The organism is Kitasatospora sp. NPDC086009, assembly GCF_044540385.1.
Lineage (GTDB): Bacteria > Actinomycetota > Actinomycetes > Streptomycetales > Streptomycetaceae > Kitasatospora.
Map to the genome: position 1 here is coordinate 56,538 of NZ_JBITSA010000021.1, position 50,021 is coordinate 106,558.

The following is a 50,021-nucleotide window of genomic DNA, read 5'->3' on the forward strand; positions in this document are numbered from 1 at the left end:
CACCCGAGGCGGCCGGACCGGCCGGAGGCATCCGCACCAGGGTCAAACGCCAGCTGGCCCGCAGGGTCGGGGCCCGGCCCGGCGAGGGCGCCACCGTCCTGATCTACCACCGCGTCGGCGGCGACAGCCCCGACGAGCTCGACGTCAGCACCGCCGACTTCACCGCCCAGGCCGACCTGCTCGCCGAGCTGCCGCCGGGCCGGGTGGTCTCCCTCGACGAGGCCGTGGACCGGATCGAGGCCGGCCGCCGCACCCCCGCCACCGTACTCACCTTCGACGACGGCTTCGCCGACGTGTACGACAACGCCTGGCCGCTGCTGCGCGACCGCGCCCTTCCGTTCACCGTCTACCTCGCCAGCGGCCACGTCGGCGGTGAGATGCGCTGGGAGGGGTCGACCGCCAGGACCACGGGCGCCCCCGCGCTCAGCTGGGAGCAGCTGCGCGAGATGACCGCCTCCGGCCTGTGCACCGTCGCCAACCACACCCGCAGCCACGCCCGCCCCGAGCTGCTCACCACCGCCGAGCTGGACGCCTGCAACGACGACGTCGAGCAGCACCTCGGCGTCCGCCCCCGGCACTACGCCTACACCTGGGGCGTCCCGGTGCCCCACATGGAGCCTGCCCTGCGCGCCAGGTTCCGTACCGCCGCCACCGGCGAGGTCGGCCGCAACGCGCCCGGCGCCGACCCGGTCCGGCTGCGCCGGGTGCCCGTCCGCCGTACCGACCCGATCGACTTCTTCCGCGCCAAGCTCTACGGCCGGCTGATCCCCGAGCGCGCCTACGCCCGGATCGTCGCCACCGCGAAGGCGGTGGGCGCCCGTGCCTGACCCCACCCCGATACCCGCCGCCGCGGCCGCCGGACCCGCCCCGCGGCTGCGCGGCCCCGGCGGCCGGCCGCTGCGCGTCGCCCACCTCACCACCGTCGACATGAGTCTGCACCTCCTGCTCGCCACCGAACTCAAGGTGGATCTGGAGGCCGGCTTCGACACGTACGGCATCAGCGCGCCCGGCCCGTACGTGTCCGAGATCGAGGCGATCGGCGTCCGGCACGAGCCGCTGCACGCCCTGACCCGGTCCTGGCGGCCGCGCGCCGACGCCGCCGCCGCCCGCGAGCTGCTCGCCGTGCTCGACCGGCTGCGACCCGACGTCCTGCACACCCACAATCCCAAGACCGGCGTCCTCGGCCGTGTGCTCGGGCGGCTGGCCCGGGTCCCGGTCGTCGTCAACACCTGCCACGGTCTCTGGGCGCAGGCCCACGACCCGCTCGCCAAGCGGGCGTTCGTCCTCGGCGCGGAGGCCTTCGCCGCCCGCTTCTCGCACGCCGAGCTGTACCAGAACGGCGAGGACCGCCGCACCCTGGCCCGGGCCGTCCCGGGCCGCCGCTCACGGGTCGTGGGCAACGGCGTGGACCTCACCCGTTTCGCGACCGCCCCCGGCGACCGGGCCCGCGCCAGGGCCGGGCTGCGCGCCGAACTCGGCGTCGGCCCGGATGAACTGCTGGTCGGCGGCGTCGGCCGCAGGGTCGCCGAGAAGGGCATCCGCGAGTACGCGGAAGCGGCCCGCGCGCTGGCCGGCAAGGCCCGGTTCATCTGGATCGGTCCCGACGACCCGGACAAGCCCGACGCCCACGGCGCCGAGTCCGGCGTCGAGTTCCCCGGCCCGCGCGGCGACATGCCCGCGGTGTACGCGGCCCTCGACGTCTTCGTCCTCCCCTCCTACCGGGAGGGGTTCTCCCGCTCCGCCATGGAGGCCGCCGCCGGCGGCCTGCCGATGGTGCTCAGCGACATCCGCGGCTGCCGCGAGATCGGCACCCACGACGAGCACCTGCTCCTCGCCCCGCCCGGGGACGCCCGGGCCCTCACCAGCGCGCTGGACCGGCTCCTCACCGAACCCGGCCTGCGCGAACGGCTCGGCGCCGCGGCACGGCGCCGCGCCACGGCCCACTTCGACCAGCGCGCCGTCGCCGGGGTCTCGCTGGAGACCTACGCGGCCGTCGCCCGCGCCAAGGCACTGCCCTGGACGGTCGACTGAACCCACGCACTCCCACCAGACCGCATCAGGGGGAAGGACCGTCATGAAGCGAGGGGGGGACCTCGCGGTCACCGTCCTGGCCGGGATCGTCGCGATTCCGCTGGGCCTGCTGATCGCCCTGCTGATCCGCTGCACGACAGGCGGACCGGCGCTCTTCCGCCAGACCAGGACCGGATGGCACGGGAAGGAGTTCGAGATCCTCAAGTTCCGCACCATGCGGGACAAACGCTTTCCCGAGGAGCCGGACGCGCCCCGGATCACCTGGCTCGGTGACCTGCTCCGCAAGACCAGCCTGGACGAGCTGCCGCAGCTGTGGAACGTGGCCCGCGGCGAGATGGGCGTGATCGGGCCCCGGCCCACCCTGCCCGAACAGGTCGTCCACTACTCCCGCCGCCAGCGCGGCCGGCTCGACGTCCGGCCCGGCCTCACCGGCTGGGCCCAGGTCCGGGGCCGCAACTCCCTCACCTGGCCCGAGCGGATCGAACTCGACCTCTGGTACGTCGAGCACCGCTCCCTCCGGGTGGACCTGCGCATCCTCGCGCTCACCGTCGGCGTGCTGCTGCGCCCCAGCGGGATCACCGCCGCCGGCGGCGTCAACCCCGGCTTCCCGGCGCCCACCGAGCCGCTGACCGCCGGACCGGCGGCCGCCGGCCACGAGAGCACCGGCCACCAGCCCGCCTCCCACCAGCCCGCCTCCCACCAGCCGGTCGGCTCCGCCGCCAGGCCCGCCGATCCCGCCGTCCGGCCGCTCACCACGATCAGCCTGCCCCGGCAGGCCACCGCGCCCCGGCTGGCGCAGCCCGTCCGGACCGCCGTCGAGGAGGTGTCCTGATCCCCGAAGCGGGCAGGATGGCCGCCATGGCCACCGACCACCGAGCACTCTGGATCGCCGGCGCCGGGGGCGTCGGCCGCGAGGCACTGGACACCGCCCTCGCGGCCGGCGTCCCGGTCGCCGGCTTCCTGGACGACCGCGGGCACGGCGGCACCGTCCGCGGCCTACCCGTCCGCCGGCCCGACGACGTCCCGGCCGGCGCCCGCTACCTGGTCGGGATCGCCGCCCCGGCCGTCCGGCAGCGGCTCGGCGCGCTGCTGGAGGCCCGCGGCGCGCTGCCCGCCACCCTCGTCCACCCCCGGGCCCTGATCGCGCCCGACACCGAACTCGGCCCCGGCTGCCTGGTGATGGGGGGTGCGTACGTGTCGAGCAGCGTGCGGCTCGGCGCACACAGCCAGGTCCACTACAACGCGACGGTCGGCCACGACAGCGTGTTCGGCGAGCGGGTGACGGTCTATCCGGGCGGCAACGTCTCGGGCGCGGTGCTGCTCGCCGACGGCGCCACCGTCGGCAGCAACGCCGTGGTGCTGCAGGGGCGCCGGATCGGCGCCGACGCCTTCGTCGGCGCGGGCGCCGTGGTGACCAGGGACGTCCCGGCCGGTGAGGTGGTGGTCGGCTCCCCGGCCCGGCCGCTGCGCGGATAGCGGCCGGGGACGCCGGCCGTCCGGGTTCCCCGCCGGCCCGGCCGGGTGGTGCCCGCCAAGCCGGCGGACGGCGGCCCGCACGGGCGACCGTCCGCCGGCGGCAGGCTCCCCTGCGCGCGGGCAACGCCAGGGTAGGGGCCCGGCGGTGGACTCCCCGGGTGCCTGCCGCGGTGCCGGATAGGGTGCGGGGCATGGCTATCCCCGCGTTCCTCGCCGAACTCCGCGCCGTGGTCGGCACCCGCCCGCTCTGGCTCAGTGCCGCCGTCTCGGTCGTCTTCGACGACGACGACCGGGTGCTGCTGATCCAGCGGGCCGACGACGGCCGCTGGGCCCTGCCCGGCGGCATCCTCGACCCCGGCGAGCAGCCCGCCGACGGCGCGGCGCGCGAGTGCCTGGAGGAGACCGGGGTGGTGGTCGTCCCCGAGGTGCTCGCCGGGGTCGATGTCTCGCCCGAAGTCCGCTACCCCAACGGCGACGTGACCCAGTACCTGGTCCTGGTCTTCCGCTGTCGCCCGGTGGGCGGTGAGGCCCGGGTCAACGACGACGAGTCGCTCGCGGTCGGCTGGTTCGCGCTCCACGCGCTGCCGCCGATGATCGAGGCGGAGCACCGGGCGCTGCGCCAGGCCCGGGAGGGCCGGGGAGCGGCGTCCTTCCTGTGGGAGGGCGGGGAGCGTCCGTGACCGGCCCGATGGCCGATGTCCCCCTGCTGGACGGGCCGGTGGAGGTCCGCGGGGCCCTGCACCTGGAGCGCACCGGGTACGGCCTGCGGCCCTGGCGGCTGCCGGCCTGGACGGTCGCGCAGTTCCCGGACGAGGCGCTGCGCCGGGTGGCCCAGATGCCCTCCGGGGTCCGGCTGGCCTTCCGGACCGCGGCGACGGTGCTCGAACTCGCCCTCCGGACGCCGGCCGATCCCGTGCGCCCCGGCGCGGTCGAGCTGGCGCTGGACGGCGTGCGGACCGACCGCGCCGCCCTGCCGGTGGCCGGCGGGCCCGCCGAACTGCGCTTCACCACCGCGCCGGTGACCTCGGCGCCGGGCGACGGCGCCACCGAACGCGAGGTGGAGCTGTGGCTGCCGCAGTGGACCTCCGTCGAGCTGGTCGCGCTGCGCGCCGACGCGCCCGTGCTGGCGCCCCGCCCGAGCGGCCGCCGCCGCTGGCTGCACCACGGCAGCTCGGTCAGCCAGGCCCCGGAGGCCGATTCGGCCGCCCTTACCTGGCCGTGGATCGCCGCCGGCCGGGCCGGCGCGGACCTGCTGAACCTCTCGCTGGCCGGCAACGCCCACCTGGACCCGTTCACCGCCCGGACGGTGCGGGACCAGCCGGCCGACCTGATCAGCCTCAAGCTCGGCACCAACGTGCTGTCCGCCGCCTCGTTCCGGCGGCGGACCTTCGGACCGGCCGTGCACGGCTTCCTGGACACCGTCCGCGAGGGCCATCCGGACACCCCGCTGCTGCTGGTCTCCCCGCTGTTCAGTCCGCCGTTCGAAGGCACCCCCGGACCGGGCCGGTACGAGGAGACGCCCGACGGGCCCCGGTTCGCCGCGACGGGCGACCCCGCGGACGTCCCGGCCGGGGCGCTCACCCTGGAGACGGTCCGCGCCGACCTGGCCCGGATCGCCGCCGTCCGGTCGGCCGGCGACCCGCACCTGCACTACCTGGACGGGCTCGCGCTGCTCGGACCGCGGGACACCGACGGGCTGGCCGACCTGCTGCACCCGAACCCGGCCGGGCACCGGCTGATCGGCGAGCGGTTCGCCGCGCTCGCCTTCGGCCCGGGCGGCGCCTTCGCCGAGGGCTGAGCACCGGGCTGTGAGCGCCGGGCTGTGAGCGCCGAGCCGCGAGCACCGCACCGCCCCGGCCCCGCCCCGCGCGTCAGAGCGTGCGGAACCACTCCGCCGTACGCTCCAGCCCCTCGCGCAGCGCCACCGGCCGGACGTCCGGGAAGAGCTCGCGCAGCCGCGCGTTGTCGGCCTGCGAGTCCCGGACGTCGCCGGGCCGCGGGTCGGTGTGGGTCACCGCGACCGGCCGCCCCAGCACCGACTCCATCGTGCCGACCAGCTCCAGCAGCGACGTCCGGGTGCCGAAGGCCAGGTTGACCGGATCGGCGTGCACCACCCGGCGCAGCACCGCCTCGGTGATCACCTCGGTGACGGTGCCGACGTAGGTGAAGTCCCGGCTCTGGCCGCCGTCCCCGTGCACCGTCACCGGCCGCCCGGCCAGGGCCGCGTCCAGGAAGGCCGGTACCACGGCCGCGTAGGCGTGCCCGGCGGGCTGGAGCGGGCCGAAGACGTTGAAGAACCGCAGCGGCAGCACTCCCAGCCCGTAGCAGTGGTGGTAGGCGGCCAGGTAGGACTCCGAGGCCAGCTTGCTGACCGCGTAGGGGCTCATCGGCGCGGTGCGCATGGTCTCGCGCTTGGGCAGCTCGCGGTTGGCGCCGTAGACCGAGGACGAGGAGGCGGCGGCCACGTACAGCCCGCCGGCCCGGCGGGCCGCCTCCAGCACCTCCAGGGTGCCGGTCGCGTTGGCGTGGTGGCTGGCCAGCGGGTCCGCGACGGAGCGCGGGACGGACGGCAGGGCGGCCAGGTGCACCACCGCGTCGGCGCCCGCGAAGGCCTCGTCCAGCAGGGCGGGGTCGAGGATGCTGCCCTCGTACAGGGCGGCGTCGACGCCGGCCAGGTTCGCCTTGTGGCCGGTGGACAGGTTGTCCACCACCCGGACCTGCTCCACCTCGGGGCGGGCCAGCAGGGCCCGAACCAGGTTGGCCCCGATGAATCCGGCTCCGCCGGTGACGACCACGCGCATGGCTGGGGCTCCCCCTCCGCACCCGCCCGGCCCGCCCGGCCCGGCCCTGTGCCGATGGTAGCCGGGCGGTCACCCGCGGTGGGGCGGAACGGCGAGAAGGGCCCGGCGGCCCCGGCCCGCTCAGTCCTTGCGCTGGCGGTACGCCTCCTCGGCCGCGTCCAGGACCGCGGCGAGGTCGCCGCCGGCGGTGGCCGTCGCGACCGCGGCCACCGCGCCCTCCACGAACGGTGCGTCGGCGAACCGGACCGGGAACGGCAGCCCGTGCTCGTCCGCGTCGGAGAGCAGGGCCCGGACGGTGGTCACCGCGCTGCCGAGGTCGGCGAGCATCACCACGCCGTGCCCCTGGTCGACCCGGCGGGTGGCGGCGGACACCAGGACGGCGCTGATGCCCGGACCGGAGTCCGGGTCGCCGCCGGTCGCGGCGACCGGGGAGGGGGAGTCGGTACCGGCCAGCGCGAGCGCCAGGGCGCGTACCGCGGCGGCCAGCTCCTGGCTGTGCGAGACCAGGACGACCCCGACCCGTCCGTGCAGGGGCGGCCGGCCGGGGGCCGACCGGGGCAGCGGGGTGCGCGCGGGCGGGGTGCGAGGCGCCGGGGGGTGGGCCGAGGGGGCCTCGGAGATGGGGATGACATCGGCGCTGGTGCCGTCCCGGCGGCTCATCGGCTGCTCCTGGGGGCGTCGGGGTGCGGGCCCTCCTCACTCTGGCAGCTCGGGCGCCGCCCGGCGGGGCGGGACACGCTCCGGACGGGGCGCCCGGCCCGATCGACGGACGCTTTCCGGCCGCGGGTCCTAGGGGTGTGTGTGCGCCGCGGCCTGATCCGACGCGACTTCGCCCCCATCCCCTAGCACAGCGCGGCGGCCCGCGGGGCCCGCCGGCGGAGCGTCGCCCCCGGTCGGGGGAGTCCTCGGCAACCCGCTGACCGGGGCGGCGGCGGTGACTACGCTGGCCTCGAAAGCCGTCGGGAGGAGACCAGTAATGGCAGCCAATATCGGGACTGACGTGGAGTCGGCCGTGGGCACGGGCGTCGAGGTGCCCGCACCGTCGCCGGAGCTCGCGCCGAGCGGGAAGCCGAAGGTGGACTTCACCGGGGCGACCTGGCTGTGCAGCAGCCAGGGGGTCGGGGATGTCCAGATCGCGTTCGTGGACGGTTACATCGGCATGCGGGACGGCCGCCAGGAGGACGGGCCGGTCCTGGTGTTCACGCCGGGCGAGTGGCGGGCCTTCGTGCTCGGCGCCCGGGACGGCGAGTTCGACCTCACCTGAGGCCTGCCCGGCCTGCCCGGCCTGCCCGACCCGCCTGATCGCCCGTCCTGGCCGCCGCGGACCGGCCGGGAAGCAGGGAGGGAAGTGCCGGAACGGGTCCCGTGAGGGGCCCGTTCCCATCTTGTGATCAGCCTTGAGCGTACCCGGTCATAAATTCTGTTGACTGTTAGACAAGCGCAGCTCAGAGTATGAGCACAGGCAGACGCCGTGCCCACCGCCCCCACGCGGCCAGACACGGCGCCTGCTGTGCAGCCCGGCAGTCACGCCGGACCTGCCTCCCAGTCATCCCCTGCGCACCGGGGGTGCGTTGGCCGGTCCCGGCCCACGAGGGGCCGGCAGTCGCCGGGAGGCTGACACCGCTGCCGAGAGCGACTCGACGTCGGTGCCGGGTGCTCGGGACCCGCACGCCCCCACGCGGCGGCGTCCCGAGCAGATCCGCGGGAGCGACGGGCCGGGGCCCCGCGGACCTTGCTTGTGTGGCTTCGAACTGCTGGCTTGTGTGCTGTGCTGTGTGCGACGACGAAGCTGGGTGCTCGGCGGATCGGCACGACGATGTGCACAGTGAGGGATACGCGTGTAGGGCCGCGTTGCGACATGCCGTCCCCCCGAAGGGTGAAACCCAGAACGGCTGTCGTGCTGAACCGAACGTAGCCCGGACGGTTGCTCAGAGTCAACATTGGTCTCTGAGCGTGGATCTCCGTCCAGCGCCCCACCCACCCCGCGAGAGTGGTGTGCCGGGCACGTACGATGTTCCCATGTCTTTTCTCCGCCGTCGCTCCGGACAGCCCACCGGCCCGGACTTCGACGTGCTCGCCATGGACCCGGGCGACTGGCCCGGTGACTTCGGCGCGGCCATGATGACCGGCCCGGACGGCTCCTGTCAGGGGATTTTCCTCCGCTACGACCTGTTCGGAGGCAGAGGCCCGGCGATGTTCATCGGCAACCTCCCCGAGGGCTCGCCGGCCCGCGAGACCGGGGACGAGGTGCCCTTCGAGGTCCGGCAGCTGCTCGCGGCGCTGGAGAACGAGGAACCGGTCGAGTTCGTCTCGGCGGAGGACTTCCCCGTGATGCTCGGGGACGACCTGCTGATCGTGAAGAAGGTCAAGGTCAGCGAGGGCCGGGTGTTCTGCTCGCAGTTCGGCCGCAGCGACGGCGTCCAGGTCACCATCGCCTCCTGGGACCGACCGATTTCGGACGACCTCTACCAGCTGCTCAAGCCGCTCCCGGCGGACATGTTCCAGCAGGGCTGACCGGCACTCCCGCGGCGGCGCGGCCGGGGCCGTTCCGGGCTCCGGGCACTGCTTGACGATTTCGATCATCGCTTCGTACAGTCGCGAACATGTCGTGCCGTCTCCCGCTGCTGACCCGTCGCAGCTACCTGGACCTGCGGCGCACCGCAAGCGCGGCGTGTCCGGGCCACTGAGGGGGATTCGTCCCCGAGGCGGCGGGTGCCCGGCCGAGTGGCCGGCGCCGATCCGGGGGCGGGTGTTGCGCTGACTTCCGGGGCCGTCCACCGGTACCGCGCGCCCGTCCGGCGTGCCGCCCGCACTTGCCGAGCCCACGCTGCCGCCCGGAGGCACCAGCACCATGACCACCACCGCTGCCGATCAGTCGCCCGTCGCCGCCGCCCTCGCCGGGCTGCCCCGGGTCGTGGACCTGCTGGCGGCCCGCGCCGAGGAACACGACCGCGACGCCACCTTCCCCTACCAGGGCATCGAGGCGGTGCACGAGGCCGGTCTGCTCACCCTCACCGTCGGACAGCGGTACGGCGGCCCCGGCGGCACGCTCGCCGACACCGTCCGGGTGCTCGCCCAACTCGGCCGGGGGGACGCCTCGGTGGCCGTGGTCACCGCCTTCACGCTGCTGCAGCACGCCGAGCAGGCCCGGGTGGCCGCCTGGCCGGCGGCCGGCTACCGGCGGCTGCTCACCGAGTCCCGCCGGGGGCCCGCCCTGGTCAACACCCTGCGCGCGGAGCCGGGCGGCCAGGGCGGCGCCCAGCCGGCCACGGTGGCCCGGCGGGACGGTGACGGCTGGCTGCTCAGTGGCCGAAAGACGTACTGCGCCGGTGCCGAGGCGCTGGCCTGGATGGCCGTCACCGCACGGACCGAGGAGCCGGTGCCGCGGATCGGCACCTTCCTGGTGCGCGGGGACAGCGAGGGTATCGAGGTCGACCCGACCTGGGACCAGCTCGGCCTGCGGGCCAGCGCCAGCCACGACGTCGTCCTGGACGCCGTCCGGGTGCCGGGCGAACTCGCGCTCGGACTCACCGCCCCGAGGAGCAACGGCCCGAGGACCGCCGGCCGGGCCGGCGGGCCCGCCCGCGCCGGAACCGCGCCGTCCGGTGCCGAGGCCAAGGGTGTCGAGGTCAGGGGCGTCGAGGCCAGGAGCGTCGAGGCCGGCGGCATCGAGGACGCGGGTGCCGCGGCCGCGGTGCCCGCCGCCGAACTCACCCGCGCCTGGCACGATCTGGCCCTGTCCGCGGTCGCCCTCGGGGTCGCCCGCGCCGCCGAGCAGTGGCTGGTCCGCTTCCTCCACCAGCGCACTCCGGCCAACCTCACCGAGCCGCTCGGCAGCCTGCCCCGGTACCGCTGCGCGCTGGGTGAGATCGAGGCCCAGCTGATCGGCGCCGAGGAACTGGTCAACGGACTGGCACCGCGGGTGGACCGGGCCGAACCGGACGCCGTCGCCCGGACCGGTCCGGCGCAACTGCTCGCCACCCGGGCGGCGATAGCGGCCGTCCAGCAGGCGGTCTCGCTCACCGGCAACCCCGGCCTGAGCCGGCGTCACCCGCTGGAGCGCTATCTGCGGGACGTGCTCAGCAGCCGTGTCCACTTCGCCCCGGACGAGGCCGTCCTGGACGCCGCCGGCCGGGCCGCCCTGGAGCGCGAGCGGCGCCTCTGACCGGCCGGGCCCCGCTGCGGCCCGAACGGCCCGGGCCCCGGCCGCTCGCGCGCGAGCGGCCGGGGCCCGGGCCGTGCGCCCGGCTCAGCGGGTGCCGACGGCGGCGCGGACGGCCCGGCGGGCCAGCGCCGCGTCGTCGTAGAGCCGGCGGATCATGATCCGCTGCTCCTCGCCGGCGCCGGGCACGTCGTACAGCCGGATCTCCCGCATCAGCACGAGCACCAGGTTCACCAGGAACGCGTCCCGGGCCAGTGTGCCGCCGCTCTGCGCGAGTTGGCTGATCTGCCGGCGGGCGGCGGTGTCCCCGGAGAGGACGCTCCAGAGCACGGCCAGGTCGTAGCCCGGGAGGTACCAGCCGGCCTGCTCCCAGTCGACCAGGACCGGCCCGGAGGGCGCCAGCAGCATGTTGCTGAGCAGGGCGTCGCCGTGACAGAGCTGGAGCGGGGCGTGGCTCAGGCCGTGCAGCAGGCCGCGCAGATCGCCGGCGTCCCGGTCGGTGAGCTGTCCCACCGAGTGGTAGCGGGCGATCTCCACCTGGTAGTCCAGCCGTGGCTGGAAGACGTCGGTCGGCGGCCGCCACAGGTTGAGCGTGCGGACCGCGCCGAGCAGCGCCCGCACCTCGCCCGGGGTCGGCGCGTTGGCGGGGTGGCGCTCCCGGGCGGCGGGCCGGCCGGGCACGCGCTCCATGACGAGCACGCAGCGGTCGTGGTCGGCCGCGACCAGCCGGGGCAGCCGCACCGGCGGGCGGTGCCGGACGAAGGCGCGGTAGACCGCGACCTCGTGGTGGAAGTCGGCCACCAGCTGCTCGAAGTACTCGCTCCGCACCGCCTGCGGGGCCAGGCACTTGGCGACCACCGGCGCGCGCCCGATGGTGCCCGCCACCAGGATGTGGCGGCTCCCCTCGCGCAGCACCTGGCGCGGGGTGAAGGCGGGGCATATCCGGGCGACACCCGCCAGCGCGGCCCGTACGGCCGGGGTCTGCAGCGCCGCCGGGTCGATCCGCTCGGGGGCACCGGGCTGACCGGGCCGCATCGGCGGGCGGAGCATCCGGCCGTCGCCGGGCCGGACGGCCGGCATCCGGGCGCCCGGCGGCAGGACGGACTCGGGGGCACGCAGCCCCAGCGCCGTCCGGGCGGCCTGGCCCCGCGCGTCCGTGGTCCGGCCGTCGGCGCCGCGCGGGACCGCGGGGCGGCTCGGCGGCAGCTGCTTCGGACCGGGACGGCCGGCGGCCGCGCCCGGGGGGCGCAGCGCGGTGCGGGTCGCGGTCGGCGTGGGGGAGGTCGCGGAGGAGTACATGGGGTGAGGGTGGTCCCTTTCTGTCCGTCGGCGGGTGCGCCCCGCGGTGCGGGGAGGGCCGGTGCCGCGTGCTTGCTGGCGTGACGGCGGCCCTGTCTCGGTGCGGTGGGTGGAGCGCGGGCGCCGGGCACGGACGCGGGGGCCGGAGCCCCTTGCTTCGGCGGTGACCCGGTCGTTCCGCACCCTGGGGAATGCGGACGACCGGACTGCCGTGGCCGTGCCCGGCGCCCCCGCGCCACCCGGCCGCGCCACCCCCTCGGGTGAGGACCGGGGACGCCCCGTGACACGGTCGGGGGAGCACCCCCCACCTGCCCGGGGCGCCGCCCGACCCGAGGGGCGAGGTGGCGCACCTCTACATCACACCCGGACGGCACTGGTTAGTAATGTGGCGGACCCTGGCGAAGCCTGGCGAATGCTCGCCTGGCACATGACGGAGCATCTAGCCTGAACCAGCCGAGGAACCTGGGGGCTTCACGTGAGCAGGGGACCCAACACCCGACTCGCCGATCTGTTCGTCCTGGCCGGATGGTCGAAGGGCGAGCTCGCACGGCTGGTCAACCGGCGTGGTGCGGCCATGGGAGAGCAGCAGCTGTCCACCGACACCTCGCGGGTCCGGCGCTGGATCGAGCACGGAGAGATCCCGCGCGATCCGGTGCCGAGGGTACTGGCGTCCGTGTTCACGGAGCGGCTCGGCCGTGTCGTCACCATTGAGGACCTCGGTCTGGAACGACACCGGCCCACCAGGACCGGAGCGGCGCAGTCCGCAGCACATCCATGGGAGCCGGATCGTACGGCCGCGGTCCTCACCGAGTTCACGGGAATGGACCTCATGCTCAACCGACGTGGATTGGTGGGTGCGGGCGCCGCGCTCACGGCCGGGGCGGTCATCGCCGACACTCTCAAGGGCTGGCTGGGCGGGGACGCCGTCGCGTACGCGGCCGCCGCGCCGGGCCCCCGGCAGGTGGTCACCCAGGGCGGGGCCCGCCCGGTGGTGGACGTGTACGACGCGGGCCCGGTCGGGCTCGACGAGGTGGAGGCACTGGAGCGCTCGGTCCAGGTGTTCCGCGCCTGGGACGCGGCGCGCGGCGGCGGCCTCCAGCGCAAGGCGGTGGTGGGACAGCTCAACGAGGTGGGCGGGCTGCTGACGCACCGCCACGGCCAGGCCGTGGAGCAGCGGCTCTGGCTGGTCGCGGCCAACCTCGCCGTGCTGGCCGGCTGGATGTCGCACGACGTCGGCCTGGAGTCGACCGCGCAGAAGTACTTCATGATCGCCGCCGAGTCGGCCAAGGAGGCCGGCGACCGCCCCCGGGCCGGTGAGGCGATCTCCCGGGCCGCCCGCCAGATGGTGCACCTGGGCCGCGCCGACGACGCGATCGACCTGATGGCCGCGGCCCGGGCGAGCGGCGGCCGGGTGCTGCCCAGAACCCGGGCGATGCTGAACACCGTGGAGGCCTGGGCGCACGCCTCGGTCGGGCACTCGCAGGACACCCGGCGGCTGCTCGGCGAGGCCGAGGACCTCTTCGCCGAGGACGTGTCCGAGCCGCCGCCCTCCTGGATGCAGCTCTTCGACGAGGCCGAGCTGCGCGGGATGCAGGCGCTGGTGCTGCGCACCCTGGCCGAGCACGACCTGACGGCCGCTCCGGAGGCGCGCCGCCAGGCCGAGCGGGTGATCAAGCTGCGCGAGGGCACCGGTCAGCTGCGTTCGGCGCTGTTCGACCGGATCACGCTCGCCTCGGTGCACTGGCTCAGCGGGGAGCCCGACGCGGCGGAGCTCCAGGCCAAGATGGTGATGAACCTGATCGGCCAGAACTCCTCGCACCGCACCTGGGACCGGTTGCGCGAGATGTACCGGCTGACCGCCCGCTACCGGGGGCTGCCGGTGGTGGACGAGCTGCGGGTGGAGCTCGGGCGGGAGTTGCGGCAGGCGGACGCCAAGAACCGGCCCAGGTTCGCCTGAGCCGGCCGCGGTCCGTCCGAGCCACCCGGTGCTCCGGGCGTTCGGGGCTGTGAGCCGCCCGGGGCCCGGCGTCGGCCGGGGGCGGCCTGCGTCAGTCGGGGTCGGCGGGGCGCAGCAGCATCCGCAGCGCCGTCACGGTGCCGTCGTTCCCGAGGACCGGCTCGCCCGCGCACTCCACCGTGGTGCGCGCACCGTCGGGGTGGCTGACCTGGAGGGTGCCGAAGGCGTGGCGGCCGTGCACCAGGGCGTCGGTCATCATCCGGCGCAGCTGCGGCCGGTCCGCCTCGGCGAGCCGGTCGGGCAGCCGGTCGAGGCTGAGCGGTCCGTGCCCCGGGTCGCAGCCGAGCAGCCGGTACACCTCGGCGGACCACCGGACGTCGTCGGTGAGGAGGTCCCACTCGGCGGAGCCGACCACGGGACCGGAGTGCGCCTGCGTCGTGCCGTCCACTCTGCCGCCCACCGACCCGTCGTCCGCCCCGGTGTCCGTCCGTCGGGCATCGCTGCGGCGGGCGGCCCGGCGGGCGGCAGTGGCAGGCATGCTCATGGCGATTCCATCGGGTCGAGGCCGGCGCCGGGCCGGCGGAGAGGGAGGTGGGGAGGGTGGCCGCGGGGTGGCCGTGAGGTGGGAAGCTGTCAAGCAGTGAGAAGACTGTCGCACAGCGGAGTCACCCTCGTGGGGGATTTGAGCAGATCTCTGGCAAAATTCCCCCGGCATATGCCACTGCGGCAGGAGGGTCGATCGCCCTGTGTGCGGCGAGGTGTCCGAGGCGGTAACCTTCGGTGATTCCGGCGCCCGGGCGCCCACCGCAGTACCGACCACCGACCCCGGCGACGGAAATCCCGTTGCCACTACGACCGCCGCAACGGATGCTGACCTCATGTTCGAGCCAGTGATAGCACCCAGTGCCAGCCTCCTCGGCCTCCTTCAGCGAGGCCGCGGTGACGGGCAGCTCCACGCGCTGGCCGCCGACCGTACCGACGCCATCGCCGCGCTCCAGGAGTGCGTCACCAGGGACCCGAGAGCCGACTGGCAGGTCGAGAACCGCTCCCTCTACTACGCGCGCCTCTACATGGAACTGGAGGCGCCGCTCGACGGCATCGAGGACCACCTCCACGACCCGGAGGACCTCCTCGACGACGACGAGTACCGCACCGGTCTCGCCCTGTCCGTCCTGGGCCACCTCGCCGCGTACGGCCGGCGCGACGCGCTGCTGATGCTGCGCGAGTACGCCGCCACCGGCACCAACTGGGCCTGGGCGCTGGACGAGCTCGCGCTGCGCGACGACGACCGCGGCCTGCTGCTGCTCGGTACCGCGGTGCTGGACCGGTTCCCGCCGGGCCCCGAGGGCGACGCCGAGCTGCGTGAGTTCATCCGCGGCGCGTACGAGCCACGGCCGTGGCGGCTGTGGGCGGCCTACCACCCGCGGGTCGCGGCGGCGAGCGAGCAGTCCCCGTTCGACCTCTGGCAGCGCCAGGTGAACCGCACCGGCGTGACCCCGGGCTGGTCCACCGCCGACGTGCTCGTCTGGGCCGACCAGGGCGAGCTCGGCGGCCTCGGCGCCGCCGCCTTCGCCGGCCGGCCCGAGCGCCCGGAGCCCGCCCGCGACGGCGGTGATCCCGCCGGCCCCGATGCCGTGGACCGCAGGGCCGCCGCCGCCGCCCGCTGCCTGGCCGCCGTGGTCCGCCCCGAGGACCGCCCCGCCGTGCTGGAGGCCGCGCGGAACGGACTGCCCGGTGCCCGCCGGGCCGCCCTGCGCTACCTGGTCGACCAGCGGGACCCGGCCGCCGCCGGCCTGATCGAGGCCGCCGCCGCCGATGTCGACGACCGGACGGTGCGCGCCGCCCTGGAACTGATCGGCCGGATGCGCGGCCCCGAGGCGCTGGCCCACGCCCGCCGCTGGGCCGACCCGGCCACCGGCGGCGCGGACAGCGCCCTCGGCGAGGCCGCTGTCCGACTGCTCGCCGACGCCGGGGAGCCCGGCGACGCGGCGCTCGTGGTGGCCGGGCTGCGCCGCTGGATCTCGGTCCGCGGGGTCGGCGGCCCCGGGCTCGGGTCGCTGGTCGACGGTGCGGGGCGGCTTGCCGCCGCCGAGGCCGTCCCCGTCCTGCGCCACATCTACGGCGAGGCCGCCTCCTCCGAGCTGCGCGGCCGGGCCGCCCGCGCGCTCGCCGCGACCGACGTGGCCTTTCCCGAGGGCCCGGCCGTCGAGTGCCTCTGGGACTGCGAGGAATCCACCCGTGAGCTCGCCGCGAGGCACGTCGCCACCACCGGCGACGCCCGCGTGCTGGAGCGCCTGCGCCGCCTCGCGGCCGACCCGGCCGAGGAGGCCGAGGTCCACGCCGCCGTGCGCGGCCGGCTGACCGCCGCCCGCGAGCGAAGTCGGTAGGACCCCCCCGACACCACACCCGGGGCGACACCCCGATCCCGGGTACGACGAAGCGGGCCGGGCACCGGATCAGGTGCCCGGCCCGCTTCGTCGTACCCGGGAGGTCCTCGGTGGAACCGCGTTCTACTTCACCACGCCGGCGTCGGCCGCCAGGGTGCCGGTGCTGACCAGGACGATGATCAGAATGCCCAGCGCCACCCGGTACACCACGAACGGCATGAAGCTGTTGTTCGAGATGTACTTCAGGAACCACGCGATCGCCGCGTAGCCGACCGCGAAGGCGATCAGGGTGGCCAGGATGGTCGGCCCCCAGGCCGGTGAGGGGCCCTCGCCGATCTTGGTCAGCTCCAGCAGGCCGGAGGCCAGCACGGCCGGGATGGCGAGCAGGAACGAGTACCGGGCGGCCGCCTCGCGGCTGTAGCCGAGCAGCAGCCCGGCGCTGATGGTGCCGCCGGAGCGGGAGACGCCGGGGATCAGCGCGAGTGCCTGCGCCATGCCGTAGGCGGCGGCGTGCGGCAGGGTCAGGTCGGTGATCGGCTTGGCGTGCCGGACGGCCCGGGTCCGGTCGGCCACCGCCAGGATCAGGCCGAAGACGATCAGCGTGGTGCCGATGATCCGCAGGTCGCGGAGGTTGGTCTCGATGGTGTCCTGGAACAGCTTGCCGAGGATGCCGATCGGCAGCGTGCCGATGATCACGAACCAGCCCATTCGGGCGTCCTGGTGCGAGCGCAGCGCCGGACGGAACAGCGAGAGCGTCCAGGTCTTCACGATCGAGGCGATGTCCCGGCGGAAGTAGATCAGCACGGCGGACTCGGTGCCGAGCTGGGTCACGGCGGTGAACGCCGCACCCGGGTCGTCCCAGCCCAGCAGGGCCGAGAAGACCCGCAGGTGGGCACTGGAGGAGATCGGCAGGAACTCGGTGAGCCCCTGGATCAGGCCGAGGACGGCTCCGTGGAACCAGTCGATCACCGGACACCCGCCCGGGGTATCCGTCGCTCGATGAGCATCAGCGGTCCTTGTAGGTCGGTGCGGGAGCATGCCGTCGGCATGCACGGGGCACATGCCGATGGCATGCGAACCGCCGGGTCCGCCCGGCGCTCGGGCTGCGCGGGCCCGGCGCGCGCCTGATGCTACGCGGTGAAGGTGACAGCCTCGCTTCCGCCCCCGTTCCGGCCTGCCCGGTCCGGGGGCGGCCCGGCTCCGCTCAGCGCGGGACGGGGCGGGCCCGGACCCAGGTCCGGTCCTCGGTCAGGTGGGCGTCCACGGCCAGCCCCGCCTCGGCCAGGGCCCGCTCGAACGCGGCGGTGTCGAGCGGGCGGGACAGGAAGGTCTGGGTCCAGCGCGCGTCCGGGAACTCGTACTCGACGTGCACCGAGTTCACGCCGTCCCCGACCGGGGTGACCGACGCCACCCGCACCAGCCCGTCCCGGCCCAGCGGACGCTCGCGCGGCACGTCGCGCATCCAGTCCTCGCCCTCGCGCTGCAGCAGCACCAGGCCGTCGTCCGCGACGTGCCGCCGGCAGGTGTCCAGCAGCCCGCGCCGGACGGCCGGGTCGCCGGCGTGCACCAGGAAGGAGGCGAGCAGGACGACGTCGAACCGCTCGTCGAGGTCCAGCCGCTCGATCGGGCTGCGCACCGTCCGGGCGCCCCGGACCCGGGCCAGCATCTCGGCGGACTCGTCCACGGCCGTCACCGTGAAGCCGAGGTCGAGCAGGGGGTGGGTCATCCGGCCCACCCCGCAGCCCAGCTCCAGGATGCGGGCTCCGGCGGGCACCGCCTTCCTGATCACCTCGGGCTCGCCGTTCAGCGGCAGCCGCTCGTACATCTCCACCGCGCACCCGTCCGGGGTGATCGGGCCCGGTCCGGTTCCCTCGTACCCGTTGCGTCGTTCATCGGCCATGCGTCCCATCGGAGCACGGGCGGGCCGGACGGGGAAGAGGGCGACGCGGTGCCCCAACTGCTTGCTCCATACCCCTGGGGGGTATATGTTCGATGACGACGAACCGAGGGGCACGGCACGGAGCAAGCGGAGGACGACATGGCGCATCCCGCCCAGCACGAGCACGAGCGCGGACACCTGCACCAGCACGCCGAGCACGGCCACGGCCACGAGACGCACGCCGGCCACGCCGGTCACGGCCGCCACGGTGGTCACGGCGACGGTGGGGCGAGCTGGCGGACCGCCGCCCAGGCGACCCTGCACTGCCTCACCGGCTGCGCCATCGGCGAGATCCTGGGCATGGTCCTCGGCACCGCCTTCGGCCTGCACAACGGTGCGACCGTGGTGCTCTCGGTGCTGCTGGCCTTCGTCTTCGGCTACGCGCTGACCATGCGCGGTGTGCTGAAGGCCGGGCTGGACGTCCGCGCCGCCGTCAAGGTCGCGCTGGCCGCCGACACCGTGTCGATCCTGGTCATGGAGCTGATCGACAACACCGTGATGGTCACCGTGCCGGGGGCGATGGACGCGGGCCTCGGCGACGCGCTGTTCTGGGTCGCGCTGGCGGGCTCGCTCGCCCTCGCGTTCACCCTGACCGTGCCGGTCAACAAGTGGATGATCGGCCGGGGCCGCGGCCACGCGGTCGTCCACGCCCACCACCAGCACTGACCACGAGCGGGTTCGCCCCCGTCTCCCGGGTTCGGCCGGGAGACGGGGGCCGCGGTGTCCCGGGTCAGGCCCGGTCGAGGGCGGTCAGGGTCTCGCGCAGCCAGGCCAGCTCGGCCTCGGTGGTGGCGCGGGCGATCAGCAGCATCCCGCGTCGGAACGGGTCACCGAACTCCTCGGCGCCCACCGGGCGGGCGCCGTCGTAGAAGAAGCTGGCCGGCTCGCTGAGGAAGGCGAGCCGGCGGCGCAGCACGGCGGCCTGTGCCCGCGGGTCGCCGTCGAGGTGGCGCAGGAAGGCCAGCACGGTGAACCAGCGGTTCTCGTCGCTGATGTCCAGGTCCTCCGGGGTGCGGAGCCGGTCGAGCAGCGCGGTCCGGCCGGCCTCGGTGAGGTGGAGGGTGTGCCGGGGCGCCGCCGCCGTACCCGGTTCGGTCGTACGGACCAGCAGGTCGTCGGCCTCCAGGCGTTTGATCGCCGGGTAGAGCGTGCCGTCGCTGATCGGCCGGACGTGTCCGGTGAGTGCGGCGAGATGGCGGCGCAGCTCATAGCCGTGCAGTGGCCGGTCGCGGAGGAACCCGAGGATCGCGAGCTTCAGCATGGGGCCACTCTCTCAGATCGGGCTGCGTCGACTCGCTGTCGCTATACCTCGCCGCCGAGGTATGGTCCTTCGGTCGAGGTAATCCGCGGCGCCCCGCGGGCCGGGCGTCCGGCCCCGCGTCAGCCCTGCTCTGCCCTGCTCAGCCCTGCCCCGAGAAGGAGTACGACCATGCGCCAGGCCATCGTCACCCCGAGCGAGGACCGGATCCGCTGGGTGGAGGTGCCCGGTGCCGAGCCGGCCCGGGTCTATCTGCACGGCCTCGGAGCCAGCTCGCCCGTCTACTTCGCCGGTGCGGCGGCCCACCCGCTGCTGGCCGGGCGCCGCTCGCTCCTGCTGGACCTGCTGGGCTTCGGCATCAGCGACCGGCCCACCGACTTCCCGTACACGCTGGAGGCCCACGCCGACGCGGTGGCGGCGGCGCTCGACGAGGCCGGGCTGGCGGAGGTCGAGCTGGTCGGGCACAGCATGGGCGGCGCGGTGGCGATCGTCCTCGCCCACCGGCACCCCCGGCTGGTCGCGAACCTCCTCCTGGTCGACGCCAACCTCGATCCGATCACGCCGGTCCGCCGCCCGGGCAGCAGCGGGATCGCGACCTTCGGCGAGGAGGAGTTCCTGGCCGGCGGCCGGGAGGAGGTGCGGAGGTGGGTCGGGCCGCTCTGGTGGTCCACGATGCGGCTGGCCGGTCCCGAGGCCCTCCACCGCAGCGCCGTCCACACCGCCCGGGGCACCGTGCCGACCATGCGCGAGACCCTGCTGGACCTGGAGATCCCCAGGACGTTCCTCCACCCGCAGGCCGACGGCGAGCTGCCGGGGGCGGAGCGGCTGCGGGCGTCGGGGGTCGAGGTGGTGGCGGTCCCGGACTGCGGCCACAACATCATGTTCGACAACCTGGACGGGTTCGCCGCGATCGCCGCCACCGCGCTGGCCCGTCGAGCCTGAGACCGCTCTGCCCTGGCCCTTCGCCGGGTGGCCGCGCGCCCTGGCCGGCGATCGATCCGAAACCGCTCGCCGAGACCCGGGCTTCGAGTTGCTGCCGGCCCTCCGCGACCGCCGGGACAGCCTCGCCGCCACCGCCGACCTCTCGCGCGTCCTGCACCGCCGACTCGACGCGATGACCGATGCCCGTGCGAGCGCCCGGACCCTCGCCCGCGTCCTCCGGAACGCGCTCCGGGAGGTCGAGGAGGCCGCTGCTGACTTCCACTCAAAGCACTGTCTCCCACGCCGCGTTGACCAGGTGGACCCGAGGTGAAGGACGCTGCCCGGGATCAGTAGGATCCACCCGTCCCAGGGGAGGAGACGGGTGTGGGTGCCGACTGGTGCGAGCGGTGCGAGATGTCGTGGTGCGATTGCCCGGCCGACGGGTCGGTGCCGCGACTCGACCGTGCGATGGCGGTGCTGGGTGCCACCTGGGCGGGCTGGCCGACCGGGGCGACGGCCATCGTCTCGCCCACCGGCTACGCCCATCTGCCGGGGTGCTTCCATCTCACGGAGAGCGTCCTCGCCGCGCCCCGGTACGGCTGGGTGACCGAGCCGGTGTCCGGCCACCACGTCACCCGTGCGCAGCCCCTGCGGGCCACCGCGGGCAACCGCGACCGGATCGCCACCAAGTCCTGCCCGACCTGCTTCGAGTGAGCCGCCCGGGGGTGGGCGCCGGGCCCTGTCGACGGCCCCGCGCTCACCCCCGCAGCAGGACGAACCGCAGTGGCGTCCCCGGGCGGGCCTGGGCGGCCGCGGCGAGGTCCGCGGGCGGCACGACGCCCACGACGGGGTAGCCGCCGGTGGTGGGGTGGTCGGCCAGGAAGACCACCGGCCGTCCGTCCGGCGGGATCTGGACGGCGCCCAGCACCATGCCCTCGCTGGGCAGTTCACCGCTGACGGCCCGGCCGACCGGCGGGCCGTCGGTGCGCAGCGCGATCCGGTTGCTCGCCGCCGCCACCCGGTACCGGTCGCGGGCCAGCCGGGCGACCGCGTCCGGTGCGAACCAGTCGGCACGCGGCCCCGGCCGCAGCCGCAGCACCAGCTCGGTCGGGGGAGCGGGCAGGGGCACCAGGTCGGGCGCGGGCCGGTGGGGCGGGGGAGGCCCGACCGGCAGCACGTCGCCGACGGCCAGTGGCGCCGGGCCCAGCCCCGAGAGCAGGTCGGCCGAGCGGCTGCCGAGCACCGGGGGCACCGCGATCCCGCCCGCCACCGCGAGGTAGCCCCGTACGCCGTGGGTGGCGGCGCCGACCTCCACCAGGGCGCCGTCGGGGACGACGACGGGCGCGCCCCAGGCGGCGGGCCGCCCGTCCACCAGGACGGCGGCGGGCGCGCCGGTGACGGCGACGACGGCCGGCCCGTGCGCACGCAGGGCGACCCCGCCGAGGGTGGTCTCCAGCGCGGCCGCGCCGGGCCCGTTGCCGACCAGGCGGTTGGCGGCGCGCAGCGCGGGCTCGTCGAGCGCGCCGGCCCGGGGCACGCCGAGGTGGGCGACGCCGCGCCGCCCGAGGTCCTGCACGGTGGTCAGCGGCCCGGGCCGGACGACCGCCAGCGACCGGTCGGCCGAGGGCCCGCCGGGCGCCGTCACCCGGCACCGCCGCGCACCGCGGTGAAGCGGACCCGCACGCCCGGGGCCAGCAGGGCGGCCGGCTCCCGGGAGGGGTCCCAGAGCGGGAGGCCGGTGCGACCGAGGAGCTGCCAGCCGCCGGGAGAGGAGCGCGGATAGACGCCGGTGTAGGGGCCGGCCAGGGCGACCGAGCCGGCCGGGACGGAGCTGCGGGGGGAGGCCCGGCGCGGCGTCCCGTACTGCCGCGGCAGGCCGGTGAGGTAGCCGAAGCCGGGGGCGAAGCCGCAGAAGGCGACCACGTACTCGGGCGCGGTGTGGATCCGGACGGCCGCCTCGGGGGAGACCTCCCAGAGCGCCGCGACCTCGGCCAGGTCGGCGCCGTCGTAGACGGTGGGCACCTCCAGCAGGGGGCCGGGGGCGGCGCCGGCCGCCGTGGGGCGGGCGGTGCGCAGCAGGGCGGTGAGCGCCCGGACGTCGGCCACGCCGTCGAGCAGGACGGTCCGCGCGGCCGGGACGATCTCCTCCACCGGGGTCAGCTCACCCGCCGCCTGCCGTTCGCGCAGCCAGCCGTACAGCGCGCCGACCTCGGCCGTTCCGGCGACCTCGACCAGCAGCGCCCGCTCGCCGACCGCCCGGACCAGGAGTGCGTCGCCGACCGGGGCGCCCGGAGGCCCGCCGGCGGGCGCGCCGCCCGCCGGGCCCGCCGTCCCGCCGCCGGTCGTCACGCGAAGGGCTCCACCCGCACGCCCGCCGAGGCGAGCGCGCCGCGGATCCGCCAGGCCAGCTGGGCGGCCCCGGGAGTGTCACCGTGCACGCACAGCGAGCGCGCCTCGACGCCGATCGGCTCGCCCCCGACGGCCTCGACCACGCCGTCCCGGGCCATCGCGACCGCGCGCGTGATGACCGTCTCGGGGTCGTGGATGACGGCGTCCGGTTCGCTGCGCGGCACCAGGGTGCCCGCCCAGGTGTAGGCGCGGTCGGCGAACGCCTCGGCGACCACCGGGAGCCCGACGCCCTCGGCGACCGCCAGCAGCCGCGAGCCGGGCAGGCCGAGCACCGGGAGCGGGCCGTCGCAGACCGCCCCGGCCCGCAGCACGCCCGCGACCACCGCCTCGGCCTGTTCGGCGTCGGTCACCACCCGGTTGTAGAGGGCGCCGTGCGGTTTGACGTAGGAGACCCGGGAGCCCGCCGCGCGGGCGAACACCTGGAGGGCGCCGATCTGGTAGGCGATCTCGTCGGCCAGCTCCTCCGGAGGGACGTCCATCGCCCGGCGGCCGAAGCCGGCCAGGTCCCGGTAGGAGACCTGGGCGCCGATCCGTACGCCGCGCTCGGCGGCCAGCGCGCAGACCCGCCGCATGGTGGACGGATCTCCCGCGTGGAAGCCGCAGGCGACGTTGGCGCTGGTCACCACGGAGAGCAGGGCCTCGTCGTCGGTCAGCGTCCAGCGTCCGAACCCCTCGCCGAGGTCCGCATTGAGATCGATCACCGCATCGGCCACGCCCGTCCGCCTCCCAGCAGCTGTTGAGCCAGATCGTAGGGCCTGCGCGTGACGGCCGTCGCCGCTGCCCGGGTCGTTGCCGGGTGCACGGGTGGGAGCGCCGCCCGGGCGTCCCCCGGACGGCTCAGCCGGCGACGGTGGCGGCGCCGGCGGCCCGGTCCAGCGGCCGGAGCGCGCGCAGCACGACCAGCAGCGGCAGCACGCCGACGATGCCGAACGACATGTCGATGAATCGCCAGTACAGCGGGATGCCCCGGAGCGGTCCGCAGACCAGTGCCAGCGGGATGACGCCCGCGCAGGCGAGGACGGCCCACCGGACGACCCAGATGTTGCGGACCGGGTCCTTGATCGGCCCCCAGAACGCGGCCGCGATGACCAGGTGCGCGAAGGCCAGCCAGTCGGTGCCGTAGGCCAGGAAGGGGTAGCGGGCACCGGTGTCGGCGACGCCGTCGCGGATCCGCTCGATCCACTCCAGGACGCCCGGCAGGTGGTCGGTGACCGGGGCCGCCGGGCCGGTCGCGAGCCCGGCCAGCCAGCGGGTCTCGGTCTCCAGCGGGAAGGCCGTCAGACCGCTCAGGACCAGGCAGACCACGAAGGCCCAGAGCCACCGCCGCACCCGCCGGAGTACGGCCTGTTCGGCTGCGGGCGGGGTTCGGGTCAAGCTTTCGGACGTGCCGTTCATACCGGTCGACCCCCATGCCGGAGAGGAGCTGGGACGGGCTGTCCCACCTGCACGGAAGTGACTCTAGACGGTCGAATTGAACGTGTTCAACTTGCCCTGGGCCTGCCCCCGCGCCCGGGCTCACCCCGGGGAGCCGCGCGGGCCGCCCCGCCGCCGCCGAGCCCCCGGGCACGCGGAAGGGCCCGGCGCCGCTCCCGGCACCGGGCCCCGCCGTACGACCCCGTCAGGCCGTGTACGTGTACCGCCCCGCCGCGACCGGCGCACTGGTCCCGCCGGCGGTGGTCACCGTCACGTCCACCACGCCGGTGCCGGCCGGGGCGGTCGCCGAGCAGAGCGTCGGCCCGCACGAGTGGAGGGTGGCCGGCACCCCGCCGAAGAGCACCGTGCCGGCGGCCAGTCCGCTGCCCCGGACGTAGATCCTGGTGCCCCCGGCGGCCGGCCCGGTGCTCGTGGTCAGACCGGTCACCACCGGCGCGGGGGGCGCCGGGGGAGCCGCGCCGGTGTAGTCGAAGGCGTGCGGCGCGGCCGCGGAGCCGCCGGGGGTCACCACCGTCACCGGCGCGCTGCCGGCGCCCCCGGGCGCGGTCACGGTGCAGGTGGTGCCGGTGCAGCCGCCGGTCGCGAGGGCGTCGCCGAACAGGACGAAGCCGTTGTCCAGGCCGGTGCCCGTCAGGGTGACGGCGGTGCCGCCCGTCCCGGGGCCGGTGGTCGTGCCGATACCCGTCACCGCCGGGACGGGCGGGGCGGCCGGGGTCTGCGGGCCACTGCCGAGCAGGTGGTCGGAGACGTTGTCGGACGGGTCGGTGTCGTTCCGGTTCGCCGCCGTGACCTTGATCGTCCCGGTCGGCCCGGTGCCGTGGGAGGCCACGTAGACCTTCATGAACTCGCTGCGCCCGGGAGCCCGGGTGCCCGTGAAGAAGGCGTCCAGCCGGCGGCCGTCGGGGGAGACCGTCTCGGTGAAGGAGTAGTCGGGGAGCGAGGTGATCGCCGCGCCGCTGGTGGTCAGACCGGCCGGCAGTTCGACGGTGAGGTGGGTGACCCCGGTGAGGTCGGCGGTGCCGGAGGAGGTCCAGGTCACCGAGAAGTTGGTGCTGTCGACCGGGAAGATCGGGTAGTTGCCGGCCTGGGTCACGCTGACGTTCGGGCCGGTGGCCGCCGTGCGGGCGGCGGTCGCGGCCGGGGTCGCGGCGCCGGCCGCCGCGGTGCCGGCGGTGAGCGTGGCCACGGTTAGGGCGGCGGTCAGGCCGCCTCGTACCAGTCGGATGATCATATGAGGCATGATGGCCGTGGGGACCGGATCGTGCGGGTACTTTCCCGAAAGCCGGTTCCACCGCCCGCGGTGCGACCGCCTGTCCGGGCCGTCCGTAAGGTCCGTTTCGGTCGATGTCGGTGCCTACCTCTAATCTTGTCCACCGTGACCGCCATCGCTGACCCGCCCACCGAGTCCGGGCCCCGGCCGCCCGCCGGGCCCGCCGCCGCCGCGCGGCCCGCGCCCGGCCCCGCCGCCGACGAGGGCCTGGCCCGCCGGCTCAAGGCGCTGGCCTGCACGGCCCCGCTGCACGACCTGGACAGCCGCAAGGTGATGCTGGCCGGCGAGTACGGCGGCTACGCGATGGCCGAGGTCGGCCTCGCCGCCATCGACCTGGTCACCCTGCACATGGACTTCGACACCGGGGCCGACCGCGAGATAGTGCTCGCCCGGCTGCTGCCCCGGGTCGCCGCCCAGGCCGCCACCCGCCCGACCGCCGAGCACGAGCGGGTCGCCCGCTGGGTGCTGGAGTCGCTGATCAACGTCGGCAGCGTCGACCGCGGGTTCCGCGCCGTCTACGGCACCTTCGGCCAGGACGGCGCGTACGTCCGGCGCGACTACGACTTCAAGCTGATCGAGGAGGTGCCCGGCCCCGACGGCGGCGTCTACCTGCGCACTACCGACGAGGCGGTCAACGTCCTGGTCGGCGCCCTCGACACCGACGTCACCTCCGCGCAGATCGCCGCCGAGGTCAAGCTGGAGGTGCTGATCCGGCGCGGCCGGCTGGCCGACGCCCAGCTCGCCGCCGAGCAGGCCCGCTACCGCACGGTCCAGTACGCCGAGACGCTGCGCCGGGCCCTGGACGCGACCCGGCGCAACGTGCGCGCCGTCGACTGGATGCAGGCCGTCCCCGACCTCATCGACGAGGCGCTCGACCACATCGCCGACCGCTACCGGCACGAGAACGCGATTCTCACCAACATCCGCAAGGCCCGCGACGAGGCCGAGGAGCCCGAGCACAAGCGCCGCGCCGCCGAGCTGGTCGACATCGTCAAGGACTGCATCCGCCGCCACACCCAGCTGCAGACGCGCCTGCTGGAGGCCGGCCCGCTGTTCCGCGCCGAGCAGGACCGCCAGGCCTTCGCCGCGCCCGGCGCCCGCAGCGGCATCGACCTCTACGGGCAGCTGCTCGCCCCCGTGCTGCGGCTGCCGGTGGAGCAGGCCGTCCGGCCGACCGGCGCGTTCTTCACCCGCGGCACCGGTCTGCGCACGCCGGTCTCCGTCCGGGTCGCCGACCTGGTCGACCTGCTGCTCACCCCGCCGGTCGAGCGCGAGCACCTGGGCGCCGAGCTGCCCGATCCGGACCTCGTCGCCACCCCCGACGACAGCCGGTTCACCGAGGCGCAGCTGGAGGCCGCGCTGGTCCTGCTCGACCTGCCCGCCGACGCCCCCCGCCGGCTCTCCGGGCTGCTCGCCGACGCCCGCCGACAGGATCCCGAACTCCCCTACCTGGTCGCCCTGCTGGCGGTGCACGCGGCCAGCCCGCCGGTCGGCACCGCTTACCGGCAGGGGGAGGAGCGGCTGCTCTTCGCGGTCGACGACGGCACTCCGCTGCGGGACCGCGAGTTCGGCGGCGCCGACCTCATCGTCGGCAGCGCCCTGCTGGACGCGGCCGGCATGGCGGCCGACCGCAAGGACGCCAGTTGACGACCGGACAGCCGACGCACCCCCGGCGCCGCCCCGCGGCAGCCGAGACCGACCGCCCCACCACCCGCACCAGTGGCAACACCCCCGAGGAGCACCGCCCGTGACGACCCACCACGACACGTCCTGGGCACCCGAGGCCGAGCCCGCCGCCCCGGCCCCGATCACCCCGGCCGACGTCGCCGACGCGGCCCGCCTGGTCTCCTTCGGCCTGCAGGCCAAGCTGCTCCCCGCCCGCGACGCCGAGTACGCCGAGCTGGTCCGCCGCCACCGCGAGGACCCGCCCTTCGCCCGCCTCGCCGACGCCGTCGCCACCGGCATGGGCCTGGTCGTCCTGGAGGTCTCGCCGCGCGCCGGCATGGCCGTGGCCGCCGCCGAGGACTCCGTCTTCGCGGTCCGGATGGGCGACTACTCGCGCCGCGCCGCCTCCGAGTCGACCGACCGCTTCCTGCACGGCCTGGCCCACCTCGCCGTCGCCGCGATGGCCTTCCCCCGCCCCGAGGACCTCGCCGACGACGGCTACCTCGGCCGGATCACGGTCAACGGCGTGGACGCCTTCGTCCGCCAGGCCTGCCGCCGGCTGGAGGAGCAGGCCGAGGCCGACGGCGCCAACACCGACCCGCAGAGCGACGCCCCCGGCCTGGAGGCCGCCTGGCGGGTCTGGGCCCGGCGCACCGCCACCGGCGCCACCAAGGACGCCCGCCGGCTGTCCGGCTCCACCATCGGCATCGTCGCCAAGGCCGTGATGTTCCTGGTCGACTCCGGCTTCCTGCAGAAGACCTCGGACGACGCCGGTGGCACCTACCGCACCACCGCCCGCTACCAGCTCCAGGTCCGCGACCTGGCCGGCAGCGCCGCCATGGCCGAACTGCTCGACCTCGGCATCGTCCCGGTCTCCGACGGCACCGCCAGCCTGCTGCCCCCGGACACCGGGGACGAGCTGGTCGCCGACGCGGGCCTGCCGTTCCACGCGCTCTGACCCCGGGCCCCCCACCCGGACCGGCCCGCCGCGCCACCGGGCCGGGCACCCCTGACCACGCACTCCTGACCCACCCGCACTGGAGAACCGCCGCACATGTACGAGCTCAACCGGGTCCGCCTGTACTCGATCGGACCGGCCGGCGCCCGCTACGCCGACACGGTGCTCGACCTGCGCGGTGTCGGCGAGCCCGTCTCCGACCCGGCCCCCCAGCAGATCGGCCTGTTCGGCGAGGAGCCGGACGGGCCGATCCGCCGGCCCGCCCCCGCCGGGGTGCTCTTCCTGGAGAACGGCGGCGGCAAGTCCGTCCTGCTCAAGCTGATCTTCTCGGTGATGCTCCCCGGCCACCGCAACACCCTCGGGGGTGCCAGCTCCGGCGTGCTGCGCAAGTTCCTGCTGGCCGACGACTGCGGCCACGTCGCCCTCGAATGGCAGCACACCGTCACCGGTGAGCCGATCGTGGTCGGCAAGGTCAGCGAGTGGCGGGGCCGGCAGGTCTCCTCCGACCCGCGCAAGTTCGCCGAGACCTGGTACTCCTTCCGCCCCGGGCCGGGCCTGACGCTGGACTCCCTGCCGGTCGCCGAGCGGGTTAGCCTGGCCGGCGACCAGAAGGCCCGCGGCCGCCGCCGCACCATGAAGGGCTTTCGCGACGCCCTCACCGAGGCCGGCAAGGCCCACCCCCACCTCGACCTGGTCTTCGAGGACGGCCACGACCGCTGGACGGAGCACCTCGGCGAACTCGGCCTCGACCCCGAACTCTTCCGCTACCAGCGCGAGATGAACGCCGACGAGGGCGAGGCGGCGGGCCTGTTCGCGGTCAAGCACGACAGCGACTTCACCGACCTGCTGCTGCGCGCCGTCACCGACACCCGGGACACCGACGGCCTGGCCGACCTCGTCCACGGCTTCGCCGCCAAGCTCGGCCGTCGCGCCGAGCTCACCGCCGAACGCGACTTCACCGCCGGCTCGCTGGAGCTGCTGGAGCGCATCGCCGAGTCCACCATCGCGCGGGAGACCGTCCGCGAGGCCCACCGCACCGCCGAGCGCCGCACCCGCCGCCTCGCCCACGCCCTGACCTCGCGCGCCGCCGCCGAACGCGACCGCGCCCAGGACCTCTCCATCGAGGTCGCCGCCGCCGCGAGCGCCGTCACCGCCGCCGAGGCCGACCGCACCCGGCACACCCTGATCACCGCCGAGCTGACCCACCGGCACGCCACCCTCGGCCTGGCCGCCGCCACCACCGAGGCCGCCGCGCTGCGCCGCGAGCTCATCGACGCCCGCACCCTGCACTCCGCCTGGCAGGCCGCCGAGGCCGTGCTGCGCCAGCGCGCCGCCGCCGACCGGGTGGCCAGGGTCGCCGCCGCGATCCGCGAGGCCGAGCTCGACGCCGCCCCGGCGCTCGCCGCCCGCGCCCGCGCCGCCACCGCGCTGGCCCGCGCCCTGGAGAGCGCCGCCGCGGCCGCCGAGGAGCGCGCCGACACCGAGGAGCAGCGCGCCGGCGAGCTCCAGGCGGACGGCGCCAAGGCCCAGTCCGACGCCACCGAGGCCGCCACCGCCGCCCAGAAGGCCCGCAGCGAGTCCGACCACCTGCGCCAGCGCCTCGCCGAGGTCGAGCGGGAGACCGCCGCCGCGGTCGAGGCCGGCTGGATCGACCCCGGAACCGCCGAGCCCGACCCGGCCCGCGCCGCCCTGCACGCCGCCGACGTGGAGAAGACCGCCGCGGCCGCCCTCGCGCAGGCCCGCACGGCCGCCGAGGCCGCGGCGGCCCGGCTGCGCGAGGCCGCCGCGGCCACCGGCCGGGCCGAACTCGCCGAAGCCCGCGCCACCGACGCCCGCAAGGCCGCCGCCCAGGCGCTCGCCACCGAGCAGCGCACCGCGGCCCTGCTCGCCACCGAGCCCCGGCTCGCCGACCTGCTCTCCCTCACCCCGTACCAGGAGGGCGCGGACGAGGCCTCCGGCTTCCTCACCCCCGCGGTCCTCGACCGCTCCGCCGAGACGCTCCGGGAACTGCTCGACGACGCGATCGCCACCGCCGAACGGACCCTGTTCGACCTGCGCACCGCGGCCGCCGACGACTCCCGCATCCTCGCCGCGCTCGGCGACGGCGGCCTGCTGCCGCCCGGCCCGGACGTGCTCGCCACCGTCGAGTACCTCGCCGAGCACGGCATCCCCGCGCTGCCCGGCTGGCGCTACCTGGCCCAGTCGGTCGACCCGGCGGACCACGAGGCGATCCTCGCCGCCAGGCCGGAGCTGGTCGACGGCGTGGTGATCACCGACCCCCACTCGCTGGACCGGGCCCGCGAGACGCTGCACTCCGCCGCGCTGCTGCCGCGCTCCACCGTCGCGGTCGGCGCCGCCGCCGCGCTGATCGCGCCCATCACCGGCGAGCCCGCCTTCTTCCTCGTCCCGCCGAACCCGGCCATGCACGACGAGACCGCCGCCGACGGCGAGCGCCGCGAGCTGCGCTCACGCGCCACCGCCCGCGAGGAGCACATCCGCGAGCTGGCCGCCCGGCTGGGCGGCGACCGCGCCCTCGCCGCCCGCCTCGCCTCCTGGCACGCCAGCTGCCCGCCCGGCACCCTCGCCGACCTGGCCGCCGCCGCCGAGGCCGCCCACGAGCACGCCGAGCAGGCCGCCGCCGCGCTGGCCACCCTGCGCGCCGACCACGACGAGGCCGAGAGCGACCACGCCGCCGCCGCGTTCGCGCACGAGGAGCAGCGCGAGGCCGCCCAGCAGGCCCGGCGCCGCGCCGACGCCCTCTCCGGCCTCGCCTTCCGCCTGCGCGAGCGCGCCGGCTGGACGCGGAGCCTGCGCGAACTCGCCGAGGACGCGACCGAGTGCGACCGCCGCCAGGCCCAGTGCGCCGAGCGCGCCCGCACCTGCGACGAGGACCGCCGCGCCGCCCAGCGCGCCGCCGACGACGCCCGCCGCACCGCCCGCACCCTGCGCGCCGAGCGCGCCGAGATCCCCGCCGCCGAGCAGGCCGACGAGCCCGCCGCCGCCCCCGTCGCCCTGCCCGCCCTGCGCGAGGCCTACCGCGCCGCGTCCCAGCTGTACGAGAAGGTCGGCGTCGGCGCCGACCTCCGCGCCGAACAGGCCCGGGCCGAGGGGGACGAGGCCGCCGCCGCGACCGAACTCGACCGGCTCACCAACAAGGTGCGCACCCGGGCGGAGGAGCTGCTGGGCAGCCCCGACGGCGCCGACGGCCCGGCCCGCCAGGCCGCCGCCGCCCGCGCGGAGGAGCTGGTCGCCACCATCGAGGCCCGCGCCGCCGCCGCCAGCGAGCAGCTCGGCCGGCTGCGCGGCGAGGCCGAGCGCTCCGCGCCCGCCGACGGCGAGGCGCACACCGAGCTGCCCGAGGACCTCGTCCCCACCGACCCCGAGCACGCCCAGGTCCTGCTGCGCACCGCCACCGCCCGGCTGGCCGAGCGCCGCGAGAGCGTCGACGCCGCCCGCACCGCCCACGCCGACCTGCAGCGGACCTTCGACGCCGCCCAGGCCGCCGCCGCCGACTTCGACGAGCACGCCGGGCAGCTGCGCGACGGCCTGCGCGAGCACCAGGACGAGGACGGCCGCCCGGTCGAGCCCTACCTGGGCCCGCTCGCCGACGCCCGGACGGCCGCCGCCGAGGCCCGGCGCGCCCTGCGCACCGCTGCCGGCGAACTCTCCGCCGCCGAACTCGCCGTCCGGGACGCCTCCGACGCCCTCGTCCGGCACGCCAACGCGGCGCGCTACGAGGCCGTCCGCACCCCGGCCCGCCAGCAGATCCGCGAACTGCCCGCCGCCGCCCTGCCCGACCACGCCGCCGCCTGGGCCACCGCCTTCGCGCCCCGGCTGCGGGTGCTGACCGACGAGCTCGCCCAGCTGGAGCGCAACCGCGGCTCGATCGTCGACCGGCTGCGCGGCCTGGTCGAGTCCTCGCTCACCACGCTGCGGGCCGCCCAGCGGCTCTCCCGGCTGCCCGAGGGCCTGGGGGAGTGGTCCGGCCAGGAGTTCCTGCGGATCCGCTTCGAGGACCCGGACCACGCCACCCTGGTGGAGCGGCTGGGCGAGGTGATCGACGAAGCCACCCGCGCCGCCGTCCGGAAGAACAGCGACCTGCGCCGCGACGGGATGTCCCTGCTGCTGCGCGGGGTCGCCGCCGCGATCGGGCCGCGCGGCGTCAGCGTGGAGATCCTCAAGCCGGACGCGGTGCTGCGGGCCGAGCGGGTCGGCGTCGGCCAGATGTCGGACGTCTTCTCCGGCGGCCAGCTGCTCACCGCGGCCATCGCGCTGTACTGCACGATGGCCGCGCTGCGGGCCAACGACCGGGGCCAGTCCCAGCTGCGGCACGCCGGCACGCTCTTCCTGGACAATCCGATCGGCCGCGCCAACGCCACCTACCTGCTGGAGCTCCAGCGGGCGGTCGCCGACGCGCTCGGCGTCCAGCTGATCTACACCACCGGCCTGTTCGACACCACCGCGCTGGCCGAGTTCCCACTGGTCATCCGGCTGCGCAACGACGCCGACCTGCGGGCCGGCCTCAAGTACATCTCGGTGGAGGAGCACCTGCGCCCCGGCCTGCCCGCGCCGCAGGACCCGGACGGCCCGGCCATCCACGGCGAGATCACCGCGACCCGGATGTTCAAGCGCCCGGTGGAGGCCCCGGGCCAGGCCTGACCCCCGCTACCCCGGCGCCACCGACCCGCCTACCGTGGGGGCATGCTGACGATCGCTCACTTCAGTGACATCCACCTCGGCCAGGAGTGGCGCCGGGACAGCGGCGCCCGCGCGTACCGGCGGGCCGAGCGGGTGATGGCGTACCTCAACGCCCTGCCGGGCCCGCTGGACGCCGTCCTGGTCACCGGCGACCTCGCGGACCACGGCCTGCCGGCGGAGTACGAGCAGGCCGCCAAGGTGCTGGTCTCCCGCCACCCGGTGCTCACCTGTCCCGGCAACCACGACCGGCGCGCGCCCTACCGGGAGGGACTGCTGGGGGAGGCGCCCGCCGACGGCCCGGTCAACCGGCGGCACGAACTGCCCGGCGCCGACCTGCTGCTGCTCGACTCGTCGATCCCCGGCCGCGACGACGGCCTGCTCGACGACGGGACGCTGGCCTGGCTGGACGCCGAGCTGGCCGGGGGCCGTCCGGACCGGCCGGCGCTGGTGGCCTTCCACCACCCGCCGGTCGTCCTCCACCTCCCGACCGTCGACCCGATCCGCCAGTTCGGGGAGGAGCGGCTCGCCGAGGTGCTGGCCCGCCACCCCCGGGTGGCCGCCCTGCTCTGCGGCCACTCCCACACCGGCGCGGCCACCGTGTTCGCCGGTCGGCCGGTGCTGGTCGCGCCGGGTGTGGTGTCGACCGTCACGCTGCCCTGCGAGGGCGGCCCCGGGATCAGCTTCGAGCAGCCGCCGATGCTCGCCTTCCACGTCCTGGACGACGACGGCCGGCTCACCACCCACTACCGGGCCGTCGTGCCGGCCTGACCACCCACCCGGGCACCCTGCGCGGTGGGCACCCACGGCTGGGGCGTCGTCCCGGTCGGGGGGCCCGCCGGGCGCGGCACCGGCCGGACCCCGGCGGGCGCCCGGCTGCCGGCCATCGGCGAGGCGGAGTTCGGCCCGCGCATCCGCTGGGCGGCGACCTGGCGCGAGATGAGGATCTCCAGCAGGCACCACATGGTGCCGAACACCCCGAGCCCCATGGCCATCAGCGCCGGCGTCATCAGCCAGCTGTCCGCGTACGAGCCAAGCGCCGCGACGACCAGGCCGACCAGGGTGAAGGACAGGCAGAGCACGGCCCGGACGGCGGCTGCGCGCACCTCGTCGGGCAGGCGACGGCGGCGACGGCGTGCGGATGGCATCGGGCGACCCCCAGGCGCGCTCACGACGGCGGGACGGGCGCGCCGGAACGCGCCCCTGCGCACCACTCTGCCCCGTGGTACCCGAACCATGCGCGGGAATCAGCCGAACTGCCGTCAAATCGTGTGATCTGCACCGGAAACCGCGTCCGCCGGGCGAATCACCCCAGCTGCTGGTCGAGCTCCGCCAGCGCGCCCTCGGCGATCGTGCGCATCGCCCGCTCGGCGTGGGCCGCGTCCCCCGCGCAGATCGCCTCCGCGACCTCGCGGTGCAACCGGATCGCGTACGGCTCGGGCTGATGAGGCATCAGATGGTACTCCGTGCGACCGGTGAGCACCGCACCGACGGTGTCCCCGAGGTGGGCGAACATCTCGTTGCCGGAGGCCTTCAGGACGGTCGCGTGGAAGGCGATGTCGTGCCGGAGGAAGGTGGTCAGGTCGGCGGCCCGCGCCGTCATCGTCAACTCTCCGGCGAGGGAGAGTAGTTCGCGGCGCTCGTCGTCGCTGGCGTGCCGGGCGGCGAGCGCGGCCGCGGCCGGCTCCACCGCGACCCGCAGCGAGCCGAGCGAGCGCAGCTGCGCGGGCCGGTCGGTCCCGGCCAGCCGCCAGCGGATCACCAGCGGGTCGAAGACGTCCCAGGCGGACTTCGGCTGGACGGTGCTGCCGACCCGCCGCCGGGAGGCGACCAGCCCCATCCCCTCCAGGATCCGCACGGCCTCGCGGACCACCGTCCGCGACACCCCGTACCGCTGCTCCAGCTCCTCGGCGCGCAGGACCGCCCCCTCGGGGATCTCACCGGAGGCGATGGCCGGTCCGAGGTCGGCGAGCAGTCGGCCGGGCAGCCCCTGGATCTCCATCCGGCCAGCCTAGAGGGCCCGGTCGGCCCGCTCGCCGGGCGGCCCCCGCAACGCGCAAAAGTATGACGATTTGGTTTCCGACCCTTGAATACGTCATATCTTTGGAGCGATAGTGGCGGCCTGGCAACGAAGGAGCACCACCCATGGCTCTCAGCGTCGAGAACCACGACACCCCCGCGTCGCCCCTCACCCTCGTGGTGATGGGCGTCTCCGGTGTCGGCAAGACCACCGTGGCCCGACTGCTGGCCGACCGCCTCGACCTCCCCTACGCCGAGGCGGACGACTTCCACCCGCCCGCCAACATCGCCAAGATGTCGGCCGGCATCCCGCTGGACGACGCGGACCGCGCGCCCTGGCTGCGCGCCCTCGGCGGCTGGCTGGGGGAGCGGGCCGAGGCCGGCACCGGCGGCGTGGTCACCTGCTCGGCGCTGAAGCACCGCTACCGCGACACCCTGCGCGCGGCCTGCCCGGGCGCCTTCTTCCTGCACCTCAGCGGGGGGCACGAGCTGGTCGGGGACCGGCTCGCCCACCGCACCGGACACTTCATGCCGCCGTCGCTGCTCGACTCGCAGTACGCCGCCCTGGAGCCCCTCGGGGCGGACGAGCGCGGTGCCGTCCTGGACGTCGGCCCGACCCCCGAAGAACTCGTCGAGATGGCCGTGGCACTGCTGCGGCCCGTCAATGGAGACCTCGCGTGACCCCCACCCTGCTCGCGGCGGCCGCCCCACCGGCCCTGCCGCACACCGACAGCGACGCCCAGCTGCTGATCGCGGTCCTGCTCAGCATCGGCGCCATCGTGGTGCTGATCACCCGGCTGAAGCTCCACCCGTTCCTTGCCCTCACACTCGGCTCGGGCCTGCTGGCCGCCGTCGCGGGCGCCCCCTTCGACAAGCTGCTGGGCAGCTTCTCTACGGGGTTCGGCGCGACCGTCGCGGGCGTCGGCCTGCTGATCGGGCTCGGCGCGATGCTCGGCAAACTGCTCGCCGACTCCGGCGGGGCGAACATCATCGCCGACACCGTGCTCGCCCGCTCCGGGCCCAGGGCGCTGCCCTGGGCGATGGCGCTGATCGCGGCCGTCCTCGGCCTGCCGCTGTTCTTCGAGGTCGGGGTCGTCCTGCTGATCCCGATCGTGCTGCTGGTGGCCCGCCGCGGCAACGTCCCGCTGATGCGGATCGGCATCCCCGCGCTGGCCGGGCTCTCGGTGCTGCACGGCCTCGTCCCGCCGCACCCCGGTCCGCTGGTGGCCGTCGACGCGCTCAAGGCCGACCTCGGCATCACCCTGGCGCTCGGCCTGCTGATCGCCGTGCCGACGCTGATCGTCGCCGGCCCGCTGTTCGCCCGGCTCGCCGAGCGCTGGGTCGGCCCGCTGGAGATCCCGCAGGCCACCGCGCCCGAGGAGACGGAGAAGCCCGCGCACACCCCGGGCTTCGGCGCGGTCCTCGCCACCATCCTGCTGCCGGTCGCCCTGATGCTCGGCAAGGCCCTGGTCGACGTCGTCGTCGACGACCCGAAGGCGATGCCGCAGCGGATCTTCGACTTCATCGGCTCGCCGCTGATCGCCCTGCTCGCCGCGACCCTGCTCGGCATGGTGACGCTCGGCCGGGCGGCCGGCTTCACCAAGGACCGGATCTCCGACACCGTCGGGAAGTCGCTCGGCCCGATCGCGGGCATCGTCTTCATCGTCGGCGCGGGCGGCGGCTTCAAGCAGACCCTGATCGACGTCGGTGTGGGCAACGCGGTCAGCGAGTGGTCCGCCAAGTGGCACATCTCGGCGCTGCTGCTCGGCTGGCTGATCGCCGTGCTGATCCGCCTGGCCACCGGCTCCGCCACGGTCGCCACGATCACCGCCGCGGGCATCCTCGCCCCGCTCGCCGCCGACATGTCCGCGACCCACGCGGCGCTGCTGGTGCTGGCCATCGGCGCCGGTTCGCTGTTCTTCTCGCACGTCAACGACGCCGGCTTCTGGCTGGTGAAGGAGTACTTCGGGATGAGCGTCGGCCAGACCCTCAAGTCCTGGTCGGTGATGGAGACCGTGATCTCGGTCGTCGCCATCGCCCTGATCATGCCGCTCAGCCTGATCATCTGACCGCGCCCCCGCGCCCCGGAGGGCGGTACCCGTCTCCACGGGTACCGCCCTCCGGCGTTGCCCGACGGCGGGCCGCACGGCCCGACCGCGGCCCGGCGGGCAGCCGAGCGGGTCCTGGGGACCGCCCCGGCAGCCGACCCGCAGGAGCCCGTGAGCCCGGCCGTACGGACATGCCGAAGGGCGGGCACCCCCAGCCCGGGGTGCCCGCCCTTCGAGTCCTGTGCGCCGGCCCTACGGGGCCGAGCGCTTCACGGGACCGTCCTCACTCGGCCACGCGGTCACTTGGCGCGCTTCGCCAGGAAGGCGTCGACCTCGGAGCGGATCTCCGGCGTGTCCAGGCCGCGGACGGTCATCGTGGTGCGGCGGCGCAGCACGTCGTCCGTGGTGTACGCCCACTCGCTGTCGGCGGCGTAGGCGACCTGGGCCCAGACGTCCGGGCCGTCCTCGTGGATCGGCCGGCCGAGCTCCGGGTTCTCGTCGATCATGCGGGCGATCTCGAAGGAGAGCGTGCCGTAGTGGCTGGCCAGGTGCTTGGCGACCAGCGGCTCCATCCGGGAGCCGGGCTCACGGTCGATCAGCAGGCGGTGCGCGACGGCGTTCGGCGCGCCGACGCCGGGCAGCGGGACGGTCCGGGCGATGGTCGACATGTCCTCGCCGAGCGTGGTGCCGGGCACGTGGGCCAGCTTCTCCAGCACGGTCCGGCCGATGTGCCGGTAGGTGGTCCACTTGCCGCCGGCGACCGACAGCATGCCGCCCCGGCCCTCGGTGACGACCGTCTCGCGCTTGGCGGCGGCGGTGTCGCCGGGGCCGCCGGGCAGCACCCGCAGGCCGGCGAAGGCGTAGGTGATCAGGTCGCGGTCGATGTGCTCGTCACGGATGGCGTGCGCGGCCTCGCCCATGATCTGGTCGATGTCCGCCTCGGTGGCCCGGACGTCCTGCGGGTCGCCGGTGTACTCCTCGTCGGTGGTGCCGAGCAGGACGTGGTCCTCCCACGGGATGGCGAAGGAGACGCGGTACTTGTCGATCGGGATGGTCAGCGCGGCGCGCCACGGCGCACGGCGCTTGACCACGACGTGGGCACCCTTGGAGAGGCGGATCGACGGCGCGGCGCCGGCGTCCTCCATGGTGCGCAGGTGGTCGACCCACGGGCCGGTGGCGTTGAGCACCAGGCGGGCGTTCACGCCGAACTCGGTGCCGTCCAGGCGGTCCTTGAGGTCGGCGCCGGTGACCCGGCCGCCGGTGAAGCGCAGGCCGGTGACCTCGGCGTGGTTGAGCACCACGGCGCCGGCGTCGACGGCGGCGCGCACCGTCATCACGGCGACGCGCGAGTCGTTCATCTGGTGGTCGCCGTAGACGGCCACCGAGCGCAGGCCCTCGGTGCGCAGCGCGGGCACCTGCTGGGCGGCGTGCGCGGCGGTGGAGACCCGGCCCATGCCGTCGCGGAAGGCGGAGAGCGCCGAGTAGAGGAACACACCGGCGCCGAGCTTGGGCGCGCTGTGCGGGCCGCCCTTGTAGACCGGCACGAAGAAGGTCAGCGGGTTGACCAGGTGCGGGGCCACGTCGGTGGCGAGCGCGCGGCGCTCCTTGTGGTTCTCGGCGACCAGCTTGACCGCCCCGGTCTGCAGGTAGCGCAGACCGCCGTGCACGAGCTTCGAGGAGGCACTGGAGGTGGCCCCGGCGAAGTCGCCGGCATCGACCATGGCGACCTTCAGGCCCGCCTGGGACGCGGTCCAGGCGACGGCCGTGCCGAGGATGCCGCCCCCGATCACCAGCAGGTCGTAGGTGGCCTTGCCCAGCAGCTCGCGGGTCTCGGCGCGGGAGGCGGTGCGGCCGGCGAAGCGCTCGGCGCCCAGGGTCGGGATGGTAGCCATGGTGTGTGTACGGCGGCGCGGGTCGGGCGGCGCCGTTACTCCTCTCGGTGTGCGGTGCGGCCCCTGCTGAGAGGCCGGTTCGGCCCGGTGCGGCGGGCCGGTGAAACGGGAGCGGGCCGGCCGGGGCCCGGGGGCCCCGACCGGCGTCCGCGGTCAGATCTGCTCGTCCTCCTCCACCCAGCCCATGGTGCGCTCCACGGCCTTGAGCCACTTCTTGTACTCGCGCTCCCGGGTGGCCTCGTCCATGCGCGGGGTCCACTCGGCGGCGCGGTGCCAGTTGGCCCGCAGGGTGTCCAGGTCGCTCCAGAAGCCGACCGCCAGGCCGGCCGCGTAGGCGGCGCCCAGCGCGGTGGTCTCGGCCACGTACGGGCGCTCGACCGGAGCGTCCAGCACGTCGGCGATGTTCTGCATGAGCAGGTTGTTGCTGGTCATGCCGCCGTCGACCTTGAGGGCGGTGAGCTCGACGCCGGAGTCCTTCTGCATGGCGTCGACGACCTCGCGGGTCTGCCAGGCGGTGGCCTCCAGCACGGCCCGGGCCAGGTGGCCCTTGGTGACGTACCGGGTCAGACCGGCGATCACACCGCGGGCGTCGGAGCGCCAGTACGGGGCGAACAGGCCGGAGAAGGCCGGGACGAAGTAGGCGCCGCCGTTGTCCTCGACGGTGTTGGCGAGGGTCTCGATCTCGGCGGCGGTGGAGATGATGCCGAGCTGGTCGCGCAGCCACTGGACGAGCGAGCCGGTGACGGCGATCGAGCCCTCCAGCGCGTACACCGGCTTCTGGTCGCCGATCCGGTAGCCGACGGTGGTCAGCAGCCCGTGGTACGAGTTGACGACCTCCTCGCCGGTGTTCAGCAGCAGGAAGGTCCCGGTGCCGTAGGTCGACTTGGCCTCGCCCTTGTCGAAGCAGGTCTGGCCGAACAGCGCGGCCTGCTGGTCGCCGAGGGCGGAGGCGACCGGCACGCCGGCCAGGTCGCCGACGGCCTCGCCGTAGACCTCGGCGGAGGAGCGGATCTCCGGCAGGACGGCCATCGGCACGCCCATCGACTCGGCGATCTTGTCGTCCCACTCCAGCGAGCGCAGGTTCATCAGCATGGTGCGGCTGGCGTTGGTGACGTCGGTGACGTGCTTGCCGCCGTTGACACCACCGGTGAGGTTCCAGATCACCCAGGTGTCCATGGTGCCGAACAGGATGTCGCCGGCCTCGGCGCGCTCGCGCAGGCCCTCGACGTTGTCCAGCAGCCAGCGGATCTTCGGGCCGGCGAAGTAGCTGGCCAGCGGGAGGCCGGTCTCGCGGCGGAAGCGGTCCTGGCCGACGTTGCGGCCTAGCTCGCGGCAGAGGCCCTCGGTGCGGGTGTCCTGCCACACCAGCGCGTTGTGCACCGGCTCGCCGGTGTTCTTGTCCCACAGGACGGTGGTCTCGCGCTGGTTGGTGATGCCGATGGCGCGGATGTCGTCCTTGGTCAGACCGGCCTTCTCCAGCGCGCCGCGGACCACCGACTGCACCCGGGTCCAGATCTCGGCGGCGTCGTGCTCGACGTAGCCGGGCTGGGGGAAGATCTGCCGGTGCTCCTGCTGGTCGACGGCGACGATCCGGCCGTCCTCGCCGAAGATGATGCAGCGGCTGGAGGTGGTGCCCTGGTCGATCGCGGCGATGTAGTTACCGGTGCCAATGGAGGTCATGAGGGTCCTCGGCTCAAGAAGGGGGTTGCGGGGTGGGTGGGTCCGACTCTCGGGTCAGTCCCCGTGCTCGGGTGGGGTGGAAACCCGAGGAGCGTCAGAAGGCGACGTGGTACAGGCCGCCGGCCAGCAGGCCGCCGATGACCGGGCCGGCCACCGGGATCCAGGCGTAGGACCAGTCGGAGCCGCCCTTGTTCGGGATCGGCAGGAGCGAGTGCACGATGCGCGGGCCCAGGTCGCGGACCGGGTTGATCGCGTAGCCGGTCGGGCCGCCGAGCGAGAGGCCGATGCCGACGACGGTGAGGGCGACGATCAGGATGCCGGTGCCGGAGAGGCCGAGGCCCTTGTTCAGGCCCTGGGTGAGGATGCCCAGGCAGAGGACCATGGTGCCGATGATCTCGGTGAGCAGGTTCTGGACCGGGTTCCGGATCTCGGGACCGGTCGAGAAGATGCCCAGGGTCGCCTCCTTGTTGGCCTGGAACTGGCCGAGGTAGGTGACCCAGACGAGGACGGCGCCGATCATCGCGCCGAGCAGCTGGGAGCCGAGGTAGACCGGCACCTTGCTCCAGTCGCCGCTGTCGACGGCGAGGGCCAGGGTGACGGCCGGGTTCAGGTGCGCGCCCGACTTGGGGGCCGACATGTAGGCGGCGATCATCACCGCGAAGCCCCAGCCGAAGGTGATCGCCAGCCAGCCGGCGTTGAGGGCCTTCGACTTCTTGAGCGTCACGGCGGCACAGACGCCGCCGCCGAGAAGTATCAGCGCGGCGGTGCCGAGGGTTTCGCCGACGAAGATGTCGCCGTTGGAGAACGCGGACACAAAGACTCCCTTGTCCATATGGCCCGGAGGTGCGGGTGGGGGCAGGTGGCTGAGCGATCGCTGTGCGGGTGAGCGCATTGTGGGAGTGATCTGCTCGGCCATCGTTCGACAATGTCGACCGTCATGCGGAAGCTTCCTCCCCAGGCCGCCTTCACGTCAAGGCCGGGTTACGCAGCTGTGACCCTTCACTCGAAGTTACCAATCGACTCACGTCAAATATGGACAAAACGCTAAGGCGCGGACAGGCATCCCGCCTGTCCGCGCCTCAGCGTGAACGTCAGATGTCCGCGGCCGCGGCCGCCGGCGCCGGGGTCAGAACCGTCCGGCGCCCAGGTCCCGGGAGATCGCCCGGGCCGCGCTGCGCACCGAGGCGACCAGCGAGGGCCGCACGAAGCCGTCCTCGCAGACCCGCTCCACCGGGCCGCTGACGCAGACCGCGCCGACCGGGTTGCGCCGCCGGTCCTGGATCAGCGCGCCGATCGAGGCCACGCCCTCCCAGGTCTCCTCGATCGAGTCGGTCCAGCCGCGCTCCCGGGTCAGCGCCGCCTCGGCGTCCACGTCCGCCAGGTCGGTCAGGGTCCGCGCGGTGTACGCCTCCAGCGGGCCCTCGCCCAGCTCCCCGCGGGCCACCGGGTCGTACGCCAGCAGCACCTTGCCGAGGGCGGTGCTGTGCAGCGGCTGCATCGAGCCGACCTCCAGCACCTGCCGGGTGTCGTCCGGACGGAAGACGTGATGCACGATCAGCACGCCCTGCTGGTGGAGCACCCCGAGGTAGACGGTCTCGCCGGCCGCCCTGGCCAGGTCGTCCGCCCAGACCAGGGCCCGGGCGCGCAGCTCGTGCACGTCCAGGTAGCTCTGGCCCAGCCGCAGCAGCTCCGCGCCCAGCTGGTACTTGCCGCTCTCCGGGTCCTGCTCGACGAACCCCTCCTGCTGGAGGGTGCGCAGGATCCCGTGGGCGGTGCCCTTGGCGAGGCCCAGGGCCGTCGCGACCTCGGACAGCCCCAGGCGGCGCTCGCCGCCGGCCAGCAGGCGCATGATCGCGGCGGCCCGGGAGAGCGACTGGATCGGGCCGGGCATTCGGTACCTCCGCGCTGACAGGCGGTCGACAATGTCGACCGCAGTGGTAACGGGACGAGTCTGCCAGGCCGCGCCCCGTCCGTGCACCTTCCCCCTCGGTAATCTCCGTCCGGCGCGGTCAGTCCCGCCCGCGCGCCACCTCGGCGGCCAGCGCCGCGATCTCCCGCGGGCCCACCCGGCAGCAGCCGCCCACCAGCCGGGCGCCGTCGGCCAGCCACCCCGCCACCCCCGCCCGGCCGCCGCCGGGAGCGGCCCCGGGCACGCCGAACGTCGCCGCACCGCGCCAGGCACGGGCCCCGGCGTCCCAGCGCTCGCCGCTGTTCGGATAGACCACCACCGGCTTGCCGGTCACCCGGGCCGCCGTTGCCACCGCCCGGTCGGCGTCCTGCGGCGTGCAGCAGTTCACCCCCACCGCGACCACCTCGTCGGTGTCCGCGGCCAGCGCGAAGGCCTCCGCCAGCGGCTGCCCGGCCCTGGTCCGGTCGCCCGCCACGCTGAACGACAGCCAGGCCGGCACGCCCAGCCCGCGCACCGCCCGCAGCAGCGCCCGCGCCTCGTCCGCGTCGGGCACCGTCTCCAGCGCCAGCACGTCCGGCCCGGCGGCCGCCAGCACCTCCAGCCGCGGCCGGTGGAACGCCTCCAGCTCGGCGGTCGTCAGCCCGTACCGGCCCCGGTACTCCGAGCCGTCGGCCAGCGCGGCGCCGTACGGCCCCACCGACGCGGCGACCCACAGCGGCCGGTCCGCCCGGACCGGCGCCGCGGCGCGGCGCGCCAGCTCCACCCCGAGCGCCAGCAGCCGCTCCGCGTCCGCGCGGCCCAGCCCGCGCCGGGCGAACCCCTCGAAGCTCGCCTGGTAGGTCGCGGTGATCGCGACCTGCGCCCCGGCCTCGAAGTACGCCCGGTGGGCGGCGACCACCGCCTCCGGGGCGTCCGCCAGCAGCCGGGCCGACCACAGCGCGTCCGACAGGTCGTACCCGGCCGCCGCCAGCTGGTTGGACAGCCCGCCGTCCAGGACCAGCGGACCGGCGGCCAGCGCGGCGGCGAAGCCCGGCGGGGCAGGGGCGGGCATGACGGCCTCCTCGGGGGCAAAGCTCCTGGTCACAGAGTAGAAGACCGGACGCCCCCGGCCGGCCCGAAAATCATTTGCCGCCCGGCCCCCGGATCGCTACGTTGTGCTCACCCCGAGAACGACGGCAGGACGGCGCCCCGCCGGTCCTCCCGACCGCACGACATGCCCGCCACACCCGACGCGCCCGGCAGCGACCGCCGGCGACCGACCGGCCCGACGAAGCGCCAGCGGAGAGGAGCCCGCCATGACCGTGGAACGACCGCCCGCCCACGAGAACGACTGGCTCGCCGCCTACGACCCGCGCGCCTACACGCCCGTCGCCGTCACCGTCGACGTCGTCGCCCTGACGCTGCGCCACGGCAGCCTGCACGTCCTGCTGGTCGAGCGCGCCGCGCCGCCCTACCAGGGGTACTGGGCACTGCCCGGCGGCTTCCTGCGGGCCGGCGAGGAAGGGCTCGACGAGGCCGCCGCCCGCGAGCTCGCCGAGGAGACCGGCCTGGTCGGCACCGCCGACGCCGAGGCCGCCCTCAGCCGGATCCACCTCGAACAGCTCGGGACGTACGGCGCCCCCACCCGGGACCCGCGCATGCACGTGGTCTCCGTCGCCTACCTCGCCTTCGCCCCCGACCTGCCCGACCCGCAGGCCGGCTCGGACGCGGCCACCGCCGCCTGGCACGCCGTCACCGACCTCGACCTCCGGCCGTCCACCGGCCGGTCCCCAGCCGCCGGTGTGCCCGCCGACACCCACGGGGGTGGCGTCGGCGGGCACACCGGCCACCAACCCGCGGCCGACGGCCCCGCCGGCACCACGACGCTCGCCTTCGATCACGCCCGGATCGTCGCCGACGGCCTCGACCGCGCCCGCGCGAAGATCGAGTACAGCCCGCTGGCCACCGCCTTCCTCCAGTACGACTTCACCATCCCCGAGCTGCGCGCCGTCTACGAGGCGGTCTGGGACGAGAAGCTCCACCCCGGCAACTTCCACCGCAAGGTGCTCTCGGTGCCCGGCTTCGTCGAGAGCACCGGGACGACCACCGAGCGCGGCGGCGCCCGCGGCGGCCCACGGGCCCGCACCTACCACGCCGGCGACGCCCACCTCCTGCACCCCGCGCTGCTCCGGCCCACCCGGGAGGACGAGATCCGCTGACCGGCGCCACCGGTCGCGCCCGCGCACTACCATCCGGCCATGACGACTCAAGAGGTGAGCAGGACGAGCAACCGGCCGAACTCCCACTGCCACTGGTGCGGCACGCCCTACCCGCCCGGCACCACGGCCTGGCCCCGCACCTGCCCCGGCTGCTCCGAGATCAGCTACCGCAACCCGTTGCCCGTCGTCGTCACCCTCCTCCCGGTCACCCAGGAGAGCGGTGCGCCCGGCCTCGTGGTCATCCGCCGCACCATCGAGCCCGGCTACGGCCAACTCGCCCTGCCCGGCGGCTACGTCGACTACGGGGAGAGCTGGCAGCAGGCCTGCGTCCGCGAACTGCGCGAGGAGACCGGCATCCTGGCCGAGGCCGGGGACGTCACCCTGGTCGCCACCGACTCCGACACGCACGGCGGCTTCCTCTGCCTCTTCGGCCTGCTCCCCGCCCGCCCGCTCGCCGAGCTCCCGCCCTCGGTCCCCACCGAGGAGACGGAGGGCTGGCAGCTCGCCGACCCCACGACCGCCCTCGTCTTCGCCTTCCACACCCGGGTCTCCCAGGCCTGGTTCAACGGCGAGTACGCCCACCACTGACCGTGCCCGGGGACGGGGCTGACCAGGCTCGCACGGCCGCGGCAGACCCTGGCGTACCGCGCGATCACATGGCAGGGTCTGCTCCGACAGCCCCAACCGGACGGGCCCTGCCACAAGCACCCCCGTCCCATCCAACGGCCGGGAGACCACCACCGTGAGCACCCCATCCCAGGACCAGCCGCTCTGGCGCCCCAACCCCGCTCGCGCCGCAGCCACCGGCCTCGTGGCCTTCCAGGCCTGGGCCGCCGAACACCACGGCGCACCGGCCGCCCCGCTGGCCCCCGTCGACAGCGACGAGCAGGCCGCCCGGCGCTACGCCGACCTGCACAGCTGGTCCACCGAGGACCTCGACCGCTTCTGGACGGCCGTCACCCAGTGGTTCGGCGTCCGCTTCACCGAGGCCCCCGAAGCCGTCCTCGCCGAAGCCGCCATGCCCGGCGCCCGCTGGTTCCCCGGCGCCCGCCTCAACTACGCCGAGCACGCCCTGCGCGCCGCCGACGACGAGGCCAACGCCGACAAGCCGGCGATCCTCCACCTGGACGAGACCACCGAGCAGCCGACCGTCCTCACCTGGTCCGAGCTCCGCCGCCAGGTCGGCTCGCTCGCCGCCGCCCTCCGGGCCCGCGGCATCGGCCCCGGCGACCGCGTCAGCGCCTACCTGCCCAACATCCCGCAGGCCGCCGTCGCCCTCCTCGCCAGCGCCGCCGTCGGCGCGGTATGGACCAGCTGCGCCCCCGACTTCGGCGCCCGCAGCGTCCTCGACCGCCTGCAGCAGATCGAGCCCGCCGTCCTCTTCGCCGTCGACGGCTACCACTACGGCGGCAAGGACCACGACCGCGCCGAGGTCGTCGCCGAACTCCGCCGCGAGCTCCCCAGCCTGCGCACCGTCGTCCACGTCCCGCTGCTCGGCGCGCCCGCCCCCGACGGCGCCCTGCACTGGGACGACCTGGTCGCCGACGACGTCGAGCCGGTCTTCGAGGCCGTCCCCTTCGACCACCCGCTCTGGGTCCTCTACTCCTCCGGGACGACCGGCCTGCCCAAGGCCATCGTCCAGAGCCAGGGCGGCATCCTGCTGGAGCACCTCAAGCAGGCCGGGCTCCACCTGGACCTCGGCCCCGAGGACCGCTTCCTCTGGTACACCTCCACCGGCTGGATGATGTGGAACTTCCTCCTCGCCGGCCTGCTCACCGGGTCCACGATCGTCACCTACGACGGCAGCCCCGGGCACCCGGACACCGGTGCCCTCTGGTCCGTCGCCGCCCGGACCGGCGCCACCGTCCTCGGCACCTCCGCGGCCTACGTCATCGCCAGCCGCAAGGCCGAGCTGCACCCCGGCCGCGACCTCGACCTCTCCGCCGTCCGCTGCATCGGCACCACCGGCTCCCCGCTCCCGCCCGACGGCTTCCGCTGGATCTACGACGAGGTCAAGCAGGACGTCTGGCTCGCCTCCGTCAGCGGCGGCACCGACGTCTGCTCCTGCTTCGTCGGCGGCGTCCCGACCCTGCCGGTGTACCTCGGTGAGATCCAGGCCCCCTGCCTCGGCGCCGCCGTCGAGTCCTGGGACGTCCACGGCCGCCCGCTCACCGACGCGGTCGGCGAACTCGTCGTCACCAAGCCGATCCCGTCCATGCCCACCGGCTTCTGGAACGACCCCGACGGCGCCCGGTACCACGACAGCTACTTCGAGATGTACCCCGGCATCTGGCGCCACGGCGACTGGATCACCGTCACCTCCCGCGGCACCGTGGTCATCCACGGCCGCTCCGACTCGACGCTCAACCGCCAGGGCGTCCGGATGGGCTCCTCCGACATCTACGAGGTCGTCGAGCGCCTCCCCGAGATCGCCGAGTCCCTGGTCATCGGCCTGGAGGAGCCCGACGGCGGCTACTGGATGCCGCTCTTCGTCGTGCTCGCCCCCGGCGCGGTCCTCGACGACGGCCTGGTCGGCCGGATCCGCACCTCGCTGCGCACCGAGCTCTCCCCGCGCCACGTCCCCGACGAGGTCATCGCCGTCCGCGGCCTGCCGCACACCCTCACCGGCAAGCGGATCGAGGTCCCGGTGAAGCGCCTGCTCTCCGGCACCCCGCTGGAGCAGGCCGTGAACCCGGGTTCGGTCGACGACATCGAGCACCTGCGCTACTTCGAGCAGCTCCGCCGCGACCGCCGGGCCTGACCCCGGACAGCACCAACCCGGACAGCACGAACCCGGACAGCACGAAGGGGTGCCCCCATGACGGTGGGGGCACCCCTTCGCAGTCCTTGCTCCGGCCGCGCGCCGGGTGTCACTCGCCGGACAGCACCTGCTGGGCCGCGGCCCGCGCGTCCTCGGCGCTGTCCGCGGCCCGGGCGGCCTCGGCCGCCCGGCGGCACTGCGCCAGCGTGTACTTGGCCAGCGTGGCCCGCACATAGGGGATCGACGCCGCGCCCATGGAGAGGCTGGTGACGCCGAGCCCGGTCAGGACCACGGCGAGCAGCGGGTCGGAGGCGGCCTCGCCGCAGACGCCACAGCTCTTGCCGGTGGCCCGGGCGGCCTCGGCCGAGAAGGCGACCAGGTCCAGCAGCGCCGGCTGCCACGGGTCCTGCAGCCGCGCCAGCGCGCCCACCTGGCGGTCGGCGGCGAAGGTGTACTGCGCGAGGTCGTTGGTCCCCAGCGAGAGGAACTCCACCTCCTGGAGGATCGACCGCGCCCGCAGCGCCGCCGACGGGATCTCCACCATCGCCCCGTACTTGGCGCTCAGCCCGGCCTGGCGACACGCGTCCGCGAAGTCCTTGGCATCCTTGCGGTCGGCCACCATCGGGGCCATCACCTCAAGGTGCACCGGTAGCCCCTCGGCCGCCTTCGCCAGCGCGCGCAGCTGGGTCTGCATGACCTCGGGGTGCTCCAGCAGGGTCCGCAGACCGCGCACACCCAGCGCCGGGTTGGGCTCGTCGGCGGGGGTCAGGAAGTCCAGCGGCTTGTCCGCGCCCGCGTCCAGCGCCCGGACCACGACCCGGCCCTCCGGGAACGCCTCCAGCACCTTGCGGTACGCCTCGACCTGCTTCTCCTCGCTGGGAGCCTTGGCCGAGTCGTCCAGGAAGAGGAACTCCGTGCGGAACAGGCCGACGCCCTCCGCCCCGGCCTCCAGCGCGGCCGGCAGGTCCGCGGGACCGCCGACGTTGGCGAGCAGCGGCACCCGGTGCCCGTCCGAGGTCTGCCCCGGGCCGGACGAGGCGGCCAGCGCGGCCTTGCGCTCGGCGGCCGCGCGGCGCAGTTCGTCCTGCTTCTCCTGCGACGGCTCCAGCAGCACGTCGCCGGAGCTGCCGTCCACCGCGACCACGGTGCCCTCGGCGACATCGGTCGCCCCCGGCAGCGCGACGACGGCCGGCACGCCCAGGGCGCGGGCGAGGATGGCGCTGTGGCTGGTCGGCCCGCCCTCCTCGGTCACGAAGCCGAGCACCAGGGTCGGGTCCAGCAGCGCGGTGTCGGCCGGCGCCAGGTCACGGGCGAACAGTACGTACGGCTCGTCGCTGTCCGGAACGCCCGGCATCGGCACGCCCAGCAGCCGCGCCACGATGCGGTTGCGCACGTCGTCCAGGTCCGCGACCCGGCCGGCCAGGTACTCCCCGGCGGAGGCGAGCAGCGCGCGGTAGGCGGCGAAGGCGTCGTAGACGCCGCGCTCGGCGCTGCTGCCGACGGTGATCCGGCGGGCCACGTCGGCCATCAGCTCCGGGTCCTGGGCCATCAGCGCCTGGGCCTCCAGCACGGCCTGCGCCTCGCCGCCGGCCAGGTTGCCGCGGGCGATCAGGTCCGCGGCCACCGCCTCGACGGCAGCCTGGGCGCGGGCCTGCTCACGGGGGGCGTCCTCGGTCGGGATCTGGGTGGCCGACGGCTCCAGCACCGCCGTCCCCATGTGCCGCACCTGGCCGATCGCGACCCCGTGGCTCACACCCACGCCGCGCAGCGTCTTCTCCATGTCACCTGTCTCCGCTGAGAGAAGCGGCCCCGCCGGGTACCGCTGTGTGCCGGGCCGCCCCACCGAGTCCGGAGGGGCGGGTCTGCAGTAAAGAAAGAGGTCAGCTCCAGCTGAAGAGGGCGTCGCCCACGGCGACGTCCCCGTCCTCGCGAAGGTCGCCGAGCGAGTCGGGGGCGGCCTCCAGAGCGACGATCGGCGAGATCGGCGACTTGCCCGCGGCCTCGACGGCGGCCGGGTCCCACTTGATGACGGCCTGGCCGCAGGTCACCGTGTCGCCCTTGTTGACGAGGAGCTCGAAGCCCTCGCCGTTGAGCTGCACGGTGTCGATGCCGAGGTGCGTCAGCACGCCGTGTCCGTCCGCGTCCACGACGACGAACGCGTGGGGGTGCATGGAGACGACGACACCGTCCACCGGGGCCACGGCCTCGGTCGGCCGGCGCACCGGGTCGATCGCGGTGCCGGGGCCGACCATCGCGCCGGAGAAGACCGGGTCGGGCACGCCGGCGAGCCCGACGACACGGCCGGTCAGCGGCGACGTCACAGTGGTCATGGTTGAGCCTCCCAAGTGCGCAGTACAGAGAGCGGCCGCGAACTGCGGCAAGGACATCGACTGAAGCCTAAATCATGTCAACTTCGGACATCTGCTGACATTCCCGGGCGAACACTCACGCCCTGCCCGCCCTCACCGGCCGGCCATCTCACCGACCGCTAGTGGTCTAGTCCTCTTGGCCGATGCGCCGCACTCTACAGGCATCTTGGCGAATCGGGACCATTGCTGTATATGCTCGCGAGAGCAACAAATCATGCCTCCGAGCGGGTGAAGCTCGGCGTGCCCCGATTCGCGCTCCGGCCGACGACCCGCTATGGTTGGTCGAGTCGCCGCAAGTCGACGGTTAACAGCAGATTTCAGAAGCGAAAAGCACCGGTAAACGGAGCGGAAAGCGTCTGGTAAGCTGGAAACACGAAAGAACGAAGCACCCGGAGGGCCCGCTGGAAGGCGGTCCGAAGGAAGTGTCCGTTCCTTGAGAACTCAACAGCGTGCCAAAAGTCAACGCCAGATATGTTGACATCC

The 50,021-nt window shown here is 75.0% G+C and carries 44 protein-coding genes (1 of these 44 only partly in view); 23 read left to right on the forward strand and 21 right to left on the reverse strand.

All coding sequences use genetic code 11. From position 1 onward, the window contains the following. From ACIF6L_RS33310 to ACIF6L_RS33335, 6 genes are all read left to right on the forward strand, one after another. On the forward strand, positions 1–827 hold the 3' portion of the coding sequence (locus ACIF6L_RS33310) for a polysaccharide deacetylase family protein (RefSeq protein ID WP_359808393.1). It extends 25 nt beyond the left edge of the window; only the last 827 of its 852 coding nucleotides appear in the window; its start codon lies off the left edge, out of view; the stop codon is at positions 825–827. Then, on the forward strand, positions 820–2,031 hold the full coding sequence (locus ACIF6L_RS33315) for a glycosyltransferase (protein ID WP_396491334.1): 1,212 nt from the start codon (positions 820–822) through the stop codon (positions 2,029–2,031). Before ACIF6L_RS33310 ends, ACIF6L_RS33315 begins: the two co-directional genes overlap by 8 nt. A gap of 43 nt (positions 2,032–2,074) precedes the next feature. Continuing rightward, positions 2,075–2,863, forward strand: a complete 789-nt coding sequence (locus ACIF6L_RS33320; RefSeq protein ID WP_396491335.1) for a sugar transferase — start codon at positions 2,075–2,077, stop codon at positions 2,861–2,863. A gap of 26 nt (positions 2,864–2,889) precedes the next feature. Continuing rightward, complete coding sequence (locus ACIF6L_RS33325) at positions 2,890–3,507, forward strand: acetyltransferase (RefSeq protein ID WP_329490829.1); 618 nt, start codon at positions 2,890–2,892, stop codon at positions 3,505–3,507. 191 nt (positions 3,508–3,698) lie between these two features. After that, positions 3,699–4,187: an NUDIX hydrolase gene (locus ACIF6L_RS33330; RefSeq protein ID WP_396491336.1), complete on the forward strand. Its 489-nt coding sequence runs from the start codon at positions 3,699–3,701 to the stop codon at positions 4,185–4,187. 8 nt (positions 4,188–4,195) lie between these two features. After that, positions 4,196–5,305 (forward strand): GDSL-type esterase/lipase family protein, encoded by a 1,110-nt coding sequence (locus ACIF6L_RS33335; RefSeq protein WP_396491350.1) that lies wholly within the window; start codon positions 4,196–4,198, stop codon positions 5,303–5,305. Positions 5,306–5,378: 73 nt separating this feature from the next. Here the strand turns inward: ACIF6L_RS33335 and ACIF6L_RS33340 are convergent, their stop codons facing one another. Together ACIF6L_RS33340 and ACIF6L_RS33345 are read right to left on the reverse strand one after the other, a co-directional pair. Beyond that, positions 5,379–6,308 (reverse strand): NAD-dependent epimerase/dehydratase family protein, encoded by a 930-nt coding sequence (locus tag ACIF6L_RS33340; protein WP_329490832.1) that lies wholly within the window; start codon positions 6,306–6,308, stop codon positions 5,379–5,381. Between the two features lie 120 nt (positions 6,309–6,428). After that, positions 6,429–6,968, reverse strand: a complete 540-nt coding sequence (locus tag ACIF6L_RS33345; RefSeq protein WP_329490833.1) for a PTS fructose transporter subunit IIA — start codon at positions 6,966–6,968, stop codon at positions 6,429–6,431. A gap of 316 nt (positions 6,969–7,284) precedes the next feature. Here ACIF6L_RS33345 and ACIF6L_RS33350 point away from each other — a divergent pair, with 316 nt between their 5' ends. The 3 genes from ACIF6L_RS33350 to ACIF6L_RS33360 all read left to right on the forward strand — a co-directional run bounded on the left by ACIF6L_RS33350 (position 7,285) and on the right by ACIF6L_RS33360 (position 10,473). Continuing rightward, positions 7,285–7,572, forward strand: a complete 288-nt coding sequence (locus tag ACIF6L_RS33350; protein WP_352295047.1) for a DUF397 domain-containing protein — start codon at positions 7,285–7,287, stop codon at positions 7,570–7,572. Between the two features lie 755 nt (positions 7,573–8,327). After that, positions 8,328–8,822, forward strand: coding sequence for a hypothetical protein (locus tag ACIF6L_RS33355; protein ID WP_329490835.1), 495 nt, complete (start codon positions 8,328–8,330; stop codon positions 8,820–8,822). Positions 8,823–9,159: 337 nt separating this feature from the next. Next, positions 9,160–10,473 (forward strand): acyl-CoA dehydrogenase family protein, encoded by a 1,314-nt coding sequence (locus tag ACIF6L_RS33360; protein WP_396491337.1) that lies wholly within the window; start codon positions 9,160–9,162, stop codon positions 10,471–10,473. An 84-nt stretch (positions 10,474–10,557) separates the two neighbouring features. Here the strand turns inward: ACIF6L_RS33360 and ACIF6L_RS33365 are convergent, their stop codons facing one another. Next, positions 10,558–11,550, reverse strand: a complete 993-nt coding sequence (locus tag ACIF6L_RS33365) for an aminoglycoside phosphotransferase family protein (RefSeq protein WP_380391653.1) — start codon at positions 11,548–11,550, stop codon at positions 10,558–10,560. 694 nt (positions 11,551–12,244) lie between these two features. On the opposite strand from ACIF6L_RS33365, the gene ACIF6L_RS33370 reads away from it, so the two are divergent. Further along, positions 12,245–13,726 carry a hypothetical protein gene (locus ACIF6L_RS33370; RefSeq protein WP_329490838.1) on the forward strand — a complete coding sequence of 494 codons (1,482 nt, stop codon included), beginning with the start codon at positions 12,245–12,247 and terminating at the stop codon, positions 13,724–13,726. A 91-nt stretch (positions 13,727–13,817) separates the two neighbouring features. Here the strand turns inward: ACIF6L_RS33370 and ACIF6L_RS33375 are convergent, their stop codons facing one another. Beyond that, positions 13,818–14,270, reverse strand: a complete 453-nt coding sequence (locus ACIF6L_RS33375) for a hypothetical protein (protein WP_359808380.1) — start codon at positions 14,268–14,270, stop codon at positions 13,818–13,820. A 334-nt stretch (positions 14,271–14,604) separates the two neighbouring features. Here ACIF6L_RS33375 and ACIF6L_RS33380 point away from each other — a divergent pair, with 334 nt between their 5' ends. Next, positions 14,605–16,113 (forward strand): HEAT repeat domain-containing protein, encoded by a 1,509-nt coding sequence (locus tag ACIF6L_RS33380; RefSeq protein WP_396491338.1) that lies wholly within the window; start codon positions 14,605–14,607, stop codon positions 16,111–16,113. 123 nt (positions 16,114–16,236) lie between these two features. On the opposite strand, the gene ACIF6L_RS33385 is transcribed toward ACIF6L_RS33380, so the two are convergent. After that, positions 16,237–17,079 carry an undecaprenyl-diphosphate phosphatase gene (locus tag ACIF6L_RS33385; protein WP_329492356.1) on the reverse strand — a complete coding sequence of 281 codons (843 nt, stop codon included), beginning with the start codon at positions 17,077–17,079 and terminating at the stop codon, positions 16,237–16,239. Positions 17,080–17,317: 238 nt separating this feature from the next. Further along, on the reverse strand, positions 17,318–18,013 hold the full coding sequence (locus tag ACIF6L_RS33390) for a class I SAM-dependent methyltransferase (protein WP_329490841.1): 696 nt from the start codon (positions 18,011–18,013) through the stop codon (positions 17,318–17,320). A gap of 138 nt (positions 18,014–18,151) precedes the next feature. Between ACIF6L_RS33390 and ACIF6L_RS33395 the strand changes: the two genes are divergently transcribed. Then, a complete protein-coding gene (locus ACIF6L_RS33395) occupies positions 18,152–18,718 on the forward strand; it encodes a DUF4396 domain-containing protein (RefSeq protein ID WP_396491339.1) in 567 nt (188 codons plus the stop codon). Between the two features lie 64 nt (positions 18,719–18,782). Here the strand turns inward: ACIF6L_RS33395 and ACIF6L_RS33400 are convergent, their stop codons facing one another. Further along, positions 18,783–19,313 carry a PadR family transcriptional regulator gene (locus tag ACIF6L_RS33400; RefSeq protein ID WP_396491340.1) on the reverse strand — a complete coding sequence of 177 codons (531 nt, stop codon included), beginning with the start codon at positions 19,311–19,313 and terminating at the stop codon, positions 18,783–18,785. A gap of 168 nt (positions 19,314–19,481) precedes the next feature. On the opposite strand from ACIF6L_RS33400, the gene ACIF6L_RS33405 reads away from it, so the two are divergent. After that, a complete protein-coding gene (locus ACIF6L_RS33405) occupies positions 19,482–20,252 on the forward strand; it encodes an alpha/beta hydrolase (protein WP_359837233.1) in 771 nt (256 codons plus the stop codon). Between the two features lie 363 nt (positions 20,253–20,615). Then, the gene (locus ACIF6L_RS33410) at positions 20,616–20,945 is read left to right on the forward strand and encodes a hypothetical protein (RefSeq protein ID WP_329490846.1); all 330 of its coding nucleotides are present in this window, start codon (positions 20,616–20,618) and stop codon (positions 20,943–20,945) included. 43 nt (positions 20,946–20,988) lie between these two features. Here the strand turns inward: ACIF6L_RS33410 and ACIF6L_RS33415 are convergent, their stop codons facing one another. The 5 genes from ACIF6L_RS33415 to ACIF6L_RS33435 all read right to left on the reverse strand — a co-directional run bounded on the left by ACIF6L_RS33415 (position 20,989) and on the right by ACIF6L_RS33435 (position 25,305). Then, positions 20,989–21,876, reverse strand: coding sequence for a biotin-dependent carboxyltransferase family protein (locus tag ACIF6L_RS33415; RefSeq protein ID WP_329490847.1), 888 nt, complete (start codon positions 21,874–21,876; stop codon positions 20,989–20,991). Next, a complete protein-coding gene (gene pxpB / locus ACIF6L_RS33420) occupies positions 21,873–22,496 on the reverse strand; it encodes a 5-oxoprolinase subunit PxpB (protein WP_329492357.1) in 624 nt (207 codons plus the stop codon). The genes ACIF6L_RS33415 and pxpB overlap by 4 nt, the downstream gene beginning before the upstream one ends. Before the next feature lie 80 nt (positions 22,497–22,576). Further along, positions 22,577–23,353, reverse strand: coding sequence for a 5-oxoprolinase subunit PxpA (locus ACIF6L_RS33425; protein WP_352295067.1), 777 nt, complete (start codon positions 23,351–23,353; stop codon positions 22,577–22,579). A gap of 124 nt (positions 23,354–23,477) precedes the next feature. Beyond that, a complete protein-coding gene (locus ACIF6L_RS33430; RefSeq protein WP_396491341.1) occupies positions 23,478–24,014 on the reverse strand; it encodes a hypothetical protein in 537 nt (178 codons plus the stop codon). Positions 24,015–24,258: 244 nt separating this feature from the next. After that, positions 24,259–25,305, reverse strand: coding sequence for an IPT/TIG domain-containing protein (locus tag ACIF6L_RS33435; protein ID WP_396491342.1), 1,047 nt, complete (start codon positions 25,303–25,305; stop codon positions 24,259–24,261). A 144-nt stretch (positions 25,306–25,449) separates the two neighbouring features. On the opposite strand from ACIF6L_RS33435, the gene ACIF6L_RS33440 reads away from it, so the two are divergent. From ACIF6L_RS33440 to ACIF6L_RS33455, 4 genes are all read left to right on the forward strand, one after another. After that, positions 25,450–26,991, forward strand: a complete 1,542-nt coding sequence (locus ACIF6L_RS33440) for a hypothetical protein (RefSeq protein ID WP_396491343.1) — start codon at positions 25,450–25,452, stop codon at positions 26,989–26,991. A gap of 100 nt (positions 26,992–27,091) precedes the next feature. Continuing rightward, complete coding sequence (locus ACIF6L_RS33445; protein WP_329490851.1) at positions 27,092–27,967, forward strand: hypothetical protein; 876 nt, start codon at positions 27,092–27,094, stop codon at positions 27,965–27,967. A 96-nt stretch (positions 27,968–28,063) separates the two neighbouring features. Next, positions 28,064–32,626, forward strand: coding sequence for a hypothetical protein (locus tag ACIF6L_RS33450; RefSeq protein ID WP_396491344.1), 4,563 nt, complete (start codon positions 28,064–28,066; stop codon positions 32,624–32,626). 42 nt (positions 32,627–32,668) lie between these two features. After that, positions 32,669–33,433, forward strand: a complete 765-nt coding sequence (locus ACIF6L_RS33455) for a metallophosphoesterase (protein WP_396491345.1) — start codon at positions 32,669–32,671, stop codon at positions 33,431–33,433. Here the strand turns inward: ACIF6L_RS33455 and ACIF6L_RS33460 are convergent. Further along, a complete protein-coding gene (locus ACIF6L_RS33460) occupies positions 33,409–33,810 on the reverse strand; it encodes a hypothetical protein (protein ID WP_396491346.1) in 402 nt (133 codons plus the stop codon). The two genes, ACIF6L_RS33455 and ACIF6L_RS33460, sit on opposite strands and share 25 nt — an antisense overlap. 158 nt (positions 33,811–33,968) lie before the next feature. Then, positions 33,969–34,664 (reverse strand): FCD domain-containing protein, encoded by a 696-nt coding sequence (locus ACIF6L_RS33465; protein ID WP_329490856.1) that lies wholly within the window; start codon positions 34,662–34,664, stop codon positions 33,969–33,971. Between the two features lie 143 nt (positions 34,665–34,807). Between ACIF6L_RS33465 and ACIF6L_RS33470 the strand changes: the two genes are divergently transcribed. Both ACIF6L_RS33470 and ACIF6L_RS33475 read left to right on the forward strand, forming a co-directional pair. Next, the gene (locus ACIF6L_RS33470) at positions 34,808–35,362 is read left to right on the forward strand and encodes a gluconokinase (RefSeq protein WP_329490857.1); all 555 of its coding nucleotides are present in this window, start codon (positions 34,808–34,810) and stop codon (positions 35,360–35,362) included. Then, positions 35,359–36,750 (forward strand): gluconate:H+ symporter, encoded by a 1,392-nt coding sequence (locus tag ACIF6L_RS33475; protein ID WP_329490858.1) that lies wholly within the window; start codon positions 35,359–35,361, stop codon positions 36,748–36,750. Before ACIF6L_RS33470 ends, ACIF6L_RS33475 begins: the two co-directional genes overlap by 4 nt. Before the next feature lie 278 nt (positions 36,751–37,028). On the opposite strand, the gene ACIF6L_RS33480 is transcribed toward ACIF6L_RS33475, so the two are convergent. From ACIF6L_RS33480 to mmuM, 5 genes are all read right to left on the reverse strand, one after another. Further along, a complete protein-coding gene (locus ACIF6L_RS33480) occupies positions 37,029–38,621 on the reverse strand; it encodes a glycerol-3-phosphate dehydrogenase/oxidase (RefSeq protein ID WP_329490859.1) in 1,593 nt (530 codons plus the stop codon). A gap of 153 nt (positions 38,622–38,774) precedes the next feature. After that, entirely contained in the window at positions 38,775–40,301 is a 1,527-nt protein-coding gene (glpK, locus tag ACIF6L_RS33485; protein ID WP_329490860.1) for a glycerol kinase GlpK, read from the reverse strand. A gap of 94 nt (positions 40,302–40,395) precedes the next feature. After that, on the reverse strand, positions 40,396–41,133 hold the full coding sequence (locus ACIF6L_RS33490; protein ID WP_380391237.1) for an MIP/aquaporin family protein: 738 nt from the start codon (positions 41,131–41,133) through the stop codon (positions 40,396–40,398). 294 nt (positions 41,134–41,427) lie between these two features. Further along, positions 41,428–42,192: an IclR family transcriptional regulator gene (locus ACIF6L_RS33495; protein ID WP_352295079.1), complete on the reverse strand. Its 765-nt coding sequence runs from the start codon at positions 42,190–42,192 to the stop codon at positions 41,428–41,430. 118 nt (positions 42,193–42,310) lie between these two features. Further along, on the reverse strand, positions 42,311–43,261 hold the full coding sequence (mmuM, locus tag ACIF6L_RS33500) for a homocysteine S-methyltransferase (RefSeq protein ID WP_396491347.1): 951 nt from the start codon (positions 43,259–43,261) through the stop codon (positions 42,311–42,313). A gap of 244 nt (positions 43,262–43,505) precedes the next feature. On the opposite strand from mmuM, the gene ACIF6L_RS33505 reads away from it, so the two are divergent. From ACIF6L_RS33505 to ACIF6L_RS33515, 3 genes are all read left to right on the forward strand, one after another. Continuing rightward, complete coding sequence (locus ACIF6L_RS33505) at positions 43,506–44,408, forward strand: NUDIX hydrolase (RefSeq protein WP_396491348.1); 903 nt, start codon at positions 43,506–43,508, stop codon at positions 44,406–44,408. A 39-nt stretch (positions 44,409–44,447) separates the two neighbouring features. After that, positions 44,448–44,996 (forward strand): NUDIX domain-containing protein, encoded by a 549-nt coding sequence (locus ACIF6L_RS33510; protein ID WP_329490865.1) that lies wholly within the window; start codon positions 44,448–44,450, stop codon positions 44,994–44,996. 154 nt (positions 44,997–45,150) lie between these two features. Continuing rightward, complete coding sequence (locus tag ACIF6L_RS33515; RefSeq protein WP_329490866.1) at positions 45,151–47,169, forward strand: acetoacetate--CoA ligase; 2,019 nt, start codon at positions 45,151–45,153, stop codon at positions 47,167–47,169. A 109-nt stretch (positions 47,170–47,278) separates the two neighbouring features. On the opposite strand, the gene ptsP is transcribed toward ACIF6L_RS33515, so the two are convergent. Both ptsP and ACIF6L_RS33525 read right to left on the reverse strand, forming a co-directional pair. Next, positions 47,279–48,949, reverse strand: coding sequence for a phosphoenolpyruvate--protein phosphotransferase (gene ptsP / locus ACIF6L_RS33520; protein WP_396491349.1), 1,671 nt, complete (start codon positions 48,947–48,949; stop codon positions 47,279–47,281). A gap of 100 nt (positions 48,950–49,049) precedes the next feature. Continuing rightward, positions 49,050–49,499: a PTS glucose transporter subunit IIA gene (locus tag ACIF6L_RS33525; protein WP_329490869.1), complete on the reverse strand. Its 450-nt coding sequence runs from the start codon at positions 49,497–49,499 to the stop codon at positions 49,050–49,052. Positions 49,500–50,021 lie beyond the last annotated feature (522 nt).

What these genes read in the sequence shown, in the direction of transcription:
- ACIF6L_RS33390 (WP_329490841.1), bottom strand. Translation starts at nt 18,013, where the DNA reads ATGGCCGATGAACGACGCAACGGGTACGAGGGAACCGGACCGGGCCCG.
- ACIF6L_RS33335 (WP_396491350.1), top strand. Translation starts at nt 4,196, where the DNA reads ATGGCCGATGTCCCCCTGCTGGACGGGCCGGTGGAGGTCCGCGGGGCC.
- ACIF6L_RS33400 (WP_396491340.1), bottom strand. Translation starts at nt 19,313, where the DNA reads ATGCTGAAGCTCGCGATCCTCGGGTTCCTCCGCGACCGGCCACTGCAC.
- ACIF6L_RS33465 (WP_329490856.1), bottom strand. Translation starts at nt 34,664, where the DNA reads ATGGAGATCCAGGGGCTGCCCGGCCGACTGCTCGCCGACCTCGGACCG.
- ACIF6L_RS33525 (WP_329490869.1), bottom strand. Translation starts at nt 49,499, where the DNA reads ATGACCACTGTGACGTCGCCGCTGACCGGCCGTGTCGTCGGGCTCGCC.
- glpK (WP_329490860.1), bottom strand. Translation starts at nt 40,301, where the DNA reads ATGACCTCCATTGGCACCGGTAACTACATCGCCGCGATCGACCAGGGC.
- ACIF6L_RS33340 (WP_329490832.1), bottom strand. Translation starts at nt 6,308, where the DNA reads ATGCGCGTGGTCGTCACCGGCGGAGCCGGATTCATCGGGGCCAACCTG.
- ACIF6L_RS33460 (WP_396491346.1), bottom strand. Translation starts at nt 33,810, where the DNA reads ATGCCATCCGCACGCCGTCGCCGCCGTCGCCTGCCCGACGAGGTGCGC.
- ACIF6L_RS33345 (WP_329490833.1), bottom strand. Translation starts at nt 6,968, where the DNA reads ATGAGCCGCCGGGACGGCACCAGCGCCGATGTCATCCCCATCTCCGAG.
- ACIF6L_RS33505 (WP_396491348.1), top strand. Translation starts at nt 43,506, where the DNA reads ATGACCGTGGAACGACCGCCCGCCCACGAGAACGACTGGCTCGCCGCC.
- ACIF6L_RS33320 (WP_396491335.1), top strand. Translation starts at nt 2,075, where the DNA reads ATGAAGCGAGGGGGGGACCTCGCGGTCACCGTCCTGGCCGGGATCGTC.
- ACIF6L_RS33470 (WP_329490857.1), top strand. Translation starts at nt 34,808, where the DNA reads ATGGCTCTCAGCGTCGAGAACCACGACACCCCCGCGTCGCCCCTCACC.
- ACIF6L_RS33490 (WP_380391237.1), bottom strand. Translation starts at nt 41,133, where the DNA reads ATGGACAAGGGAGTCTTTGTGTCCGCGTTCTCCAACGGCGACATCTTC.
- ACIF6L_RS33510 (WP_329490865.1), top strand. Translation starts at nt 44,448, where the DNA reads ATGACGACTCAAGAGGTGAGCAGGACGAGCAACCGGCCGAACTCCCAC.
- ACIF6L_RS33365 (WP_380391653.1), bottom strand. Translation starts at nt 11,550, where the DNA reads ATGCCGGCCGTCCGGCCCGGCGACGGCCGGATGCTCCGCCCGCCGATG.
- ACIF6L_RS33395 (WP_396491339.1), top strand. Translation starts at nt 18,152, where the DNA reads ATGGCGCATCCCGCCCAGCACGAGCACGAGCGCGGACACCTGCACCAG.
- mmuM (WP_396491347.1), bottom strand. Translation starts at nt 43,261, where the DNA reads ATGCCCGCCCCTGCCCCGCCGGGCTTCGCCGCCGCGCTGGCCGCCGGT.
- ACIF6L_RS33325 (WP_329490829.1), top strand. Translation starts at nt 2,890, where the DNA reads ATGGCCACCGACCACCGAGCACTCTGGATCGCCGGCGCCGGGGGCGTC.
- ACIF6L_RS33435 (WP_396491342.1), bottom strand. Translation starts at nt 25,305, where the DNA reads ATGATCATCCGACTGGTACGAGGCGGCCTGACCGCCGCCCTAACCGTG.
- ACIF6L_RS33360 (WP_396491337.1), top strand. Translation starts at nt 9,160, where the DNA reads ATGACCACCACCGCTGCCGATCAGTCGCCCGTCGCCGCCGCCCTCGCC.
- ACIF6L_RS33450 (WP_396491344.1), top strand. Translation starts at nt 28,064, where the DNA reads ATGTACGAGCTCAACCGGGTCCGCCTGTACTCGATCGGACCGGCCGGC.
- ACIF6L_RS33355 (WP_329490835.1), top strand. Translation starts at nt 8,328, where the DNA reads ATGTCTTTTCTCCGCCGTCGCTCCGGACAGCCCACCGGCCCGGACTTC.
- ACIF6L_RS33455 (WP_396491345.1), top strand. Translation starts at nt 32,669, where the DNA reads ATGCTGACGATCGCTCACTTCAGTGACATCCACCTCGGCCAGGAGTGG.
- ACIF6L_RS33480 (WP_329490859.1), bottom strand. Translation starts at nt 38,621, where the DNA reads ATGGCTACCATCCCGACCCTGGGCGCCGAGCGCTTCGCCGGCCGCACC.
- ACIF6L_RS33405 (WP_359837233.1), top strand. Translation starts at nt 19,482, where the DNA reads ATGCGCCAGGCCATCGTCACCCCGAGCGAGGACCGGATCCGCTGGGTG.
- ACIF6L_RS33330 (WP_396491336.1), top strand. Translation starts at nt 3,699, where the DNA reads ATGGCTATCCCCGCGTTCCTCGCCGAACTCCGCGCCGTGGTCGGCACC.
- ACIF6L_RS33350 (WP_352295047.1), top strand. Translation starts at nt 7,285, where the DNA reads ATGGCAGCCAATATCGGGACTGACGTGGAGTCGGCCGTGGGCACGGGC.
- ptsP (WP_396491349.1), bottom strand. Translation starts at nt 48,949, where the DNA reads ATGGAGAAGACGCTGCGCGGCGTGGGTGTGAGCCACGGGGTCGCGATC.
- ACIF6L_RS33380 (WP_396491338.1), top strand. Translation starts at nt 14,605, where the DNA reads ATGTTCGAGCCAGTGATAGCACCCAGTGCCAGCCTCCTCGGCCTCCTT.
- ACIF6L_RS33495 (WP_352295079.1), bottom strand. Translation starts at nt 42,192, where the DNA reads ATGCCCGGCCCGATCCAGTCGCTCTCCCGGGCCGCCGCGATCATGCGC.
- ACIF6L_RS33375 (WP_359808380.1), bottom strand. Translation starts at nt 14,270, where the DNA reads ATGAGCATGCCTGCCACTGCCGCCCGCCGGGCCGCCCGCCGCAGCGAT.